Consider the following 57,671-nt stretch of genomic DNA (forward strand, 5'->3'; position numbering starts at 1 on the left):
CTGCACGCTCGGGGAAGGCCCGTGGATTGTAATAGGTAGGAGCTTTTAGGAGTCCCACCAAGGTAGCACATTCGGGCAAAGTCAGTTCCTCCGGGGCTTTGTTAAAAAAGCGGTTTGCCGCTTTTTCGATCCCATAGGTATTCTCCCCAAAGGAAACGGTATTGAAATAGAGCAGTAGAATATCGTCTTTCGTGTAGATGTTTTCCAAGCGCTTGGCTATAAAAACTTCCCGGATCTTATTGATGGGCGTAGAAAGAAAAAACTGTTTTTCCCTTCCAAAGAGGTTTTTGGCCACCTGTTGGGTAATGGTACTACCACCCCCGGCATTCTGTCCCAGGATGATCGATTTTACAAATACCCTTCCGTAGCTCTTATAATCTACCCCTCCGTGGTCATAAAAACGGGTATCCTCGGTAGCGACCAGGGCATTTTTTAGATTGGATGATATTTGGGAGCTATCCACATTGGAACGGTTCTGTAAAAAGTAATAGCCAATAGCCTCCTTATTGGAAGCGTAGATGGTGGAGGTTACGGGATTTTTTAGGCCTTTTAAATAGGCTACGGTAGGGAGTTTTCCGAAGGTGCCAAAATAGATCATGGACATGAGGACGGCAACACCGGTAATCCCTAGAAGTACCAAATAAAAAAAGGTCTTGAAGGGATGTTTCCGAATATAGCGGAACAATTGTTTGAACTTAGCACCTATTTTACCTGAAATATTTTGAACCACTCCCATTTAAAAAACACCTATTAAGCTTGTTATACGGGCAACCCCGCATATTCGGATTAAAAATAGCCTAATTTTTTTAGGAGAGGTTGTTTTTGGGTAAAAAAATGCAAAAGCTCAATATGGTCATCCTCAATCGCATAGGTATACCACATAAAAAAGACCCTTACACGAACTCCCATAAAATAGGTATTCCCTGTAAGGGTCTTGAAAATGTTAATCTATAGCACCACCACTAACAAGCCTTAAACCAACCAGCTATTGCTCATTGTTCACTGTTCATTGCTAATTTATCATTATTAACTGTCCGAACCATAACCTACGCCATAGCCGTAGTTATAGTCTTTTGCCTTGCCATTGCCTACGGCGTTGAGCACATAGGCCATGTTCTTGAGCTTTTTGGTCTTGTTCAGTTCTTTGGAAAATTCCAACAAACGTTTGTCCGTAACACCGGAACGGGTCACAAAAAGGGTGATATCCGCTTCTTGGGAGATCAATAAGGTATCTGTGACCAACATGGTCGGGGCGGTATCCACTACAATAAAATCGTACTCCTTTTTCACCTGCTCCATCAATTTTCCAAAACCGGGACCTGATAACAGCTCTGGGGCATTTAGGGGCACGGCCCCGCTTGGCAGCACTTTGTGGTAAACACTTTTTCCCAACCCTTCTTGTACCAGGGTTTCCCATTTTTGTTTCGGGTTCTCCAAAACCTCAGAAAGGCCCATGGTATTTTTGGTGGCGTTCAAATATTCGTGCAACTGTGGATTTCTCAGATCTGCCCCTACGAGCAAGACCTTCTTTTTCATACTGGCATAGGCCAGGGACAAGTTTACGGCCGTTAAAGTCTTCCCTTCCCCTTTTACGGAAGAGGTCACATAGATGACCTGGCCCTCCCCTTTTTCTTTTTTGGGCAACATATAGTTGACATTGGTCCCAAGTATACGGAAGGACTCCGCCAATACGGAACGGTCATTGTCCCCCATCATTTTTCTGGACTCCTTTAAAAAGGGTATCTCGGCCAAAATGGGGGAGGCAGTATTGATTTTTTCAATATCTGAACGGTCATATACTTTGGTATCCAGGGAAAATTTGATGAACAATACCATAAACGGCAGGAACATCCCCAAGATCAGGGAGAGACCATATACTTTTGGTTTGGTAGGTGACACGGGCTTACTACTGGTTAAGCCATAGTCTATGACTTTTACGGAAGGGGCGGTAACGGCCAGGTTAATGGCGGCTTCTTCCCGCTTTTCCAAGAGCAGTAAAAAGAGGTTTTCTTTAATCCCCTGTTGTCTCTCTATGGAACGCAGCATTTTTTCCTTTTCCGGCAATCTGGAGTATTGGGAACCTGCCCGGCTTTCTTCCCGTTTCAATTGGTTCAAGGAGTTTTCCAATTGGGCCTCATAGATATTGACGGATTTGATGATATTGACCTTGGCGCGTTCCAACTGCCCATTTAATCTAAGCAGGGTGGGGTGATCCTTGCCAACATTGGGCAACAATTTTTCCCGTTCCAGGGACAGTTCATTATACCCTGTCACTAAACTGTTCAAACTATTATTTTCTATCCCAATATTGGCCGGTAATAAGCCATAATCACTTTGGTTGATGACCGTTTGTTTTAACATTCTGGAGATGGATACCTGGTTTTCCATTTTATACAGTTCCTCCTCGGTATTGGATCTCTTTTGCAAGGTGGCCTCTGCATCTGCCGTGATATAAGATAGGTTGTTGGCCCTTTTAAAATCTTGCTTTCCCACTTCAATGGAATCCAATTCCCCGGACAAGTAACTAAAGCGCTGGTCTATGACCTCCAAGGTGCGCTTGGACACCAATTGGCGGTCCAATACCCCATCCCTATTAAATTTGGCAATAAGCGTATTTAATATGGCCTCTGAGCGATCCACACTAGTGCCTTCAATAGCCAGGGATAAGATTTCACTGTTCTTATTGGTCGCTTCTACTAGTAAATCTTTGTTCAACTGTAAGACAGCCTCCTTCATGGGGAGCAATACTACTTTATAAGTATGCCCTTTAAATTCTGCAATATCTTCCATTTCCGATAAACTAATAGTAAAGGGAAGCCCGTCTGAGGGTAGGCCCATATAGGCCAGATTCATGGTGACTTTTTTGTTCTTGGCATCGGTAATGATCAGATCTTTATCCGTTATTTTTATCCCATACTCTTTCGTACTCCTGATACTATCGGACAACCTATTTTTGGCAATGGTAAAAGGCGGGCTCCAAATCTGGGTGGTCTTTACATTCCCCACTTCATAATAAGCCACATCCAATTGCAATTCCGCTACCACCTGGCTCAACAAACGATAGGACTTAAGAATCTCCGTTTCATTTTCTAAGTTGACTTTGTTATTTCTGCTCATAAATGCTAACGCATCATTAATAATATTCATTTCCTTGGAGTCATCAATGATCTTGATTTTTGCCACAGACTTATAGGTAATAGGGGCATAACGCATATAGGTATACCCCAAAACCAAGGAGATCAAAATTGCTGCCAAAAACCAAGGCCAGTATCGTAAGTATTTAGTAACAAATTGCATTATATTGAATGATTCTTCTTCTTCATTCAGTTCTAATAAATATGGAGTTTCTTTCATTTCTTTATTGAGTAATGTAATTTATTAATTGCCTAAGGAAAATGGAGGACAGTTCTTTCAAATCCCTTATACCATTTAGGTGAAAAGCCTTGCATAATTATCACTAATCCTCTTCCAAGTATACCTACGCGTAGCAATTTCCTTTACTTTGCATGACAATTCATTTTCCTTTTCCTTAGAAAGCTGTTGAATTATATTTGATAATTCATGTTCATTTGAAAATAGTAAAGCTTTATCTTCGGTAGTAAATCGATTTGTTGGAACGTTATAAGCAACGATAGGTAATTTTAAACTCATGGCCTCAACCAAGGATGGAGCTGTACCACAAAATGAATGACTATGTATATACACTTTAGCATTACTTCTTATAACGTCCAATTCATTTAAATCATAAATAGCATCTTGCATAATTATATTATCATATCCCGAATATTTCTCTTTTAATTTTCTTCCATATTCAAACTTTGCATAGTTTGAAATCAGTACTAAATTCCGATTTGGAATATTAATATAAGCTTCAAGTACCAAATGTAAATTATTATCTATTTGGGCTCTTGAAACGCTAACATCATAATCTAAATTTAAAAAAGGATATTTTTTAGTGAGTTCCGAGGATTTTTCTTTGTAAGAAGTATGGTCTCCTCCATATTCGATTAAGATACTTTCTTTACCATACTCCTCAGAAATATAATCACAAAAAAATTGGTTATCCGCAACAATAGATGTAGCATTATCAATTGCTACTTTTTCCGTTAATTTTAAGTACCATTGAACATTCTTCCCCCACTTATCTCTTTTCCACTCAAGGCCTCCAAAATTCACTATACAATTTGTCTTTTTAAATAGTTTTAAAAAGGGAAGAATAATACATCCTGGAGTACCTAAAATTAAAATGGCATCAAATTTAAACCAACTAAGTATTAAAGATGAAATATCATAAATTATGGATTGCGCTCCATTAGCTTTGAAAGGTAAATACATTAGAGAGCTACCATTAAACTCTTTGAAACGTTTATTTTTAGGAGTTTTTTCGCAAAAAACAGTGAATTCAAATTCTAAGTTCTTTTCTTTGGTTAAATAATTAACCATAGTTTCAAATCCACCGTAATTTGCTGGTAAACCCGCCGAACCAACAATTGCCACCGTTTTTTTTATCCTCATTCCTATAAATAATTCTGGTAATAATTATCTACATATTCCTTAAGTGCAATTCGCCAATCCCGCATTTTATTAACTCCTCTTAATTCTAATTTTTTTGTGTTTAGCCTTTCAGATGGGGGCCTTTCTGCATAATAAATATCTTTAAAATGTTCAGAGCTTACCGATGTTATTTTTACTTCATCCTGTTTGCCTATCAGCTTCACCAATTCTTCCGCTACTTCCAATCTACTGGTTTGTCCACCGCATACACAATTGTATAAACCCCAATATTCATTTTCAACCAATTCTTTTACAGTTTTGGCAAAATCATGCGTATATGTAGGTGTACCGTCCTTATCATTTACTATGAACAACTCTTTTTTCCCATCTTTTAATTGTTTCATTAGTTTTTGTATAAACTTCTTATCTTTTTTGGGTCCGGAACCCATCATCCAACCAGCACGACATATTACAAACCTCTTAGCATTTTCACAAACATAGCGTTCTCCCATATACTTTGCTCTTGCATAAGCCCCTAAAGGATTAGGCATATCCCAGTCATCGTAAAGGTCTTTTTTTCCATCAAAAATACCCGCTGTACTTATGTACAATAAAGGAATATCAAGGCTATTAGCCAAATATACGGCATTCTCCACCGCTAGGGTATTAGTAAGATAAGTATCATCTTTGTGTTCTTCACAATATTCCAAATCGGTGTAAGCTCCTAAATGAAATAGGTAGTCTGGCTTAAATGCTTCAACATCCCTTTTGTACTCCTGAAAATCTCTAAAATCCAGAAAAGTCAACCAATCTTCATTTACGTCTTTATCAGTACACTTTATTTCATAATCATTCTTAAACTGCTCATAAAATGCCTCTCCCAACATACCACCGCATCCCGCTATATAAATTCTTTTTTTCATATTTTATTTGCTTATTTTTTTATAAATATTTGTTAGTTGTTCTGCCACAGATTTCATATCTAATTTTAATTTTATTAAATGATCGGCACTATTGATTTTTTTACCTTTTAAAACTAGGTTAACAAGAAATGCCAGCTCCTCAGCTGAGTTATTTTTTGCCACATAATTATTGTCCAAACCCCTTAAAATTTCTTCGACATTTCCAACATTAGTTGATACAACGGGTGTATTACAGGCCAAACTTTCTTTTACTGAATTAGGTGAACCTTCAAAATCTGAAGTAAGCAAATGCAAATCTACAGCGCTAAAATAATAAGGAATTTTTTCTCTAGAAGTATTAATTAATCTTAATTCTTTAATATTATTATAATTATATTTTTCCTTTAATATTTTTAATGTCTCCGTAAAACGGTCGTATCTTTTTTGCCTTCGTATTAAATTTGAACTTACAAAAAGGATATAAATTGTTTCTTTATTTAAACCCAAGAAATGTCTGGCATTATCTCTGTCCATAGGTTTAAATAATTTTGTGTTGACTCCGTTTGGAAGGTAAAATGAATATTCATCTGTAATAAGTTTAGAATTATTTTTAAATATCCATGCATTTGTATTTGACTTTATAAATTGAAAAACAACTTTCCCAAGTTCATGAATAGGGTCATTTTGAAATGAAACTACTACCCTATTTTCTTTACTTTTTCCGCTTAGAATTAGGCATAAGGAACTCAATGCATGATGGCAATGGATAATATCATAATTTTCTTTGGATAAATTTCTCCTTATTCTAAAAACTGCCCTTATATATTCTAGTTTACCATTTTCTCGGCCATTAATAAACATTACGTCATTACTTATGCCATGCAAAACCAAAGATTCTATCTGTTCTTTAACAAATATCCCAAATATGGGTAACTTATCCGTGGGATAATTATTCGTAATGTGAAGTATTCTCATACTAAGCTAAAGTATTTATAATGTCAATTAATCGCGAGGAATAGGATTCTTTAGAAAAATTACAAACTATTGATTTCTTTAAATTATTAGCGTAATTTTCTTGTATTTCAAAATCATCATAAATCCTTTTTAGTGCTGTTGAAAATTCAACTGGATCATTCATTTTTACTAGTATTCCAGAAATATTATTTTCAATATAATTATTTATACTTGGGGTATTCGATGAAACTATAGGTATAGAAAGCATAGCAGCTCTTATTAAATTAATTAAACCCGCAGGTTTTTTATCTTTTAAAGGAAGTGCTATTATTGTACTTTCTTCAAACAACTTGTAATATTCTTCTTGGGGTATATCAAAATATATTTTTACGTTGCCGGGAATTAAAGTCTTCAGATCAAAATACTTTTTTCTAGCTACAAAAACATAAGAAAGCTCAGGGGTCAATTCCGCTGCTTTTACAATGGTTTTCCAATCTCTCCGCGCCTCTCCACCACAGAAAATATAACTGTCTTTTTTAACAAATTCTGATGATTTATAGGAATCAAAAATAGGATCATGCAACACAAAAAACTTTTCTATTGATAGCTTTAACCTATATGAATACGAAGCAATTAGCTCAGCTGAATTGACAGTGATTAAAATATTTTTCTGTTTTAATGCATATTGAAATAATCTATTTTTAAGACCTTCAACAATTTTATTATGGACAGGAGCTATAATGTTAAGTGCTATTATTTTTCTTTTTTTTTTCAAAAGTTTATTTAGTAATCCAAGTGGTATAGCTGTTGTAAAGTTCCAACAAATTATAACATCATCTTTTGATGACAATTTAATTGTTTTGATCGATAATATTAAATATTTAAAATACAATTTAATAGACCCTAATTTCGTTTCCCTATCTCGCCTATTATAATTTGGTATACCAATTATTTCTAGTGCGATATTTTCATTATGGAAATAATTTTCCAAAAAAAAAGTTTTGTCATAATCCCAATCAACCATTAAATAAACTTTCATACTTCTTTCATTTTATAATTTCAATTCCTGCCTAACCCTTTACTTAAAGATTAAAAGTCCTTTTAAACATTAATCGTTTTCCACTTTTCTCAATGGGCATACTTAGAACCTTATTAAATACAATTGTCAAGTTAGTTCCAAAATATTCTTCCAAACCTAAAGTCATATTTCGAAAATAATTTTCCAAATTGGTATTATCTAAAATCACATAATTTATTTTGAATACTTTATAATCTGATTGGATTATTTGATGTTCTTTAATCCCTAAATCTAAAGTGGCTAAGTAACTGCCTAAGGAAGAAGTTGAAATTGTTGTTTTATTTTCTGACAAAAACTTATCTGTAATACGACCAATTTTTAGATTAATTTTGGGAAATGGATACCTTTTATCATTACGATCTATAGCCATCAATTCCCCAACATCGCCCACTTTATAATTAAGCAAAGGGAATCCATAGGAATATAAGGCGGTAAGTAAAAATTGGTTATCTGCATTGGCATTCACTAATACTACATCGTCTGTAAACACCATTTCGTTCTTGTCAAGTTCTATTCCTATAGCAATAATCTCACTACAACCATATTGGTCGTACACGGGACAATTAAACACTTCTTCTATGAAATTTCTTCCCTTAAGTTTTTCAGTTGTAGTTACTACTATTTTAACAGATGGTAAATCCAATTTTTCAGTTTTTAGAAAATGTGCAAATTCTATTATTAAACTAGGATTGCCAAAGACCACTTTTGGTTTAAATTTTATAATACGTTTATACCAAATAGGAAAATCATCAGCTGAATATTCAAAGGCGTTCAAATAAATACGGCGATTTATGAATTGCCCTAATCTAATGGACATCATTTTAAAAAAAGTGGCATGTTCTGTTGGGGATGTCCAAAACCATACTGTCTTGTCGGTGGGCATCCAACCAATCATTGCATTATTGCGCAACCATGAGGCACGAGACATTTCCTCAAAGTATTTTGAACGATAAATGATCCCTAATTCTCCTGTAGAACCACCAGAGGTGACCAATCTTAAACTTTGTCCATGGCGATCGTTAGACTTTAAGTCGTTTATATTATCCTTTATATTTTGTTTGGTTAATGGAGGTAGTCTATTCAAATCTTCCTTTGTTCTGATATCATCTGGGTTAATCTGATAATTATCAAATAGTTCTTTATAATAGGTGGTGTTTTCATAAGCGTGTTTAACCAAAGAACAAATTGCCTTGTTTTGTTCATTTAAAATATTATTCCTACTTAAACCTAAGTTTGAACGCAATTTTTTATAATAAACATACCGACGATCTCCCTTTATATATTGATAAAACCTAGATAAAATTAATTCATAAATCCACATATAAATTATTCTTTAATAGCATTAATTATTTTAAGCAAAAGCTACAAGTTGGAATTAACATGATATAATTTTCATATATAGTTCCTCGTGTAGTTGTGCACATTTTTCAATGGAAAAAACATTCGAATAGATTTCCTTTAAAAGTTTTTTATCTATTGGTTTATTATTAATAAATCGTTGAACCGCCTGTAAATAGGAATTCTCAGAAAAACTATCAGAAATAAACCCTGTCTTACCATCCTGGATTAAATCTTTAGCACCACTAGTGGGAGTACAGATTGCAACAGTTTCACATGCGAATGCTTCTATTAATGAAATGGGCATACCTTCATAAATAGAGGACAAACAAAATGCATTTGAACATAACATATAATCTATTACATTGGGTTTTATTCCTAAAAAATGAATATTTGGATTAGCCATTTGCTTAATTTCGATACCTAATTTTGAATCAAAATTGGCGCCTATAATCAATAAAATGCAATTTATTTTTCTACTTTGCAGGTTATTAAACACACTAATTAACATTTTCTGATTCTTTTGAGGTGAACACCTGCCGATATGAATAAACACCATATCATTTTCATTATTTTTGTAACCATCCACCTCAATTTTTACATCCTTAAAATGTGCTGAACATGTAGGAAGTGATCGTCCATTATAAATTAATGTTGAGTTGGTAACGTTTAGCTGCCTTTCAAGTGACAATTTATTTACATCGCTAATTGTAATCATTTGAACCAAATTCATTCTTATTATTGGTTTCAGTATATACGAATAATTCTTTCTTGTGTAAATACGATCTGCTGCATTATGTAAAGTTTCTAAGTACTTAAATCTTCTATTTAATAAAATTATTGGGATAAAATAAAGTATAATACCTGCACCATGAAAATGCACAATATCAGGAGCTATTTGATTAATAATTTTATTTAATCTATAAATTTTTGTTATGCTAAACCCTTTTTTTTCGTTTGCACAATGATACTTAACCTTTTCTGATAAAAATTCCTTGTAAAAGCGATTATCTCCTTCTTCATCATCCAATATTGTCAGTAAATGAACCTCATGTTTTAATATAAGTTCATTACACAAATCAACAACCAATCGCTCTGCACCACCAGATGTAAGTGAATAGCTAACTTTCAAAATTTTCATAATATGAATTATTGTTAAAGAAATTGAATAAGAATTATTTTGTAATAATTCGATAATTTTCAGTTAAATGTTTAGAAATAACTTTCCAACTATTCTTACCACTACTATATTCTTCTAGAATATTTTTCTCTATATTCTTTAGACGGCTTTTATTTTTAATTATTTCTTTTAATTTCTCTGATAATGCAATTATATCATTTGGAGGAACTAAAAATCCCGTATACCCATCTTCTATCATTTCTAAAAAACCGCCAACTTTTGTAGCTAATACAGGCTTGTTTAAAGCAAAAGATGACATGACAACTCCACTTTGGGTTGCATCTTTGTAAGGACAAACTACAAGATCAGCATTAGAAATTAACTCTACCAATTCACCATTTGGAATAAATCTATTAAGAATTCGTACTTTAGGATTTTTCAAATAATTTTCTATATCAAACCAATAAGTCCCTTTACCTGCAATTATAAGTTCTATATCTGGGAAGTCCATTTCAATTAACGTAAATGCATTTAAAAGATCATCTACACCCTTATACTTTGAAATACGTCCAAAAAAAAGCAATCGAAATTTAGCACTGGAATATTTAGATACTTTGTATTCTTTTAAATATTCATAAATACCCAATTTTGAATTAAGAACATGGTTAAATCTAAATATGGGTGTCTTAGCAAGAAATTTTTTTTTCTGGTGATCATTCAGAAGTATGATATTTTTTATAAAACTAAAGTTTAACTTACGAATAGACATATTTATAAAAGAGTGTTCTCCTGAATGGGGAAACGGGTCATGTAGGGTAAGTACAACTTTCTTTTTATTCAGAAATAAAAATGCTAAGTAATTCCAATTTAATAAAGTCCCGAAATGAATAAGATCTGGGTTCAATTTATCAATGAACTTAATAATTTCTTTTTGCAATTTTAAATTAGATCTAGATAATGCTTTTTTTGATATTCTATTAATTACATAAAAATTATCAAGTGGAATAAATTTATCAAATGCATTTAATTCATTAAATTCTTTACCTTGAAAAATACCAGCAACAGGTAAATTACTTTTTATGGACAACGCTGAGGATTCCAGATGATATGGAGCTAAATCCAATAAATACGTTATTTCACAATGTTCCTTTAAATGACCGACAAAAGACAAGTCATAATCAAAGAAGGGTGGCGTGGATATATACAATACTCTCAAACTATCTTTTTATTTTAATATTATTTAATCGTTTTATTTGATTCACTTTAGTATTGTATAGATATATAGTGTCAAAACAATATATTGCAAAAACTGTAACGACAATGAAGCTATAATGATAGGTGTAATTAGATGTTAGAGAGGTAAATAACAAATACCAGAGATAATATTTTAAATAATTAAATCTTTTGGGTAACGGCAGTAAAAAGCTTTTTATCCATATCAAAACAAAACCTATGAAGGCCAATACTCCAAATAATGCATAAACTGAAATAATACCTACATCTTCTAGATAAAACAAATCATATTCATTCAAGGCCTTCACAAATTTACCGTAATCAGACTTTTCTCCGTATGGCACTCCATTCCCCAATATCCTACTGCTTAAATTCGGAGAAAAATCTAACAAGAAATATTCTCCTGCCAAAACCCTAATGTAATCTTCTCCTTGCTCAACCGTAGTCTTTTGTGCACTTATTAAACCTTGCACTATTTCATTATCTAAATTATCAAGATTAAATAATAATAATAATGTAAGAATTATTAAGAATGATTTTTTGATCATACCCATTGACCTAGTGAAATGGTAAATAATCAAAAGCAATATTATAACTATATTTTGTCTTGTAGCCTGTAGTATTATAATTAAAAATCCCGAAACAGCTAATACATACCAGTGAAGTGAAACTCTTTTTAAGCTTGTAATTTTATTAATGCTTATAAATATTGTCATAACTAAAAAACCTAATCCAGTTAAAATAAATCTAAACACTCCTCTTTCTTCTATAATTTCTTCTCCATAACCAAAATAGACGGTACTCACATTTAAATATTGATAAGTATATAATAGCATATACAGTATCCCATAACCAACTATTATTTTTTCAATTACCGCAATAGACAGAGTATGTCGTTTGAGAAAGAAATAAAACACCCATATAAGATATGGTGTGGTTGAAATTAATGAATCCATTATTCCTTGATCCCAAGTGTAATAGGCCATAAGAAGTGAAAGTATAATTGATATTGTAATTAATTGCAGAGGCAAAACAAATACACCTTTAAACTGAAACAAATAGGGTAATGAAATTACAGCAGTAAATAACAAAAATAAAAATCTTATATACTTGAACCAGCCATCTAATAACATTTTCAAATCAAATAAATTGATAGAAATAATTACAAGAATTACTGTAAAAACAATTAACAACCTCCTTTTATTTATCATATTTCTCTATTGTAATTTTTAAAAGATTTAAGAAAATAAAAGAAGAATGTTATCATCATGAATATCGAAATCAACAAACGTGTTATTAACTGAGAATCACTAAAAAACCAAAAAGAAACTACGAAAAGAGCTATTGTTAAGGACCATAAATACTTGTCCCCTTCAATTTTAATATTCACAGATTTTTTGAATAAATACCACAAATAAACTTCAAAAATCGCGAAAGAAATAACATATCCATAAGAGATACCCAGAGCACCAAACATACTTCCGTAATAAATTAATGGGGTGGTTATTAACGCATTTATTACAGAAGATTTAAACATTAATTTCTCCATATTTACGGCACCCCAAATTGTACCAATTATACTATTAACACCCATTAAAAAAACATACCATATTTGTAATTGGCTCACTTTCACCACTGGTAAATATTTTTCTGAAAAAAGAAATATTACAATTTCTTTTGCGAAGAGGGTAAACATTAAACACAATAACAAAGCAACTATCATTATATACTTAAAACCAAAAGAAACTCGATCATTGAATTTTTTTGGGTTTTCTACCCACAATAGTGATAAATTTGGAAACAAAGCTGAAAGTGCAAAACCAATGACTAAAGTTATTGGAGACATTAGTTTATTTGCCAAATTAAAATAGCCTACTTCTGTAGTTGATGAATTAATATCTAAAAAATTGTTAGACAGGTAAACAATTGGAACCATCATTAATGTTAAACTTAAATAAGGCCAGCTTTCCCTTAATAATTTAATTGAAGACTCAATGAAAGGGTAATTATCTCCTCTTAACAAACCATACTTGATTAGCAATAAATAAAGCATGCCTGCTTTAAATAGTGAGATAATAATAAAAAAAGAAAACAAAAACGTTACCTGAACATAACTATCAGGTAATATAAGAATAAGTAGCAGCCATATAACACTCCATATGATGTTAACTATTGAGGTAATTATCATTTTTTGATTACCCCAAAATACACATTCCAATAAATTAGTTGAACAATTGAATAAAATAAATAACATCAGCAATAATAATTGCTCCTGATTCAAATTCCCCCAAATAGAATTATAGATTAGATAGAGTAATGCTAGTAATACAAGCGCTATAATTTTTAATTTTAGAGCAGTGATAAACAACCCCTTACTTTTTGAATTATCCCTAGATATACTTCTAATAATTATATTACGAAAACCAAGGTCTCCAATTGTTATAAGTAATTGTCCTTGGGCTAACATAAAAGTATAAGTACCATAATCTTCTGGTAAAATTATCCTAGCTATTTTAATTAAAGCTATTAGTCCAAATATTTGAGTTACAACATTCCCAATAGTTAGAAAAGAAAAATTTTGAAAAACTTTATTTTTAAGAATTTGTTTTATCATTTTGACAATATCCTTATCTAATCAATAATCTATGAATTGAATTTTTAACAAAACGAAATAGTCCAAGGTTAATCTCCATTAGGTTTATTTGATAATTGGATTTATTTACAACCCAAAAGGGTAAATGGTAAATGAAGTTAATTGTAAATGATTGTGTAATTATTGCAATCTTCTTCTGTTTAATATAGTCTGATATGTTATTTTTTAAATATTCATGAATTAAACTATCTTTTTGATTTTTAGGAATTTTAATAAGAAAGTCTTCAAACCATTTTTTTTCTAATAAAATTGCTTCCATCTTTAACTTAACATTTCCAGAAGAAGAAATAGTATACATATTTTTTCGATAATTAAACAACGGTTTATTTATATGTGCTATTCCTTTATCACCGATTGCGATAAAGCTTGATATATCGTCAGACGCCCAAGCCAATGGCAGCTTATAAAAACCTTTACGGGCGATTAGTGATTTTGTTTTATACACAAAATCGGAAATATATTGTTGTCTTAACCCCAAAACACGATGCCATATATTTTCATATATTGTTTCATATTGTGGCCACGCAGCAGTTAATCCAATTTTTTCTCCCTTTTCATTAATAATATATGACTGACAGTGTAGTACATCAAGTTCAGGTGATTTTTTTGTTAAAATTGAAAATTCTTCTAAATAATTTGGCTCCAATCTATCATCATCTCCCATTAGCAGAAAGTATTCACCTTTTGCGTAGGAAAGACATTTATTCCAATTATCAATTACGTTTTCCGCTCCAAAATTTCTTGAATTTTTATAATATCTAATCCTTTTATCATCATACAATGATATAATGCTTTCTAAATCTTCAGGAGAATTGTCGTTTACAATAATAAGTTCAAAGTCTAAAAATGTTTGATTAAGTATGCTATCAATACATTCTTTCAAAAAGGATTTTTTAAACGCAGGTATTCCTATGGAAAAAAGCATATTATATTAAAATTTGTTTATTGAACACCAACAATACCATATGTCGTAATGGTAAATGAATGCTGCATTGTAAGGTTACACCATTTAAGTCAAAAAAATGAATGAGTTATTAACGTTTAAGCTTCTCAATGAATCTTTCCAATGAGGAATTTCTATATCATAATGATCTTTTAGTTTGTTTTTATTTAGAACCGAATAAAATGGCCTTTTTGCGGCGGTAGGATATTGCCAAGAGGCGATAGGATTTACTGTTACTGAGATCCCCTTCATTTCAAAAATGCCTATGGCAAAATCATACCAACTGCAAACCCCTTCATTGGAATAGTGAAAAATTTCCACTTCATCGTTATTTAATTTGGGTAGAATCTCCAGAATGGTCTTGACCAGATCCCCAGCGTAGGTAGGTGTACCCACTTGATCGGATATTACCCCTAACTCCTTTTTTTCCTGTGACAAACGCAACATGGTTTTCACAAAATTGTTACCGAAACTGGAATAGACCCAGGAGGTTCTGATTATGATAGAATGCGAAGGGTTAATTTTCTGTATCGCCTTTTCCCCGGCCAATTTGGTTTTTCCATAAACAGATTGCGGGTTGGGAACATCCGTTTCTACATACGGTTTGTGATTGGTACCATCGAACACATAATCCGTTGAGATATGAATTAATTTAATCTGTTGCTCCTTGGCAATTTCAGCCAAGTTAGCCACCGCAAGGTGGTTGATGGCATCTGCTTTCACAAATTCTTCCTCCGCTCTGTCCACTCCCGTGTACGCTGCACAGTTAATAATAATATTTATGGAATTACTACTTATGAAATCTTTTACTGCAATGTGATCCGTAATATCCAACATTTTGGAATCCGTAAACAAAAACTTATACATTCCATATTCTAATGCTATCTCCTTCAATTCAGAACCCAATTGTCCAGTTCCTCCCGTTACTAAAATATTACGCATACATCATATTAGAAAATTCAAAATACTCGGCATTCTCAAAACTAGGCTGTCGCCGATCCTTTTCAGATAGTTGCAATTCTTTTTTAGCCAATTTCCAATCTATGCCCAGATCCTCATCATCAAAGGCTATTCCCCTGTCACATTCAGGACTATAATAATTATCAACCTTGTAGGCGAAAACAGCTTCCTCGCTCAAGACCACGAACCCATGGGCAAAACCCCTAGGCACCAACAATTGTTTTTTGTTTTCTCCAGTTAGCTCAACAGCCACATGTTGTCCGAAGGTTGGTGAATCTTTACGTATGTCCACAGCAACATCCAAGACACTGCCTTGCAGCACCCTTACCAATTTGGTCTGTGCATGGGGTGCCATTTGATAATGCAAACCTCTTAAGACGCCATATGAAGATTTGGATTCATTGTCCTGACAAAAGTTAATGGTATACCCAAGAAATTGCTCCAACTTATCGTGCCTAAAAGTTTCCACAAAATACCCTCTATCATCACCAAATACTTTTGGCTCACAAATAATTACATCTGGTATGGTTGTTCTAGTAAACTTCATAAAATGTTTTTTCCTTTGCAATTTCTATTAAATATTGCCCATAGCCATTCTTCTTTAAAGGCTCTGCCAATGCCAATAATTGTTCTTTGGTGATATAGCCCATATTATAGGCAATCTCTTCCAAACAGGCCACCTTTAATCCTTGCCTATGTTCTATAGTCTGGATATAATTGGAAGCTTCCAACAGTGATGCGTGCGTGCCTGTATCTAACCAGGCATACCCTCTTCCCATTAATTCAACCTTTAAAATTTTCTGCTCCAAGTACGCTTGATTCACGGAGGTAATTTCCAACTCTCCCCTATGGCTAGGCTCCACATTTTTGGCAATCTCCACAACGCTATTGGGGTAAAAGTATAATCCTACCACCGCAAAATGACTTTTGGGGTCTTCTGGTTTTTCTTCTATACTCAAGGCTTTTCCTTGTGGATCAAATTCTACCACCCCATATCGCTCCGGGTCTTGAACATAATACCCAAAAACAGTGGCATTTTTTTTATCCTTAACATTACGAACTGCCTTTGCCAATAATTTGGTAAATCCATGACCGTAAAAAATATTGTCACCCAACACCAAACAAACATCATCATTGCCTATAAAATCCTCTCCAATAATAAAAGCTTGAGCCAAACCATCTGGCGATGGTTGTTCTTTATAAGAAAATTTCATTCCTATATCTGACCCATCTCCCAGCAGCTGCTCAAACCGCGGCAAATCTAAAGGTGTAGAAATAATCAAAATTTCTTTAATACCCGCCAACATTAATACAGACATTGGATAATATATCATCGGCTTGTCATTGATAGGTAAAAGTTGTTTTGAAGTCCCCTTTGTCAAAGGATACAATCGTGTTCCAGAGCCTCCTGCTAAAATAATTCCTTTCATAGCCTATTGATATTGTTCTTTATAATAATTCTGATAATTTCCGGATGTAACATTCGCCAACCACTCCTTATTTCCCAAATACCAATCTATTGTTTTAGATAGACCTTCTTCAAAAGTAACCGTTGGATTCCATCCCAATTCCTTATTAATTTTTGATGCATCAATGGCATAACGCAAATCATGGCCTGGACGATCCTTTACATAGGCTATCAATTGACTACTACTTCCTATGGCTCTTCCTAATTTCTCATCCATCTGCTGACATAAAAGCTTTACCAAATCAATGTTTTTCCATTCGTTAAAGCCCCCAATATTATAGGTGTCCGTAAGAATCCCTTGGTGAAAAACAAGATCTATAGCTATGGCATGATCTATAACATACAACCAATCACGAGTATAATTACCATCGCCATAAACCGGCAATGGTTTATTATTAATAATATTGTGGATAAACAAAGGAATTAATTTCTCCGGAAATTGATTTTGCCCATAATTGTTGGAACAATTGGTAATCACAAAGGGCAAGCCATACGTTTCACCATAAGCCCTTACAAAATGATCTGAGCTTGCTTTGGAAGCCGAATAAGGCGAATTGGGGTCGTAAGGGGTAGTTTCCTCAAAAAGTCCATTTTCACCTAATGATCCATAAACCTCATCGGTACTTATATGATAAAATAGTTTCTCTTCCCAATTCCCTTTCCATAACTCTTTAAAAGCATTCAGCAATATCATGGTTCCCAAAATATTGGTCTTTGCAAATGCCAATGGATCAGTAATTGAACGATCTACATGGGATTCTGCGGCTAGGTGAATAATACTATCAAAACGGTATTTCTCAAATATAGAATTCACAAAAACTTCGTCAGTAATATCTCCATGAAGAAAAGTATAATTTTCTTTATGCTCGATATCCTTCAAATTTTCCATATTGCCAGCATATGTTAACGCATCCAAATTAAAGATGCTGTATTCTGGATATTTATTAACAAATCTTCTTACCACGTGGGAACCAATAAAACCTGCTCCACCAGTAACTAAAATACTTTTCTTCATTCTATAAACTTCAAATCTTAAAATCAGCTTTTATCAAGTGTGATCGGTATTATTTTAATATAACGTAGTTATGCTCCTACTCCGTCTTCTTTAATTTTTTAAATACGTCCAGCCTTTTAGCCATTAATTTTTCCAGCAAGGAGATACGCTCTTCCATGGATTGTGCTTTTCCAGTGTCCTGCATATAACCCCTAAGGTTATATTTTTCGAGCATGTCATTATATTGCTGCTCGGTATGGATATCCAATGCTTCCATAGTACCTACTGGCAAATGTGCGTTATCCGCTATTTTTTTTTCCAACCTTAGCGAAATATCCTTGTCGAGCACCAACAGCCAAGGCGATAGGTACACCGTTAAAATAACGGCCATGATCAAGACCAACTGCAATGTAATCTGCAGGTCTCCCATCATAAATGCACACCCGATCACCAAAATATTGGCCAACCCAATAATGGCACATATCTGCTTTGGGGCAAATCCCAGATCCAACAAGCGATGGTGAATATGGTTGCGGTCTGCACTAAAGGGACTGCGCTTCTGCTTGATACGGATACAAAATACCCGTAACGTATCTATAATAGGAAAGGAAAGGGTGGCCAAAAACAAGATGGGACCATTGGCAAAGGTATATAACGTTCCTATTTCTGTATTGCACGTTAAAAAACAAATGGCCTGGTACACCAGTAAAAAACCAATGAACATGGAACCGGAATCGCCCATGAATATCTTTCTGGTTTTAGAAAAATTATAGCGTAAAAATCCCAGTAGGGCTCCAATAATCACAAAGGACACCAGGGCGCTAAGGTAATAGCCGTTAACAATAAAGAACAAGCCGTAAGCGAGACTTGCTATTATGGAAAAGGTACCTGCCAAACCATCTACCCCGTCAATCAGGTTTATGGCATTTATTACAAAGACAAAGGCCATCAGGGTCAAGGCCACAGAAACAAGATAGGGCAATTCCCCTACACCAAAAAGCCCGTATAAACTTTGGATGCGCACATCTGTAAACAAAATGACTATCATGGCCGCCACAGCCTGTACCATGATTTTCTTTTTGGGGGCCAGGCCCACCAAATCATCCTTAAGACCAGCGAATAACAATAAGATACCGCCTGAGATGACGGACAACAGCTTTAATAGATCCAATTGGGAGAAGTTAGATCCCAACCCCAAGACAATAATAGGTATGGTAAAAGCCACAAAAATTCCCAATCCGCCCAAGGTTGGCGTTCTATTTATATGGGCACTGCGGTCTCCCGGCTCGTCCATTAGGTTTTTGGTAATTACCAAATATATTATCACCGGAAACATCCTAAAAGATAACAACAACGGCATCAGCACGGCAAAAAACACCAAAAAATATGGATAAAACTGAGGGTCTATTACATTGGTCATAGGTTGGTTATTAAAATGTTTATGGGGAACATTTTACGCTCAACATCAAGAGTCTAAACAATGCGCTGCTCATTAAAAACGCAATGGCACTTCGCATCGACTGTTCAAAAATTTGTTTTCATCTCATATTCGGGGTCAAAAATATTACCTATTCTTTCGATTCAACGAACTTATTCTATAATTTTATTCACAATCCTGATTTTTTACGGTATTCTGTTTAACGTTCTTTATGAATACTAATTCATCAAATAATATGACAAAAAATTGCAGTCACCATAATTCATGCTTACAAAACTACTACCTAAGTGAATTTTCGGGGGAACTTTACGACCATATTAGTGATCATTACCGCTATTTTACTATTAAAAAGGGTAATTGTAAGCACTACATTATAGATAAAGAGAAAAATCTCATGCGAACTTATAGGAATATAACGCATTTTCGCAATGTCTTGGAACAAATGCGCAAATACTCGGTGAACCGCAGAGAGAAGCAGGAATTTTTAGAATTTTCTCTCACACCGCATACTTTTCCTACAAATATTAAAGTAAATGGAATGAATTCTGCGTGAGAAGATCCAAAATAGAAAACCTTAAACAAAATAGAAAAAAATCCTAATTAGCTGTGCGTCAACCAGTACGCTTCTTTTTACAGGAAGGAAACCCATTAATTAAATAGTTGATGGTTGATGGTTGTTGGTTGACGGTTGACGGTTGATGGGTGATGGGTGATGGGTGATGGTTGACGGTTGTTGGTTGTTGGTTGTTGGTTGACGGTTGATGGTTCATTTACTGTTCTTATGAACACCTTCCCTACTAGCAGTTCTCCGGTCATCCTTCAGGGCCCAAAAAATACCCTTTACGTCCTTCACCCAGTGGGGATACATATAGATCAGGGAGATCTCCTCAATGGTTTCCAACACCCCAATGATGATCATGGTGTAGAACAACCAGTATACAGGGCCAAAAAACAACAGCCAAAGAATAAACACTCCCTGCAATACGGCAGAGGTCTTGGCCAAATAGGTGTGAAAAGCGGTGGCTTTCCCATATTTGACATAGGCAATGATCATTTGCAGTACATAAGGGATAAAGGCCAGTAGGATGAGCAGGTAGTTGGCCTTCATAAATTCGGTTTCAAAAACAATGAGGCCAATAAGTCCAATGACCAGGGTAATCTGGTCCCCTACAGAATCCAATTGAGAACCGCGGGCACTGACAATATTTAACTTGCGGGCCAAAAAACCATCAATGGCATCCGTGCTATAACTCACCAATAAAAACCAGGTAAATAATTGCCGTTCGCCAAACCAAATAAGACCCAATAAAAAAGGAACGGCAAAAATCCGATAAAAGGAAAACCAATCGGCGATGTTGTATTTATTGAATTTGAACATATTCGATATTTGAAAATCTTATAAACGCAAAAATCCCATTCGTGGTTTTTAAACCTAAAACATGGACCATTTTTTAGTACTTGCCGTTCTCAAAATAAGTCACATTCCCCCTCATGGATTCCTTGCACCATCAGTATCCGCTTCCATGGAACAGGTCATTGCCCAATCATTTTTCAAAGCTACCCTTCCCCTGTTTCAAATAAAATGATGGATATCATGTGATCTATTTTCGATGAAGATTGACTTTTATCATTTTTTGCCCCCTTTAAATGCTATAGATTCATACCCATTGATAACCACAAGCCCATGAAAACCATTCTCTATGCCACCGACTACTCCCCAAACTCCGTTGCAGCCCTCTTATACACCCATAGTATTTGTTATAAACTAAAGGCCAAAATGATAGTGCTCCACGTTTTTGACGAGCCTATGTCCCTGGCCACCAAAGTCTCATTGGCCTACCTAAAAAAGGAACAGGAACTCTACGAGGTTCACAAAATGAAATTGGAAGCCTTTTGCTATGAACATCTGAAAGATAGCCCGGTGGTCACCAATAGGCAGGTGATGGCCGTAGAAAATAGATCGAGCACAGCAGGAATCATAGCGGCCGTAGTATCCGAAAATGTGGATCTGGTCGTGGTGGGTACCAAGGGCGGCAGTGCCCTAAAACAATTTATATTGGGGAGTACGGCCGTTGGTTTGATCAAAAAAGCCCCTTGTACCGTATTAACGGTCCCAGAAAATACCGTCCCAGCACCATTGCACACCCTGGTTTATGCCACTGATTTTGAAGATGCCGATATTTTTGCCATCAGACAATTGGTGAACATTGCTGCACCTTTCGGAGCTACTATAAAAATGGTCCATATTACCCCCAAAGCAGAATATGCGGAGGACAGGCAGGTGGCGTGGTTAAAAAAAATGCTGGAGCAAAAAGTCAACTACAAACCCATGGCGTTTGAGCGTATTTTATCGGATGATATCCAAGAAGAGCTCAACAACTATCTAAATATTACAGAAGTATCCATCCTATGTATGTTGGAACGGGATGATGGCAGCCTCATGCGGAAATTGATGCACAAAGATCTTGTCTTAGCCATGGAATCCTATTTGACCATTCCGCTCATGTGCTTTAAGGTGGGTGGACTTTAAAAACTATTATGCACCAGTAGGCAAACCTCAAGAACAGCATGTTGGAATTCAGACCCCTTAATACGTTATCCGTTCATTTAGACCGACTCATAAAAGGCCAGTTATGGATCAAAGTTAGTATTGGCGTTGTTCTTGGAGCGGGATTGGGAGTGCTGCTCAATCCGTCTACAGGGTTGATCTCTGAACAAATCAGTCTGCGCCTGGCCGATTGGCTTGACCTTCCCGGGCACATTTTTATGAGGTTGGTGCAGATGATCATGATCCCATTGATATTTACCTCCATTATTACGGGCATTGTAAGCAATACCTCGGAGAACCTTACCTCTTTTGGACTTCGGCTTTTGTTATATTTTGTTTTTACGACAGGCATAGCCATCATGATCGGGGTGGCCGTAACACTTATTTTAAAACCTGGGCAGTATATCTATTCTTTAGGCGGACTCCCCATTAGCGATGAAAATCAGTTAACCCCTCCAGAGGAAACCAATCTGGTTGAGGATATCCCCATAGCCATATCAAACCTTATCCCCAATAATCCCTTGGAATCCATTTTGACGGGAGAAATGTTGGGGGTGGTCATTTTTACCATCATCATAGGGGTAGCCATTACCCAACTGCGCCAAGACACCGCAAGGCCCATTATTCATTTTTCTGAAGCCGTTCAGAAAATCTGCATGATCGTGGTATCATGGGCCATGTTGCTGGTACCTTATGCCGTATTCGGTTTGATGGCTGCACTGTTATCCAGAACGAGTGTGGAAATCTTCCTGGGCCTAGGATATTATATGGCGGTAGTTGTCCTCGGCCTGATCATTCTGGTGACCTTCTATTTGGTGCTGGTCTTGATCATGACCAAGAAAAACCCTTTCCAGTTCTTAAAAGCCATCAGGGAACCACAACTCTTGGCATTTTCTACCGCCAGTTCTGCCGCTGTGATGCCCCTTTCCATGAAAACCGCCGATGAAAAATTAGGGGTGTCCTCCAATATTAGCGATTTTGTCATCCCGGTCGGGGCCACCATCAATATGGATGGAACCGCATTATTTCAATGCGTGACGACCTTATTCATGGCACAGGCCTATGGCATGGAATTGACCATTATAAACCTCCTACTGATCACCTTTACCGTTGTGGCCGCTTCCATAGGAACCCCGGCCATTCCAGGTGGTGGCGTAATTATTTTGACATCGGTACTGCAAAGTGCAGGCATTCCCATAGACGGCCTGATCATCATTATTGGGATAGACCGTATTCTGGGAATGTTCAGAACGGCGGTCAATGTGACCGGGGATCTTACTGCTTGCCTAGTTTTCAACAAGTTTTATGGAACCAAAACAATGCCCGGCCAAACCTAATGGTCAAATCAATTCCTCCACATCCCTATGTGGTACGTTGTACCTCTTTACCTCTGCCCTAGCCCCTCCTATCATGGTATATTCATTTTTTATCTTTACCCTATTCCACCAAAGGATCCAATGCCCCAAAAGGGGAAAATAACGGGTAATCACCCTCGCCAGATGTCCAAGTCCTGTTAATGTGATGGCGTCCTTGCGCATGGCGATCTGTACGCAGACACTCTTGGCCACGTGTTCACGGGTATCGAGTTTTTCATTTGTCCGTTTGGGAAGGTAGATCCAAGATCCATCCACATCCAAAATGGTCTTTTTGGGATCGTTCTCGGTAAAACCAACATATGTAATTCCTACGTGTACCCCGTTATCGGACAACTCTATCCGTAAGGCTTCAGCCAGTCCGGCCTGTGCCATTTTGGAGGTGCTATAGGCCGCATTGTAGGGCATGCCCCTAAAACTGGCAACGCTATTGATAAAAATGATATGTCCTTTTGATGTTTTGAGATGTGGAATGGCGTATTTGCTCAAATGTGCGGCCCCGTTAAAATTGGTCTCGGAAATAATTTTGTAATTGGAATCGGCCATATCCTCCACACTCCCCCTACTGCTGATCCCGGCATTGTTGACCAAAATATCCAACCCTCCATAGGCATCTACCGCACTTTCAATCAAATGTTTGCATTGGACAGGAAAACGGATATCGGCTACCACGGGCAAGGTTTCATATCCCACTTCCTTTAATTCCATTGCCGTACGCTCCAATCGCTCCCTATCCCTACCATTGATTACCACCTTGGCGCCCAGATTCAATAATTCATGGGCTATGGCTTTTCCTATGCCCATACTGGAACCACTGACAATGGCCACCTTATCCTTAAAGAACCGCTTATCCATCTTCTTCTGCTTTACGTTTTACCATTTCACCACAATTTTACCCTTGGACTTTCTCGACTCCAAAAATTGATGTGCCTCCGCCAACTGTGCTATGTCATATTCGGCACCCACAAATGGGCTTACATCCCCTTTCTCTGTCATTTGAATCACGGCCTTCATGGCATTGGCCACCTTATCCGGTCTTTCCTCCCCTACCTTTAGCATATTCACCCCGATCATTCCCTTGGATCCCCCCAAAAATTGAATGGGGTGATAGATCCCAAATTGGAACAACACTTTTAATTTCCCGAAAAAAGAGGTGTTCTTATTCATAGAGGATACTCCAAAAGTCAGCAACCTGCCTCCTGCTCCCAGTAGTCGGAATCCTTTTCGCACAGATGTTCCTCCCACAGGATCAAAAATCACATCCAGCCCAGTATCCTTATGGAGCGAACGAACCTCCTTTTCAAAATCGTGCTCCCTATAATTAATGGGATGGTGTACCCCAAGCTTCTTTAAATATTCCATTTTTTCCACGGAACTGCAGGTACCAAAAACGGTACATTTCTTCAAGAGGGCCATTTGTACCAAGGCCGTTCCTACCCCGCCTGCCGCCGCATGGATCAGCACCCTATCGCCTTCCTGGAGATTGGCCATGGTATGCGACAATAAATAGGCCGTACCATATTGGGTGGCCAATGCTACAGCTTCACCCACCCTCATGGCTTCCGGTATTTTATGGGCCATTGCTTCCTGAGCCACGGCATATTCCGCGTACCCCCCAAAGCGGGTCAAGGCCACTACCCTATCCCCCACTTTTAGCCCTGTAATATTAGAACCACATGCCTCAATGTGTCCCACCACATCATAACCCAAAATGGCCGGTAAGGGTGGTGCAGCCTTATATAGCCCCAAACGGGCCATAACATCGGCGAAATTGAGCCCAAAAGCTTCAACCTTTATCAGGACCTGATCCTGTAAGGGACTGGGTTTTTCTGTTTCCCGCACCTCAAAAGCGGTTTGGGATGCTCCGTATTTTACCAAATAAGCTGCTCTCATAGGTTTCCAACCATTAACATATATAAGAAAGGTAACCATCATAATGCGACTTTCACCTGATCAAGATCATTTGATTATCAAATGATTCCCCTTTAATTTGAGTACATAACCCCCATAAATTCCGTAAAATGAAAACATATATATGGATGTGGGCTTTCTTTTTCGCTTTTGTCTCCCATGCGCAATTCAAATCAGGTGAAAATGTTACTATAACACAACCTCAAGATGATGATATTTATCTGGCAGGGGAAGCCGTAAATATCAACAACAAGGTCCGAGGTGATGTTGTGGCCAGTGGGGGCTCCATTTTTGTTTTGGATTCCATCAGTCAAGACCTAATTGCTGCCGGTGGGGAGCTCGCCTTTAAGGGCTATGTTGCCGATGATGTGCGCGCCGCAGGCGGAAAACTACTGATTGATGCGGAAATTGGGGATGACGTTGTTGTAGCAGGAGGCAAAATACATATTGGCAACAATAGTATCATCCACGGTAATCTTATCTCCTTCTCTGGGGAGCTTCAGATTAATGGAGATGTCATGGGGACGATGAAAGCCTCTACCGGTAAGGCCTCTATTTATGGGACCATAGGGAAAGATGCCAAAATAAGCGGAGGGGAAATATACCTGGACGGGGATTTTAAGGGGAATACGCAAATTACTGCGGAACACCTCACCATTGGCAACAATGCCAAATTCTACGGGGCGGTTACCTATTGGACCAAAGAAGGGGAAGTGGATTTTAAAAATAGCCTTGTGGGCACAACTGCAACCTTTACGGAAGACCTTCGTATGGAGAAAGAGGAACTTTCACTATACAATTTTGGCGCATTCTCTTTTGGACTGGCCCTATTTTACATCCTATCCATACTTGTAATAATCATTTTGTTCCATGCCTTGTTCAAAAACCAATTTCCGACCATAACGACGGATGTGGAAGGCAATACCTGGAATGTTTTGGGCAATGGTCTCATCTATTTATTTGGAGTACCATTGCTGATCCTGATCACATGCATCACCCTTATCGGTATTCCCATAGGGCTCTTCATATTGGTCACCTACCTGTTTAGTCTTCTTTTTGGACATGTTCTTGCCGCATTGCTGTTCACCTATTATTGGAACCAACGCAACGAAAAGCAGTGGGGGTTTTGGGCAATGGTATTTTTAACGCTGGGGTTTGCCCTTATCCTGCGCTTGGTAACCCTTGTTCCGATATTGGGGTGGATCATCTCTGTTGTGGCATTGAGTTTTACCTATGGGCTCTTTATCAAGAAGGTGATACGTAAAAAGCAAGCAGTAGTATAAAACATGGAGTTATGGCAGTTGGAGTCACATACAATACCCTGGATATAAGGTTAAAGAAAGTCACCTTAAAAGGCATCCTGTTTCTACCGGAAAACACCTTAGGGCTCGTCATTTTTTCACATGGCAGCGGCAGTAGTCGGTTAAGCCCCAGAAACAACTACGTTGCCGAAATACTTCAAAAAGAGGGCTTGGGTACCTTTCTGTTCGATCTGCTTACCGAAAAGGAAGATAGCATCTATGAAACGAGGTTCAATATAGACCTATTGACCCAACGCCTTATTGAAGCAACCGAATGGTTGCAACAGTACGGCCCTACCAAAAACCTACCTATGGGATACTTTGGCGCCAGTACCGGTGCAGCCTCCGCCCTTAGGGCCGCCGCCTTCTATGGGGATGCCGTAAGAGCGGTAGTATCCAGAGGGGGAAGACCGGATTTGGCCATGGGGGAATTAGCCAAGGTCAAGGCCCCAACACTATTATTGGTAGGGGGATGGGACCATATGGTCAAAAAATTAAATGAGAGTGCGTACGATACATTAAGATGTAAGCGAAAGCTGGAGATCATTCCCGAGGCCTCCCACCTCTTTGAAGAGCCCGGAAAATTGAAAGAAGTGGCCGAAATATCTGCCAAATGGTTTGTTACTTGGTTAACCTCAAAAAAATAAAATTATGTTTAAAGATCGTATAGATGCCGGACTTCAGTTAGCGGCTAAGCTAAAGGACCACAAAGACAAAGACGTTGTTGTACTTGCCATTCCTAGGGGTGGACTCCCATTGGGGTCTATCGTCGCAAAATCATTAAATGCTCCTTTGGATGTGGCGCTATCCAAAAAAATAGGGCATCCCTATAATAAAGAATATGCCATTGGGGCAGTGAGTATGGAACATAGCATACTTAGTGATGCGGCGGAAGTTGAAAAAGGATATATACAGAAAGAAACGGCCAAGATCCGGGAGAAATTAAAAAAACGGCATGAGCAGTATTATAGAAATAGAAAACCTGAGCCCCTTCAAGACAAGGTGGTGATCATTGTGGATGATGGGATAGCCACGGGGAATACCATTCTGGTAACGGCCGAACTCATACACGACCAAAAACCAAAAAAAACTATTGTGGCCATTCCCGTGGCCCCAAAATCGGCAGTCCCCAAACTGGAAGCCTCTCCCTTTATAGACGAGGTCATCTGCCTACTTGCCCCCTTTAACTTTCACGCTGTGGGGCAATTCTATCAGCATTTCCATCAAATATCCGATGCTGAGGCGATCGCCATTTTGGAAGAAGCTGTCCATCAAGCTTAAAAAAAAGCGCATCAAAAAAAGAAGTCTTTGATGCGCTTGGTCCAAATACCGTAATTTGACTAATTCTTGATACCGAAAGTAACTTTGGTGTTGACACGATATTCGGAAATCTTGTTATCCTTGACGGAAACCTGCATATCCTGGATATAAACAGATTTAATATCCTTTACCGTTTTGGACGCCTCATTGATGACATTCTGTACGGCATCTTCAAAACTCGTTTTAGAGTTCCCCAGGATTTCGATCACTTTTAATACGGACATAATACGTGGATTTAAAAAATTATGGTTACTGTTTAGTATAACTTAACCTTAACAAGGTATTTAACCCTTCCATAGAAAACTATGATATAAATCATACTTCTTGGAACGATGAAAAAATATATAGTTCAAAGCCTCCCCTGTCTCCTCCTGACCTTTATCATGTGATATCAAAAGAGCTACCCCTACTTTTGATGGTATCCATAAAAGACACTCATGTTCATTAAAGAATTCAACGAGCTCGGGATAGCGGACATCGCTAAGGTTGGAGGAAAAAACGCCTCTTTGGGGGAGCTCTACAACCAACTGACTTCCAAGGGCGTGAGGGCACCCAATGGTTTTGCAACAACCTCAGCTGCTTTCTGGCAATTTTTGGAGGAGAACAACATCAAATACAGCTTACAGGAGTTAATGGGGCAACTGGATAGATCCCAATTTGCCAATTTGGGAACCATCGGTAAAAAAGCAAGGACACTAATTTTGAATGGGACCTTTTCTCCGGAGTTTACCCATGCAATAACCGTTGCCTATCAACAACTCTGCGGTGAATCCTTACTGGCGGTTGCCGTACGAAGCAGCGCCACTGCCGAGGACCTGCCCGATGCCAGTTTTGCGGGACAGCACGATACTTTTTTGAATATAGCAGGGGGCAAGGAGGTCGTAAAGGCCGTCAAGAAGTGTTTTGCCTCCCTATATACAGATAGGGCCATAAAATACAGGGAAGACAAAGGTTTTGCCCATCATGATATTGCACTTTCGGTAGGGGTTCAGCTTATGGTCCGTGCCGATTTGGGTTGCTCGGGGGTTGGCTTTACCATTGAACCGGAATCGGGCTTCGAAAATGTCATGCTCCTCTCCGGCGTTTGGGGCCTAGGGGAAAACATTGTGCAAGGACTTGTAAATCCCGATGAATTTTACATTTTCAAACCTACCCTGCGCCAAGGCAAGTTCCCCATTATCCAAAAGAAAATGGGCGACAAAAGATTGACCTTGGTCTACGCCCCTGCCAATGCAGAGGAAACGACCACCAACAGAGAAACCCCTCCTGAAAAAAGGGACAGCTACATACTGTCGGATGAGGAAATCATACTATTGTCACAATGGTCCCTACTCATTGAAGAGCACTATCAAAAACCCATGGATATAGAATGGGCAAAAGACGGACGTACCCATGAACTTTTTATTATTCAGGCGCGGCCGGAAACGGTACACCAAACCAAAAATAAAAATATCCATATCTCCTATCAATTACTGGAAACAGGCAAAATTTTGGCCCAAGGGAATGCGGTTGGCACCAAGGTCAAAGTAGGCACCACAGCCCTATTGAACACTCCAGGAGATGCGGGCATATTGGATAAGAATACCATTATAGTGACCGATACCATTACTCCGGACTGGGACCCTTTGTTAAAACAGGTAGGTGGCATTATCACCAATAAGGGCGGAAGAACCAGCCATGCCGCCATAGTAGCAAGGGAACTGGGGGTACCTGCCATTGTGGGGTGCGGTAACGCCACTGCCAATATTAAGAACAAGAGCCATATCACCCTGACCTGCGCCCAAGGAAAAACAGGATATATTTATGAAGGTACACTGGCATTTAAGGAGAAAGAGATCGACTTTTCACAAATAAGTCTTCCCAAAACCGAAGCTAAACTGATCTTGGCAGATCCAGACCTGGCCTTTCCCCTTTCCTTCTACCCCAACCATGGGGTTGGGCTATTGCGGATGGAATTCATCATTGCCCATATGGTAAAAATTCACCCTATGGCCTTGGTAACATACCATAGACTGAAAGAGGGAACCCTTAAAAAAAATATTGAGGTGATCACCAAGGGGATTGCCAACAAATCAGCATATTTTATAGATACCCTGGCACAGGGCATAGCCACCATTGCTGCAGCCTTTTATCCCAAAGAGGTAATCGTGAGGCTCAGTGATTTCAAGACCAATGAATATGCCAACCTTATTGGTGGAAGTGACTTTGAGCCCAAAGAAGAGAACCCCATGTTGGGCTTTAGGGGTGCAGCCAGATATTACAGCCCATTGTACAAAGAAGGGTTTGCCCTAGAATGTGCCGCCATTAAGAAAGTTCGTGAAACCATGGGGCTGACCAACCTCAAGGTAATGGTCCCATTTTGCAGAACCTTGGAAGAAGGCAAAAAGGTAATTGCCCTTATGGAAGATAACGGTTTAACAAGAGGACATCAGGGATTGGAAATCTATACCATGGTAGAAATTCCGAGCAACGTGCTGCTGGCCGAAGAATTTGCAGCCATTTTTGATGGTTTTTCCATAGGATCCAATGACCTCACCCAGCTTACTTTGGGTGTGGACAGGGATTCCGACCTATTGGCCCACCTTTTTGATGAAAACAATTTGGCCGTAAAGAGACTGTTATCCATGGCCATCGCTGCAGCCCGGAAAACCAATACAAAAATAGGATTATGTGGACAGGCACCCAGTGATTTTCCCGCATTTGCAGATTTTTTGGTGAGGGAAGAAATAGACAGTATATCCTATAACCCCGATGCCCTTTTACAGGGAATAGAGAATATGAACAGGGCAGAAAAGGGCCTGTTGCCCAATGAGGAAAAAACGCTCCACCCGTAGATAGTGGAGTTCTATTAATTACAGCGCCCATCTTATGGCACAGATTATCACATTAACCGTAAATCCTGTAGTGGACAAGACCACTACGGTAGACCTATTGGTGCCAAATCGGAAATTACGGTGCACGGCCCCTAAGTATTTCCCGGGAGGCGGGGGTATCAATGTATCTAGGGCCATCCAGAACCTCGGAGGGGAAACGACCGCAATTTATCTGGCGGGAGGAGCTTCCGGCTTACATATGCAACAATTAATGGCGTCGCGTGGCATTGGTCAAAAGGTCATCCAACAAGAAGGAAGGACCAGGGAAAATTTATCGGTCACAGAAATTAAGAACAATACGCAATATCGGTTTGGAGTTCCCGGGGCCTTCGTTTCCGATCAGGAATGGAAATCGAGTATAAGCATCCTGGAAGCACAATTGAAACAGGGAGATTTTCTAGTGGCCAGTGGAAAATTACCTCCCGGTATACCCACAGACTATTTTGCGCAGATCGCGGCCATTGCCCGGGAGAAGGGCGCCAAATTTATATTGGACACCAAGGGGGAAGGGCTCAAAGCGGCCATTACAAGTCCCATTTTTCTTCTTAAACCCAATTTGGGAGAATTAAGTGCCCTTTTGGGAATGTCCTTTATCCCTTATGATGAACTGGAAGGATTGGCCCTGCGTTTTATGGCTGACCATTCCTGTGAATTGATGGTCGTTTCCATGGGGGCCAAAGGCGCCCTATTAGTGACACAGGGCCAATGTATTTTTATACCGGCTCCCATGGTACATCAGAAAAACAGGATCGGGGCAGGAGACAGTATGGTGGCCGGAATGACGCTGGGGTGTGTTCAAGGCAAGTCATTTTTGGAAATGGCCCAATATGGGGTAGCCTGTGGCACGGCCGCGACGATAAGGGAAGATGGAGAACTTTGTCAGCAAAAAGACGTAAATGAACTCTATGGATGGGTGAAGTCCCATACCAAGACACTTAAAAAAACATAGAACTGATATAAATCATTTTATGGCACCAAGCAATGGAATATTTTAGCAATGTTCTAAAAAAGCAAGTTATTTGAAATTTACGGGCAAAGGTTTTGGGGGAATCCTTTGCCTGTATAAAGGAGGATAAAGATAAGCTAATCAGCTAGTTTCTGGTGTTGGCCCAAATGTAATGGGCGTATGCTATAAATAGCGTTCACAGCCTATCTTTTCCTCCTAAAGAACCGGGACATAAAATTCCCGGTTTCTTTCATGACTGTTAAATTTTTATATACTGATCCAGATCATTTCAAATGGCCACTCAGGTACTTAATTTTGTATTTTACTTAGAATATAAAATAAAACGTTCTTTGATGATATTTAGATAAAGGCGCATTGGTGTAGCAATATACCAGGCACTTAGGAAGTAAACGTAGCATCGTTTTACCTTGCGATACTGTATGTGATCCAGGAATGGTGAATTGCGGATTTGCTATAAGCGGACATCGATACGCTTGTGAACTTCTGAAAACAAGGACATGCAAATGTCCTTGTTTTTTTATTTAAAATTAGTAGTTTTCTACAATATCAAGAAATCAGGGGAAAGACACTATGATGTGTAAACCCAACTGATGAATCCAGAAAGTTGTGACCCAATAACGTTCAAAATTGTTAAATTTTTGGAAACTGATCCAGGTCATTTCAAATGGCCACTTAGGCACTTATTTTTGTATTAAACATACAATACAACATAACACGTTCTTTGATGATATTAAAGTAAAGGCGCATTGGTGTAGCAATATACCAAAGCACTTAGGAAGTATGTTAGGTCAGTATACCTTGTGGACCACAATTTTGCCCAGCGATGGGTAGATGAAGGGTTTTACTATAAGTGGTCATTGTACATACATATCTTCTGGAAACCAGAACATGCAAATGTTCTGGTTTTTTTATACAAGATTGGTCGGTATTTCTGTAAAGAAAAATGGACCATTATGAAGCAATAGATATTGTTGGTTACAACATATACCTCTGATCCATTTTAGCAATAATTTGGTTTAAAGGATAGATTGGACACCTACTGATTGATATTCTTCATAGGAAAAAGGAGGCGCTGCCTCCTTTTTCTGTTTTAAACCCTGTAACATGAACCAAGAAGTCAGTTTTTGGAATCAAGGAGGCCCGGGTGGTACTCCTTAAGAAAGCGATTGCGGATCGAGTCCATTCTCCTCATGAATTGTTGCATTTCCGGATGGTGACTTTCCCAATTTCTAAAAATATAATCCTCCGAGAAGAAGTCCTTCTTCATAAGAGAATCTGCCTTGGGGAAATATGAAAAATCCCTTCTCAAGAAAGGCGCCTCCATTTCATCAAAATACCGCTTAAAATTGTCCATAATACTATCCAGATTCACTTTTAGCGAATCCCCTTCCTCATTGGTATAAGACCATGAGTAGATAGAATCATATGTGATAAGGTTGCCCAATTCATCGAATTGCCGAGTGACATTCCATTGTCCTTTGGGTATTGCCATAGTATCGTTCGTTGCCTCTTTTGGGGCATTTTGATCTTTTTCCTGCCCCTTACAAGAGCCCAAGGACAGTAAAACCAATAAAACTGCTAATTTTTTCATTCCACAAAAATTTTAATTGCTCTTTTAAATGATCTGAATCAATTTCCCCTGCTACTCCTCCTGCCTATATTGCTCCTTCCCCTATAAGGGTTATCGTTATGGTACCTTTGAATATTGTCTCCCCTGAAATTACTGATCCTTTTATACCTGGCACGACTAAGGTTGATGTTCCTATAGCGGAGCGGCAAAACGGAAGCCCTGAGCCAGACCCCAGTATCCCAATAGATATAAGTTCTATCGTGGAAATCATAATAAATACGGTACTCCGGAAAATAAACATAACGTACCAATTCTACCCTATTGGGATAAAACCAGGGAGGTGGCGGATGGTTGGGTCTAGAGGAGATGACCACGGGACCACAACTTCCCAACAACATCACCATTACCAAAAGAAACAACCCCGATTTAGAATTTTTCATACTATTTTATTTAGGCAACAAAGTAAGTGTTTGATAGAAAATTGTAAATGACTTGGGTCATTCATGGCCCCTATAAGGTGCATTGTTCAATGGCCCAGGGATGCCCCCGCCATCTGTACGCCATGCAGGTGGCCCACTGATCAATGTCATTTTAGAACCATTACCGGTTTCGTAATTTTAGATTGCAAGGTCTTTTAAACAAGGTGGTTCACCAGGTTATTGATCAAATAGCTATAAATAGAAGCAAGTCAATTAGAGATCATTATTTGCACTTGAGAGACAAAAGAGCGAATCCCAAAAGAAGTGCCCCTTTACTACAAATCATTTCAGGGGTTTAATTAACTTTGAAATACGCTTTCATTAGATAATCTTAATAAAAAATGGCCAAAAACAAGACCACATCCTCCCCAAAAAAAGGGACCTCCCCGAATAAAACCTCAAAAAATGAAAAAAAAGAAGAATTTCTTATCGTGGGGATGGGAGCTTCAGCGGGTGGCCTGGAAACATTGGAGCAATTTTTTAAAGCAACGCCTGCCAAACCTGGAATGGCCTTTGTTATTGTACAGCATTTAGACCCTACACACAAGAGCCTCATGGTACATTTGCTTAAAAACCATACAGAAATGGAGGTATCTGAAGTAAAGGACAACACCCTTGTAGTCCCTAACCACGTCTATGTGATACCTCCCAACAAGGATATGGCCATTTTTAATGGTATCCTTCACTTAATGGAACCTGCAGCGGCCAGAGGTTTTAGAAAGCCCATAGATTTTTTCCTTCGCTCTTTGGCCGAGGACCAAGGGGAAAAGGCTGTTGGCATCATCTTATCAGGTACCGGAACCGAAGGGACCCTAAGCCTTAAGAATATCAAAGGACAAGGAGGACTTTCCATAGTCCAAGATCCAGAAACGGCCAAGTATGATGGCATGCCAAGAAGCGCCATTGCGGCGGGAGTACAGGATTTTATCCTGCCCGTAGCTGAAATTCCGAAACTGCTTTTAAAATATGCCAAAAACAGGAAATTTAAACCTGAAGAACTTCCCGACAAGATCTCTACCGCCAAAGAGCTTCTTGAAAAGGTGTTTATTTTATTACGCAATGAGACGGGTTGTAACTTTAGTGATTATAAAAGTACAACGGTCATACGAAGGATAGAAAAGCGGATGGCACTGAACCAGATAGATAAATTGGAGCTTTACATTAAATACCTTCAGAAAAATCGTGAAGAAATTTTAAAATTATTCAATGAACTCCTTATAGGCGTTACCAATTTTTTCAGGGACAAGGAGGCTTTTGATTCTGCAAAAAATATCGTAATTCCACAATTGATCAAGAATAAAGAAGATGGGGAAACAATCCGAATATGGGTCCCCGGATGTTCTACGGGAGAGGAAGCCTATTCGTTGGCCATCATGTTTGATGAAGCCGTTAAAAAGCAATCAAAAAAGATAAAGTTCCAAATTTTTGCATCGGATTTAGATGAAAATGCCATTAATTTCGCTCGTCAAGGCGTATACCCTCAGAGCATTTCTGTGGATGTAAGTCCTGAACATTTATCCAAATATTTTTATAGCGATGCCACGACCTACAGGATAAAAAAAGAAATTAGGGACCAAATTGTATTTGCGGAACACAATCTCATCAAGGACCCGCCCTTCTCTAAACTGGACATGATCAGTTGTAGAAATCTTTTAATTTATTTAAACGTAGAGGCTCAAAAAAAAGTGTTCGCCATTTTTCATTACGCCCTTAACCCAGAAGGCATTCTCTTTTTGGGCAGTTCTGAATCTCTCGGTGAATACGACTCCCTATTTGAAGTGGTGGACAGGAAACATAAAATTTTTAAACATAAGGATGCGAAGCTTGAACAAATACCGGATATAGGGCATCTTTTTCAGGAACCTCCTTCCATAAAAACTATGGCGAAACCCATTCTGAAAAGAAATCGACAGGATAACCTGGCAAGTCTTACCAAAAATATTTTACTTTCGAATTATACCCCCGCCTGTGCCATTATAAATGCAAAAGGAGATGCCGTGTATTTTTCCGGAAACACAGGGAAGTATCTGCAACCTTCGCCCGGGGAGGCAAAATTGAACATTATTGATATGGCCAGGGAAGGCCTAAAGGCCGAGCTCCAGGTGTTGATCTCCAAGGTACGGAAGACCAATAAGACAGAAATGCGCAATGATATAGAAGTCAGGACCAATGATTCTTTCCAGGTAATAGACCTTAGCATTAAGCCATTGCAACTGGAGGATACAGAGGAAACACTTATGATGGTCATCTTTGAAGACCGCAAACATCTAGTAAACCCAAATAAGGAAACTACGGTTGTCAAGGCAGAAGACACCTCTGAACTCTTGGCTCTGGAACAGGAATTGGCCGCGACCAAGGAATATCTGCGTTCCACCATAGAACAATTGGAAATTTCCAACGAGGAGCTAAAATCGTCCAATGAGGAACTGCAATCGAGCAATGAAGAATTACAGAGTACCAACGAGGAACTGGAAACCTCTAAAGAAGAACTACAAAGTGTCAATGAAGAAATAGTTACGGTAAATACGGAACTACAAGGAAAGATTGATGAACTGGCACAGGCCTATGACGATATGAACAATTTGTTGGCCAGTACCGAAATTGGAACCATTTTCCTGGATTCCAATTTACATATCAAACGATTCACCCCCTCCATGTCCAAAATCATCAATCTTATCCAGAGCGATGTGGGACGCCCTTTAGAGCATTTGTCCAGTAACCTGATCTATGACGGGATCGTTGGGGATGTAAAAAAAGTTCTTGACAAGCTCTCTCCCATTTCAAAATCTGTAAAGAGTGTGGAAGGTATTTGGTATTTGATGCAGATTATGCCCTACCGCACTTCTGAAAACGTAATTGAAGGAGTGGTGATCACCTTTGTGGATATCTCAGAGGAAAAAAGGCTGGCAGAACAATTAAGGGAAACGAAGGAAAACTTGGACCATTTGTTGGAAATGACCAAGATAGTGGTCTACACCCAAAACAAGGATCTTAAATATACCAGCGTGGCCCATGTACATCCGGATTTGGAATTTAGGAGCATGATAGGCAAGAAGGATGAAGATTTTTTCAATGATGAAGATGCCCTTTTGCTTACCAAGACGAAAAAGAAAGTTTTGGATTCAGGAAAGCCCAGCAGGGAGGTCATCGCCCTAAAAATTGGGGGAGGCATCAGATATTTTGATCTTTTGGTCCGTCCAATAGAGGAAAATGGGGTCATTTCTGGTATCGCATGTACCTCAATGGACATAACAGATCTAAAAGTTGCCGAAAAACAACTTTTAGATCTTAATGGCAATAAAAATAATGGGTAACAAAGAACATCCAAAAAGCAATGATTTGCGCACCAAGGCAGAAGCCAAGTTGGGGCATGCTTCCAAATTGTCCAAGGACCTAACATTGGATAAGGCCAAGGTTATGATGCATGAGCTGGAAGTGCACCAATTGGAACTGGAAATGCAAAACCAGGAATTGAGGGAGACCCAGCACCGTTTGGAAGAGCTGCGCGACCAATATGCGGACCTGTTTGATTTTGCCCCGGTTGGTTATTTGGTGGTGGATAACAAGGGGGTCATAAAAAACATCAACCTTACGGCTTGTATGCTTCTTGGCCCGGAACGTTCTTTGTTAATAGGCAAGCCTCTATCTGCATACATGAGCAGTGGGCAATCCATTAAATTGTTTCTTAATTTAAATGAGGCCTTCAAAAATGGAAACCTGCCGTCCTTTGAACTGACCATGAAAGACAGAAATAACCGTACGTTCACAGCCTTGCTTCAGGGCACCATACCCAATTATTCTAAAAGTAGCGATACCTGTAGGATTTCCTTACAGGACATTACAGAACTTAAAGCTGCCGCCGCCTTAAAAAAACAACACGACGAGCTACAATTGGAAAAAGAAAAAATTCAGCGGTATTTGGATTTGGCCCCAGTTGTTTTCTTGTTGATAGATTCCGATCATAATGTACAGATGATCAACCAAAAAGGGTGTGAATTATTGGGCTATAAAAGAGTGGAGATCCTTGGAATAAATTGGTTCAAGAACTTTGTAATCCGTCAAGATGAGACCAAAGTCAACCCTGCCAATGAAAATTTCCAAAACAATAAGTTGTTGCTAAAACCCTATGTGGAGAATTACGTAAAATGTAAGAATGGTGAAAAGCGTCTAATGGGCTGGACCAATATAGCACTTTTGGATAACAGCGGTAATCAGATAGGCACCTTATCTTCTGGGGAGGATATCACACAACGAAAAAAGGAAGAGGCTACCAAACAGCGTTATATGGAAGAACTGGAGACGATGGTAGGAGAGCGTACCAAAGAACTTAGTGATGCCCTGGAAAATGAAAAACAGATCAGTGAAATGAAGAGTTCCTTTGTTTCCATTGCCTCCCACGAGCTACGCACCCCTGTCACCATAGTACTGTCTTCCATAATCCTAATTGAAAAATACGGCGCCCTGGGTCAATTTGAAAAACAGAAAAAACACTTCAACCGCATTAAGTCTTCCATAACACATTTTATCAGTATTTTGGATGATTTCCTTTCCTTGGATAAATTGGAAAAAGGTATTGTCCGGGTAAATAAAGAAACCTTTGATCTGCCCGATTTCATTAACTTTACCATAGGGGAAATGGAAGTCATGTTAAAGGAAGGTCAAAAAATTTCATATACCCATAGTGGCCAAAGAAATACGCTCCAGGACAAGAAAATTTTCCGTAACATACTTCTCAATCTGTTGTCCAATGCCATAAAATATTCTGAGAAGGATATAGCACTGACCACCGTTGAAAATAATGGCTCTTTGACATTGCAGATCAAGGACCAGGGCATTGGTATCCCAAAGGAGGATTCGCAATTCTTGTTCAAACGCTTCTTTAGAGCCAAAAATGCCGAGGACATCCCGGGTACCGGCTTGGGGCTCAGTATTGTTCAACGCTATTTGGACCTATTAAAGGGTTCTATTGAGTTTACAAGCCAAGAAAATATTGGTAGCACCTTTACGGTACAACTATAAAACATTTCAAGGCATCCATTTTTTTTCCTAGAACTTACATGTTTGGCCATGTCCTTAAGGCCATATGTCTTAAAAAATCAAAAGGCCGTTATTTGCAATTTCCATCCCGTTCGTATGCCTCTAGCATATATATTGGGTTTAACCTTAGTATTTGCGATAAATTTATTACTTTTAAAATACTTCCCCTGTAAAAATTTCTTAGCAAAAACCATAACAACTCTTTTCCATGGTTACTATTTTAATCATAGACGATTGTAATGCCATTCGAGAAAACACAGCTGAGTTACTGGAGTTGGAGGGCTTTCATGTCATCACAGCATCCAATGGAAAGGAAGGTTATGGGAAGGTGGTGCAACATGTTCCGGATCTAGTGGTATGTGATATTCTAATGCCCGAAATGGACGGTTTTACTTTGTTGAAAAAACTGGGGGAAAACCCCAAGTACAAAACCATTCCGGTCATCTTTTTTAGTGCCAAAAGTGAGAAAAAGGAAATCATCAAAGGATTGGAACTCGGAGCCTATGATTATATAGTCAAGCCCTCGGAACTCCATGATCTTATTGCTTCCATAAGAAGGTTCATAGCCGAAAAAAACCTTTCAATTTCCTAAAACGATCTATTATTGCTGGTTCTTTACCAAACCATAGAATACCTATCTTTTCCCTAAAAATTGGCAACCGATTTGTTCTTTCAGTTTCTAGGATCTTGAATTTCTATGGCAAAAGGTTATCTTTAGGCATCACAAAAAAAGGCACTATGAAGCTCATTTCTTGGAACGTAAATGGTATTAGGGCCATTGCCAAAAAGGATTTTTTTGAATCTTTGAACACTCTTGACCCTGATATCCTATGCCTTCAAGAGACCAAGGCCCAGGACCTGGAAGTAGAAAAAACCTTGGCCAATTGCAGCAACTACTATCTGTATACCAATTCCGCCTCCCAAAAGGGATATTCCGGCACGGCTATCTTGAGCAGGGAAAAACCAATGGGCGTTACCAAAGATATGGGCATTGAAGAACACGATAATGAAGGTCGGGTCCTCTGTGCAGAATATGCCAATTACTATGTGGTAAATGTGTATGTACCCAATTCCGGACAGCAATTGGAGCGACTGGAGTACCGTAAAAAGTGGGATGCCGACTTTTTAAATTATATCAAAGCCATGGAAAAACATAAACCAGTGATCGTTTGTGGCGATTTTAATGTGGCCCACAGACCCATTGATCTAAAAAATGACAAGTCGAACTACAATAAAACAGCTGGCTATACCCAAGTAGAAATAGATGGGATGGATAATTTTATCAATTCTGGATTGGTAGATACCTTTCGGAAAATGCACCCCACGGAAATAAAGTATTCCTATTGGAGTTATAGGTTCAAATCTAGGGAACGCGATGTGGGCTGGCGAATAGACTATATATTGGTCAGTGAATCCTTATCGGGGATGGTAAACCAAGCCTCCATACTACAAAATTACTATGGGTCGGACCATTGTCCCATAGCACTCATCATGTAAATGCAAGAAGGCATTACAATTGCTTTTCAACCGGTTTTATGGAGTTGGTCCAATTTTATCGCCCATTGTGGTATTTCACTTTCATAATCTCTTAATATGATCAAATAAGAACCTTTGTTCAATTTGTCAAGAAAATCCAGTGTGACCTCGGGAAGGATGCCAAAACCGCGAAGTATTCCATACACCCCCCTAGAAAGCGATGCCAATTTTTTACCGCTCACTTTGTATAAAAACATGGGAACCAAGGGACCTACGATATACACATACCCTATTTCGGGATGTGAAAAAAAACCGAGATCCACTTCCTTATTCAATTTGGAATGCCAATACCCTCTTAATTCCCTTCGCTTTTTTACCAGTACTTTTTTGTTTTCAAACTCTTCCCCGTTCATTTTGCCCAGAATAGAAAATTCAGTAGAAGGCGACGAGCTGTCCATAATGATGCCTATTGCCAATTCTACTTGGTTTAAGTTGTCCAAAGCGCTGACATAAAATTTTTTTTCCTTTTTTTTAAAAACCGATTTCATGACTTTTTCCATATTGAACGGGTCTATTTCTCAAAAAGCGCCCATCTAAATTTAGACCAGAAGACCTAGGATTGAAATGATTTGCATCAGCCGAATGTTAAATTTTGTTTCCCTGATATATATCATTCCGTTTATGCTGTTTACCACCTAGATTTAAAGTGATCATAATATTAATCCTAAAAATCAAAATCATGTCCAACTCAAATGAAAATATCTTATGGGCCCTATTGACAGGGGCAGCCATCGGCGCAGGAATCGGAATTTTGTACGCCCCCGAAAAGGGCTCTGAAACCAGGCATAAAATAAAGCAAAAAGCCATGGATACCACCCATGACCTTTCTGAAAGAATTAAACATGCCAAGGAGGAACTTACTAAAACGGCAGATGCCAAAAAAGTAGCTTTTGAAGAAAAATTGGAAGACGTTATTTCCAATATGAGCTATAAAGCAGACGAAATTATAATCGGCCTGGAACGCAAACTGGAGGAACTGAAAAAAAAGAATGCCCAATTCCAGAAATAGGGCATAATGGCAGTTGAGGAAGTAAGGCATCATCTAAAAGAAGTAGATGGGAACATCATATCCTATATAGACCATAGTGAGGAACACTTTAAATTAAAGATGTTCTAGATTTCCATGGCCATGGTGACCACTTTGGTAAAAACGATGGCCATCGGATTAGTGGCATTTTTAGCGTTTTTGTTTGTAGCCATAGCCGTATCCTATTGCATAGGCGATGCCTAGAAAAATAGCGTTATGGGCTTCCTATGGATTGGTTTGTCTTATGTGCTCCTTGCCTTGGATTTTTATATTGTTGGAGATACGCTTAATGGTCCCCTACTTAGAAAATATTCAGAAATTTATTGCGACGACCCATGAAAACCGTTTATAGTTCCTTCACTGAAATAGACAAGCGCCTTAGAATTTTGAACCTACAACGGGAGATAGACAGGGAAGCGTTGAACCTTCAATTAAAGCAGGCCAAGACGAGCCTCTATCCTCCCAAAACCGTAAAGGCTATGTTAGAGTTGCTTCCGGTATTCCTATTGCCGTATATCAAAAAAAGGTGGTTCTCCAAAAAGAAAAAGCTCCATGAATAACAATGGTGGATCAGCTGAATTCAGCCACATGTTGTAGTCCTTCTTTGTTCAAAATGATGATTCTTCGCCCTTGATCTGTAGTAATCAATCCTTCATCCTTAAAATCTGACAGGGTACGTATTGCCGTTTCCGTGGCCGTTCCTATCATCCCTGCAAAATCTTCCCTGGCAATTCCCACTCCGCTATTGGCCCTATCCTTAATGATCCCTTTTTCATATAGCTCCAATAAGGCTTTGGCCGCTCGTTGCCTCACCGAGGCAAAGGCCATACTTACCAATTGCTGCTGTACATTGATTAAATTATTGGAGATCATCGCAATGAATTTTTGAGAGACCTCATTGTTGCCATAGAGCAACTTTGTAAAATCTTCCTTGGGAATACCGTAGATTTCCGCATCTTCCAAAACCATGGCCGTTTCCACGTAGGTTCCCGAGTTGTTCAGTAAGGACAACTGCCCCACAAAATTTCCGGAACTATAGACACCAGTGACAAATTCCTTCCCCAATTCGGTGCTCTTAAATGTCTTTACCGTACCACTTTGTATAAAATAAAGGGTATGTGCGGGGTTGCCCTCCATATAGAGCAATTCTTTCTTGGCAAATTCCTGCGGTTTATGGGTTTCGGTAAGACTTTCCAGATCGGCATATTCTTGTGCCTCTTTAATAAATGTATGGACCCCTTCAATATTTCTGGCAATTTCCTTTTTCAAGAAATCATTCTTTCTTAGCCGGCATTCTATGGCCTCAAAAAGATCTTTCTCTTCAAATGGCTTGGTCAGATAATCATCGGCACCCAAGTTCATTCCGGTCCTAACATCAGATCTTTCTGACTTTGCCGTCAAAAAAACAAAGGGAATACCGGCCGTGCTGCTATCTTCATTGATTCTTTTCAATACTTCATAGCCATCTATCCCTGGCATCATAATGTCACAGATGATCAGGTCGGGAATTACGGTTTTGGCCTTTCCAATTCCAATAGTTCCATTTTCTGCCGTGACCACCTTATAGCGCTCCAATTTTAAAATGTCGGCTATATTCTCCCTGACATCCAAATTATCCTCTATGATCAGTATTGTTTTCATTTTCATTCAAATTTGTTGGTAATTCCACAGTAAAAATGGTCTCTTTTCCCAATTCACTTTTAAAACTTACATTCCCTCCCATTAGTTCTACATATTGCCTAACAATATGAAGCCCCAATCCAGTTCCCTGAATATTTACGACATTTTCTGCCCGAAAGAAACGATCAAATAAAAACTCCTGCTCTTTAATTGGGATCCCTATTCCAAAATCGGTAATCTTTAGCAACACTGAGGGACCATTTTTTTCCAAACTCAGTAATATTTCCTGATGATCTTCGGAGTACTTGATAGCGTTGGAGAGTAGATTGATCAGCACATGGCTCAGTAATTTGGGGTCCACAAATACCAGAATCCCCTCTTCCTTACTACTGAATAAAATGGACTGGCCCTTTTTTTTATTCGTTTCCATTTCCTCTATCAATGTTTTTACAAACTGCACCAAATCGAAAAGTTGGGGATGTACCAATACCTTGCCCTCCTCCAGTTTATCTAGGGACAGAAAGTCATTAAGAATGACCACCAAACTTTTTACATTGGACTTGATACGTTCCACGTATTTTTCAATCTTATCCTCATTCCCGGGATTATTTTGTTTGTCTATCAATATTGCCGAGGAAAGGATGGCACTCAAAGGCGTCCTAAATTCATGGGATGCCATGGAAACAAAGCGGGATTTGAGATCATTGAGTTCCTGTTCTTTTTTAAGGGCAAAACGTATCTCACGTTCCACTCTTTTTTGCTGCGTGATATTATTATATACAAATAGGGCCAACACATGGCCTTGATTGGCATCGTATAAGGGTCTGGAATTTACAGCGTAGATTTTCTTTTCAAATCCCATTTCAAATGAAAACCTTTTCCCTTGTAAGGTGGCCCGAATATCCTGTTTAATTTTGGATATCTGGTGGTCAGAAAAAAAAGGAATTTCATCAATAGACCTGCCCTCTACCTCTTCTTTCACCAAATTAATATGTTTTAGCTCTTCCCCCTCCACGTAGACAATCTCATAATTGCTATTGAAGACCACAATAGCCCCCTTGGGAAGGTTTTGGGCAATAGCCGAAAGCATGGCCCTACTTTGTTTGGCTTTATCTTCGGCCTCCTTGGTTTCCTTGATCTGATCTTCCAGGGATAAATTTACCTCCACCAATTTTTGAATGGTCGCAGTAACCTCTTTGGTGCGTTCCACCACCCGTGCCTCCAGGTCCTTGGCCTGCTCCATGAGTTTCTTTTTACTCTGCTGGAGTTCCCTAAAATTTTGATGGTGGTCCAAAGCCAACCTGACCAACTTGACCATGGAATCCAAGTTCTCCTTTTCAATAGGTTCCAATTCCATTTTCTGGGTCGTAAATAGCAGAAGGTTTCCCAAAAGCTTGTTCTGGGAAGATATAATCGGTAATGACCAATACCCTTTTATGCCGTGATCCTTGGCCCACGTACGAAATTTTAAATTGACCTTGGCGTGGGCCATATCCTCGGCAAGATCAAGAGCGGTTTCCTTGATTTTTTTATCATTGGAATCCCTAAAAGTCCCAGATATTAGGTTTGCCATGGTTTCCAGAATCCCCTTTGGAATACTAGAATTGGGCAATTGATACCAGCGTTCGTGTTCCTTGTCCAAAAACCTCATCAAAGGAATGGTATGCGCTATGTTTTCTTCAATAACACCCAGTATTTCCTGTCCAATCTTCTCTATAGGATGTTCTTTTGTAATCAGTTCCAGAATATCCCGGATCCGGTCCTTGTTTAGCTCTTCACGTTTGGCCAAGGTAACATCGTTTTGGACTCCAATGAAATAACATAACTCTTGGGACTCGTTATATACCGGGGTAATGTTCAACTCGTTCCAAAACAAGGTGCCGTCCTTCTTGTAATTGCGGAGGACAACCCGGCAAGGTTCGCCATTTTTAAGGGCAGATCTGATGAACTTGATCTCCTTTTGGTCTTTATCGGTTGCCTGTAAAAACCGGCAATTTTTCCCTAAAATTTCATTTTTGGAATACCCGGTCATCTTGACCAGTCCTGAATTGCAATATATAATGGGCAGGTCCGGGCTTTTGGCATCTGAAATTACAATTCCATTGCTGGCCGCTTCCAACGCCATGTTCCTCATTTCCAAAGATTTTCGATTGACCTTGTTAAGGGAGATATCCCTTAATAAAAATATACATCTATCCTTCTTGTAATGGATCAATTTAATTTCAATATCCAAAAATCCATTATTGGTTTGTAGGCGTTGCTTTTTTGGCCTGGGATCCTTATTTTCCAATAATCCCGATAATATTTTTTGACTATTTGGGGATAATAATGTTCCAAGATACTGTTGCTCCATCTTTTTTCCATTAATTCCCAGCATATTGAATGCTGCTTTATTTCCTTTGAGGAACCTCCCCGCTTTGTCCGTTACCAAGATTCCCTCCGAGGTAGAATCAAAGATGCTCTGTAGTAATTCGGTCTCAAAAAGTTGGTTCTCTATCATAAGATTTAAATACTAACAAACCTTCCAAAAGGTCTTGAATGGTGGGGTATCCCAATGCAAATCGACGTAAAGAGAGGGTCCAAGACCTTTGAACAGATCTGACGAAGCCCAACATTGGAAATTCTAGTTTCATCCTTTCAAAAATAGGTCCTAAGGGTGTACATTAAAATGACAAATATCATCAAAAGGAGTTCCTGGAGGATAATGCATCAACATGCAATTCTGGACATTGCTTCTCAAGTCCAACCTTCTACAGATCTACCTTTTTAATGACAAAAAGGGCACGTTTGAATAGCTGTGCCAAGACCAAGGTGGAAAAAGCAAAAACGATAATTATTTTATATTGAAGCCAGGATAAAGGGACTATGGACAATGCATTGGCTACTGGTTTATAAGCGATGGCAGCATAGGCCAAAAACAGACATATGACCAAAGCAAGCCAAACCCAGTAATTTTTGGTCACCTCATTCCTTAAAAAAGACTCCCCGGCCTTGGGAATGTTAAAAATATTTAGCAATTGGGCCAATATTAAGGTGTAGAAAGCCATGTTGTTCGTTGTTTGGGGGGTTACTTCCAGAATAAAATACCCATAGGCCGTAATACCCAAAACTCCAGTACTTATAGCCAGACCATAAAGTAGTGTGGCATACCAGTGATTCGGAGTCATTAAAGGTTCAAAGGATTTTCTCGGCAACAAGGACATGATTCCTTTGTCACCTTTTCCCAACCCTAAGGCCAGTGCCGGAAAAATATCGGTGATTAGGTTGAGGAACAAAATCTGAAGCGGTAATAATGGTGATGGCAATAACCACAGGGCCGCCAAGCCTATGGAAAGAACTTCCGCAAAATTACTGGACAGCAAATAGACCACAAATTGACGGATATTCCGATAGATAACCCTTCCCTGATGTATGGCAGTCTCAATGGCCGTAAATTTATCATTCTTTAGTATCATATCAGCCGCCTCCCGTGCAGCTTCTGTTCCCCTGAGTCCCATGGCAATTCCAATTTCGGCTTTTCTAAGGGCTGGGACATCATTGATACCATCACCGATCATACCTACTATATTGCCGTGTTTCTGAAAGAATTTGACCAGGTTGAGCTTCTGTTCCGGCACGACCCTGGCAAAGACATTGGTATGTAATATTTGTGATGCCTTTTTGGAGTCTATATTCATTAAGTCTCCCAGGTCGCTGGCTGACATCGCCCCATTCATGGTGTCACTTTTGTCCAATATTCCAATATCCCCAGCAATTTTTTTTGCGGTCTCCAAGTGATCCCCTGTGATCATAACCACCCTTATCCCCGCCCTTTTGTATATGGCAATCGTTTCTTTTACGTCGGCACGTGCAGGATCTATGAATCCCACAATCCCCAAAAAGGTAAGTTGCTCCAGCATCTGAGCAGCGTTTGGGCGGGTGGACCATTCGCTATAGGCAAAAGCAAGTGTTCGCAGTCCCTTGGAAGCCATTTGATCAACAAGTTTCACCCAGATATCCCTATCTTCCAAAACAATTTTTTGCGTTCCTTTCAGCTCCGTAGTGCATCGGTCTATAATAGTCTCAAAAGCCCCTTTGGCATGGGTAACGTACTTATGAGATCCCTTATTTAGTGTAGCCATCATTTTACGTTCCGTAGAAAAAGGAATTTGGTCTACTTCTACGAATCCTTTCCTAATTGCCATGGGCTCGTATCCGCAATTCCTTGTCATGGAAAGCAAGGCAACATCCACTGTATCTGCAGGGCCATTGGTATCCTGTAATGGAGCGTCGTTACACAAGATACTGCACACCATGATTTCATTGAATGCCATTTCTTGGGAAAGCCCATAAAACTCCACCTCATTTTTATGAACCACTTCCAAAACCTTCTCTTTGTTCCATTGTATGCTATGCACCTGCAACCGATCTTCGGTTAGCGTTCCAGTCTTGTCCGTACAAATAATATTGGTGGCTCCCAAGGCTTCAACAGCTTCCAAATTTTTGATAATTACCTGCTTCTTGGACAAACGTACCATCCCCCGGGCCAATGCAATGGTCGCTACTATGGGCAGCCCCTCCGGGATGGTAGCCACGGCGAGTGCAATTCCCGTCTGTAACATCAAAAAAAGATCCTGTCCTTTTATATATCCCGTAAGAATAATCAGTATGGTCAATATGAAGGTTAAGGCTATAAGTCTCTTGCTTAATTGGTTCAGCTTTTTCTCTAGAGGTGTCTGTTCCTGTTTAGCCTGCAATCCCAAATTTTGGATTTTACCCAATTGGGTCTTTATTCCCGTGGCGGTCACAACGGCCTTTCCTGTACCACCACTTACCATGGTTCCTTTGAATACCATATTATGTTGCTCCGTTATGGGCAATTTGTTTGGCAGGACCTTGGTATGCTTTTCAAGGGAGATACTTTCGCCAGTCAACGATGATTCCTTTACCAAAAGACTATCCTGTTCTATGAGTCGTGCATCTGCAACAATTAAATCCCCTGGATATAATAGTAAAATATCTCCCGGTACCACCATAGTGGCCTTTATTTTTACCCTGGTTCCAGAGCGGATAAGCAAAACCTGGGTCTGACTTATTTTTCGCAAAGAATCCAATGATCTTAGCGCCTGCTGTTCCATAACAAAACCTATAGAAACGGTGATGAGAATCACAACAACAATGGCAGTTGCCTCTGCCCAGTCCCGATAGGCCATTGCCAGTATTGTGGCGCCCAATAAAATATAAATGATGGGATCTACGAACTGACTTAAAAAAATCTGCCATTTATTTTTCACTCCTTTTTCAGGAATAATATTGGCCTTATAAATTGCAAGTCTCTTTTGGGCCTCCCTATCGGTCAAACCAAGATTTACATGGGTACTCAAATGCCGAACCAGTTCTTTTATGGTGAGACTATAGGGCTGGTCTGTCATAGGCTTTTCATTGGCACTGTTTAAAGTGGGTTTTCATGGGTATACTCAAAGGAAGCATTAAATAATTGCAATGCCCCTTGGTAAAACACCGTTATAGAAGGAAGCTAGCTCTATAACGAATTGACCAAGGGGCAGTTTTTAAGAATAAACTATAGTAAAATACGCAAGTGTTTTCTTTTAAAAGTCTATGCAATTTGGATTGTTTTTGGCGGCTTTTTCTTGGCCTCTTCTTTTTTAGCAAGGTTAAAGCTTAGGATTCCGTCCTTGTATTGCGCCTTAATTGCTTCTTCCTTTACGCTATCAGGTAGTTGCAATGATCTTTCGAAAGAGTTATAACTAAATTCCCTGCGGGTATAATCCTTTTCCTTTTCTTCCTTGGATATCTCTTTTTCGGCCGCAATGTTCAAACAGCCATCATCTATGGTTACTTCGAAATCCTTTTTTGAAAAACCTGGAGCGGCAAGTTCAATTTCGAAATGATCCTCGGTTTCCTTAATATTCAGGGCAGGCTCACCTCGCTTACCATTCCAAAAGTCCAAGTCAAATACATTTCTGCCCATTAGGCGGTTATCAAAAAAATTATCCATATCAAAAAAGTCCGAAGACATAAGGCTATTGAATGGCCTTCTTCTGTTTTTAAATTTTACAAGTGTCATACTATTTATTTTTTAGGATTAATATTTTATTCTACCCAAAATTACCCCCATGGAACGGGAAATGAAATGACCTAGGTCACTAGTTTTTTTTATTTCTGGTGGAGTACGAGGGTGCATACGCATTAACACCGTTACCGGGAACTGACAAGCATCATTGGAAGTGCTTTTAGATAAAGCTACTTTTAGCGTAAAACATAAATCCATGGATTACTACTTTACTAAAACCCTACATCATGTTGATTTTGACACCGTATTACAACGAACCAGAGAAGCGTTGAAAAATGAAGGTTTCGGGGTGCTCACCAAAATTGATATGAAAGCCACCCTCAAACAAAAATTGGATGTTGACTTTCATAACTATAAAATTTTAGGCGCCTGTAACCCACCGTTTGCCCATAAAGCATTGTTAGCGGAGGATAAAATCGGGACCATGTTGCCCTGTAACATAATCATACAGGAGAAAGTGAATGGCATTGTAGAAGTGGCCGCTGTAGATCCCAATGCCTCCATGATGGCCGTAGGCAACAAAGATTTAGCGGCAATTGCCTCCGAAGTCACACAAAAGCTAAAAAATGTCATTGCAGGTATTTGACCGGCCACACCTCCCCTTAAAGCTTGGTATACTGACCGTTGTCATCTTTCCCGCCATTCATGTTTCGTAAATTGAAAATGCCATCTTTTAATTACATACATGAAAAAAATAATGACAGATCACTATATTTCCTTGGACACGGATACGCCTATCTGGAACCAATTCTTTACCGTGGCCCCTTTGGTCGTCATCGGTTCCAAAGAGGGTTCCAAGTACGACCTAGCTCCAAAACACATGACCACCCCAATTGGATCTTCCAATTTTTTTGGTTTCGTATGCACCCCAAAACATGCAACCTATCACAATGTAAAGGAGACAGGGCAATTTACGGTGAGTTTTCCGTTGCCCGAGCAGATTGTTCTTTCATCGTTGAGTGCTACCCCCAGATGTGGGGAAAGCAGTTCCGAAAAACACATTATCCCATCCCTGCCCACGGTAAAGGCCACGGCTGTGGATGCCCTGTTCTTGGAACATTCTTATCTATATCTGGAATGTGAACTGTTCAAGGTAATCGATGGATTTGATGATTACAGCATTATCACAGGAAAGACCATTGCTGCCTTTGTGCGTCATGATTACCACCGCAATACGGAGAAGGAAGATCAGGAAATGATAAACCAACATCCCCTATTGGCCTATATCGCCCATGGACGCTTCGCTTCCATTGCCGAGACCTACAATTTTCCATTTCCAAAAGGTTTTAAAATATGAGGACAAATACAGATATAGCAACAGAAATTAAAGTGTATTTGGACACCCAAAAGGAAGAAATGATCCATTTCCTAAAAGAATTGGTATCCCTAGAAACTCCTTCCAGAGAGAAGGATACCCAAAAAAGAATATTTGAAGTACTCTCAGATAAATTGACAAGTTTGGGCTACCATACTATCTATGTTCCCGGAAAACATACGGGCGGTTATCTTTTTGCAAGGCCCAAAAACAGGAACAAAAAACTACCATTGCAACTTATGGTCGGTCACTGTGATACGGTATGGCCGCTGGAAACAATTAAACAAATGCCCTTACTGGAAGAGGATGGCAAAATAAAGGGTCCGGGGGTCTATGATATGAAATCGGGATTGACCCAAATGATCTTTGCACTCAAGATTATCAATGACTTGGCACTTTCCCATGAAGTGGCACCAATAATCCTCATCAATTCAGACGAGGAAATAGGAAGTAGGGAATCTACTACGGTTATCAAAAGATTGGCTAAAATTTCCAAACGGGCCTTTGTCTTGGAACCACCTTTGGGATTGGACGGAAAGCTAAAAACGGCACGGAAGGGATTGGGCCGCTTTACCATTAAAGCCAAGGGCAAGGCAGCACACGCGGGGTTAGACCCTACCAAGGGCATTAACGCCATCGTGGAATTATCGCACCAGATACAAAAGTTATATGCCATGAACGATTTTGATCGTGGCATTACGGTCAATGTTGGTATGATTGAAGGTGGTGTTTCCCCCAACATGGTGGCACCGGAAAGTACTGCGGTAATTGATGTGCGGGTGTACAAGGAATCCGATGGCGCCTACATCACAAAAAAAATCCAAGGCTTAAAACCTCATCTAAAAGACATTGAACTACAAATAACCGGTGGCATTGGAAGACCACCGATGGAAAAGAACCATCGCAACCAACAGCTCTGGGAATTGGCAAAACGTCAAGGTGAAATTTTGGGAATACCCTTGGAGGATGCCACGGCAGGTGGCGGCTCTGACGGAAACACGACCAGTCAGTTTACGGCCACCTTGGACGGACTGGGCACACCGGGTGACGGAGCTCATGCCCCCCATGAATACATCATGGAAAACCAGTTGTGGGAACGAACGGCATTATTGACACTTTTATTGATTACTGACTCTTAAAATCTTTGTTATGAACCATCACTATATTTATACATCACTGACACGAATTTCAGATTTGGCGGAAAAGGATTTCGACCTTAACAAGCTGCCGAGAGAACAATGGCAGACCGGGGATTACGTGGTCTGCAAAATCATTGATCCCGGCAGTAGCGAATTAAAATTGGAATTGGCCAATGGGAGAATGCGGGGCGTTATCGGCGGGGAGTTTCTCGTAGGTGCCTTGGGCGAACGTTTTGCCACCCTGGAAGCCACAGGCACTTGGAGGGAAGTTGGGGACGACTTAAAGATGACGGTTTTGACCGGTGCAGGTCTCTTGGGAAGACTAACTTCCAAATCGGTCTTTATGCCCAATTTAATGGAAATCGTTTATGTGGGCCATACCTTTCGCTATGGTGAAAAACTTACCATGAACAGTTATGTACGGCCAGAACCTTATGTACCATTTAATACCCCCGTCATCCTATTTGTGGGTACTTCCATGTCTGCCGGCAAAACTACCTCCGCAAGAATAGTCACCAATTTGTTCAAGCTGGGAGGTCATACGGTGGTAGGCGCCAAACTTACCGGGGCCGGTCGCTTTAAGGATATATTGGCCATAAAAGATGTTGGTGCCGATGAAGTCATGGATTTTGTTGATGTGGGCCTGCCTTCCTCCATTTGCCCACGGGAAGAATTCCAAGAGAAACTGGCCCAACTCCTCAGTAAATTGGAAAAAGTAAAGGCCGATGTCGCCATTATTGAAATAGGGGCATCCCCCCTGGAACCCTATAATGGGGATATTGCCATTAATGCCATACGGGATCAGGTAAAATGTATTATTCTAAGCGCATCCGATCCCTATGCCGTTCACGGACTCATGAAAGTTTTTGATATCGTCCCGGATATCGTTACGGGAGTGGCCACAAATACCTTAGCTGGCTGTAAGATGGTGGAGAAGCTATGTAAGGTGAAAGCTTTAAACTTGATAGATGCAGCTACCACCCCCGCTTTGAAAAATATGCTATCATCTGCTACCGGTCTTTCTTTGGATAACAAATTATTGGAAAATGAATTTGAAAAATTTCATTCCCATATAGATTTTGTCCATACCGATAGGGACGAGAATCTGGAGAAGATCATATTGGATAAGTTAGACCATTTATACACCAAATACAGTGGATTGATCAAGGCCCATGTAATTATTGAAGAGGCAAAGGATTCTTCCGCCAAGGGAAAAATCTGTAAAATAGAACTCAGTGCCCCTGGTCCCAGAATATTTGCATCGTCCAATGAAATTAATTTTGAAGCTTCTGTGGCCGAGACCATCCGAGACCTAGACCGACAATTGGTTCGCCGTAAAGAAAAAATGAACCTTCACCATTGATCCATGCTTTCTGAAATAAGCACAAATGCCATGCAACTGCTACTGGAACGTTACCTACTAAAAAACGATCAGGGCAAGGCCGTGGAATCCCTGGACCAATTATTCCAAAGGGTTGCCAAATGTGTGGCCAGTGTGGAAACCAAGGACAGGGAACTATGGGAAAAACGTTTTTTCGACCAAATGTCCAAGCTGGAGTTCCTACCAAACTCCCCTACCCTTATGAATGCCGGACTCCCCAAAGGACAGTTGAGTGCCTGTTTTGTGCTCCCCGTGGAAGATAGCTTGGAAGACATCTTTACCACACTGAAAAATGCCGCCCTGATCCACCAAAGTGGTGGCGGTACGGGCTATAACTTTTCCAAGCTCCGACCTAAAAATGATACGGTCTCTTCCTTGGGCGGAACATCTTCGGGCCCAATTGCCTTTATGAACGTCTTTGATGCTGCAACAGAACACGTAAAACAGGGGGGAAAACGCAGGGGCGCCAATATGGGGATCCTCAATGTGGACCATCCGGACATCGCAGAATTCGTAACGACAAAATTGGATAGTATCAGTCTTCAAAACTTCAATCTTTCTGTAGGGATTACGGATGATTTCATGTCTGCCATGGCCAATAACCGAAGCTGGAAACTGATCAATCCAAGGAACGGCAAGATAGTGAAGACCATAGATCCCAAGATCCTGTGGGCCTCTTTGGTCCGTGCTGCCTGGAACACTGGTGACCCCGGACTGATTTTTCTGGATACCATCAATGCACACAACCCGCTTCCTGATCAAGGCCTTATGGTGAGTACCAACCCCTGTGGGGAGGTTCCCCTATTGGATCATGAAAGTTGTAACCTGGGGTCCTTGAACCTCTCCAAAATGATAAAGTTGCAGGGCCATGATACAACCATTGATTGGAACAAACTGGAAGATGCCGTACAAGTGGGCATCAGGTTCTTGGACAATGTCATAACCTGCAACCACTATCTGCTGAACGAAATTGAAAGCATCACCCTCAAAAACAGAAAGATAGGCCTTGGAGTCATGGGATGGGCCGAATTACTGCTCCTTCTGGAAATCCCCTATGCCTCACAAGAGGCCGTCCAATTGGGAGAAAAAATGATGCACTTTATAGCTGCCAAGAGTTACGAAACCTCTAATAAAATCGCCAATGAAAAGGGCTGTTTCCCCACATGGGACAAAAGCATTCACTATCCAGATACTCCCCTGCGCAATGCTACCTGCAATAGTATAGCTCCCACAGGAAGTATTTCGATCATCGCCAACACCTCCTATTCCATAGAACCGTTCTACGCCCTGGCCTTCAAGAGGAAAGGAGTTTTGGGGGATAAAACACAACTATCCCTGCATCCGATTGTTGAGGAAAAACTGGGTCACCTGGGCCACTGGAACAAGGAAATAGAAAATGAATTACTGGAAAAAGGCAGTATACAACATATCAACGCTATCCCTAATCATATCAGATCCATTTTTGAGACAAGTATGGAGATTCCATGGGAATACCACCTCCAACACCAAAGGGCATTCCAAAAATATACGGACAATGCAGTATCCAAAACCATCAACTTACCCCATACGGCAACCGAAAAGGATATATCAGAGATCTACAAGACAGCTTGGGAATACAGCTTAAAGGGGATTACCATTTATCGGGATGGAAGTAAAAGCAATCAGGTGTTGCAAAGATGTGGGGCTACGGAAGATCAGAATTGTGTTTAAATTTGGGTACCTACTGTTCAAAATATAATGCATACCCCTGCAATCCCGTATTCAACATGTCCACTACCCCTTTATTGGTCACCGTTGCCCCAGAAATACCATCTATGGGGTACCTTCCTTCCATGATGACCGAACCCTGTTTTTGCAGTCCAAAGGTATTGCCGGAAACTACAAGCTTTTTACCTTCAAATTGTTCTTGGAAGGAGGCCCGCTCTATTTGCGCCCCATAGCCTTCCGTCTCCGCCCTATGTCCAAATCTGATTTTTAAGATTTCATCTGTTTTTTGGTCCACCAGGAGCTTGGCCCAAATGGGTCCTCCAAAACCCTTTCCTTTGACCATGATGATAAACCGGTCTGTTCCTGAAATTTCCATTACCGGTAATTTTTGGTCTTTTTTGGTATTGGGGAACGACTTAAAAAGGGCGACGCCACTTTCCAAATCCAAGGAGGTGCTTTGGCCAGATCTGTCCACAGCTTTAAAGCCCAGGATCTTGCCAACGGCAGCAATTTTGGCAGTATCGATATCTGCAAAATGCAGTAGCTCTCCTACGATAGGATCTACCTTTTGAACCGGATGCGGGGCAGCTTCAACAGTTGCTGCCTTTGGTGGCTCCACTTTGTTATTTTCCTTACAACCCCAAAACAAAGTTGAAACCAGAAAGATGATTGTTATTTTTTTCATGAGGATGTCAGTTTTCGTATTCTGGAGTTTAGGGAGGGGATATTTTCCCTCTTTAATGTTATGATGAGTTGTTGCAACTCTTTTTCCATATCAAGATATTCTAGATTCATATCATGGATGGCCTGCAAGGCATTGACCCGTACAATGCTACTTTCAGCACTATTGGTGGCCCATGAGGTAAGCACCTTATATGCCATGGTTCTTTTGGCGGGCACCAGTTTTAATCTCCCTACCATTTGTGCCAGGTGCCATTTAAATTCCTTGTGCTCTGCCGTTTGTAAAAATTCTAGGATTTCGTCTTCATGTGATTCCAAATATTTGGGATGGTCCCTTGAGATTTTTTCGAGGGCATCGGCAGCACGCATCACCAATAGCCGATCTTCGCGATGCAAAAAATGGAATATGGCATCAAAATCTGTTTGGGTCCTTATAAGGTCCCTTAACTCATCAGCCTTGGCTGCTGAGCGAAGATCTCCACCCTCGAGATATTTGATCGGATCCTTGATCATGCCCCGAGCATTCCGCCATCTACCACATGCATGGCACCTGTAATGTAGGAACTTTCATCTGAGGCCAAGAACAAGGCCAGTTTAGCTATTTCTTGAGAGTCCGCATAGCGCTTTAACGGAATAGTACTCTCAAAGCCTTTGATCACTTCCTCAGGATTGTCTGGAGAGATTTCCTTTTCAATCCGTCGCATCATATTATTGTCCACTGGTCCCGGGTGAATGGAATTTACCCGAATCTTTCTGTCGGCACTTTCCAAGGCAGCTACACGCATAATCCCATTGACCCCATGTTTACTGGCTACATAGGCGCCCAATCCGGCAAAGCCCTTTAATCCGGCTACCGATGAAGTGATCATTACACTCCCCCCATCTTCCATTTTGGGCAATACATGTTGGCAACCCAACCATACCCCCTTGAGGTTGACGGCTATCACTTTATCGAACATATCTTCAGGGTAATCTATCAAAGGTTTTGAACAGCCCTCGATTCCTGCATTGTTAAAGAAAATATCAATTCTACCGAATTCCTTCAAAGTTTGTTGTACATAGTATTGGGTATCCTTGGCCTTGGAAACATCAGCGATACAATGGGAGAGATTTGGATTCTTTAAAGATGATAGTGCTTTGTCCATGCTGTTTTGGTCCACATCAACCAACATGACCTTGGCCCCTTCATCCAAGAATAATTTTGCTGTGGCCAATCCTATGCCGGCAGCTCCACCTGTAATGATGGCCACTTTGTTCTTTAATCTATTCATGATAGGATTTTTAGTTGGAACAAGGTATCCATCCCTAGGCAAATTAGGAATGACTAATGTCAGGGGACCATAAAATAAAAGAGGGAACTAGGAATGTTTTTTAAGAAACAAGGCAAGGCATAACAGGAAGGCGTAAAATAAAATGGCTATAAAAGTGGTCATAATACAAGTTTTAAAAAATAATATGTGAACAAATCATCATTTTCAGATCTTTGGGAAGTCCATCCCGAATATCTTCCATCTCACCCATAGAAACATATTTTCTCAGGTAAGTAAAAGTGGTATCCACATATTGTTGGGCCACTTCGTCACTGTATTCAAAATCATTTACGGCAGAAGGTCCGTCATGGGTCCTCACTAGATCCAAAAATTCGGCCATCTTCTTAACCCTTGGTTTTTTCTGCTTTATATTCCAACCGTTAACATACACTGCCTTTAAAAACATGGGCAATTGCGCTATAAACTGTAACGACTCCTCCACGGGTATCATATCCCGAAGGGCATGCAAGGTTGATGTCAATATTCTCCCTGCTTTGTCCCGATCTTCTCCCAACCCCATTTGCGCAGTATAATCTTTTAAGAAGGTATTTCCCTCCGTTGCATATTGATTGAAATTAAGTGCCATGACCGTTATATTAAAGGTGGACAATAAAGTTGGCAAATAGTTCCCAATTACAAAATGACCTCGATCATGTTGCGTGATTACCTATTTTTTTTGAATGATGGGCAATTCAATCGCAACAGTCTCCAGGGCGACTTAGAGGCTGTAAGGTATGATTAAAAATACATGGCCTTACATTTCCTCCATGAACCATACCATAAAAACGGTATAACGAAAATATTGGAAAAAATATAGAAACTATTCCTTGGGAAGATTCTTATACATGTCGGTGGCCTCAATGTAATTCTCTATGAGCTGTGGATTCATGGAGGGCTCATATGCTGTGGGTTCAATTTGGGTAAAGAA

General features: G+C 39.5%; 52 protein-coding genes (2 of these 52 cut by a window edge). 19 read left to right on the top strand and 33 right to left on the bottom strand.

Annotation, left to right across the window (positions count from 1 at the left end; genetic code table 11):
* The 18 genes from WAA86_RS08730 to WAA86_RS08815 all read right to left on the bottom strand — a co-directional run.
* Positions 1 to 736 carry the start of a transglycosylase domain-containing protein gene (locus WAA86_RS08730; protein WP_337300619.1) on the bottom strand. It extends 1,664 nt beyond the left edge of the window, so the window shows 736 of its 2,400 coding nt (coding positions 1-736); the start codon lies at positions 734 to 736; its stop codon lies beyond the left edge, outside the window.
* Positions 737 to 1,026: 290 nt separating this feature from the next.
* The gene (locus WAA86_RS08735) at positions 1,027 to 3,354 is read right to left on the bottom strand and encodes a GumC family protein (protein WP_337300620.1); all 2,328 of its coding nucleotides are present in this window, start codon (positions 3,352 to 3,354) and stop codon (positions 1,027 to 1,029) included.
* A 75-nt stretch (positions 3,355 to 3,429) separates the two neighbouring features.
* Positions 3,430 to 4,515 carry a DUF1972 domain-containing protein gene (locus WAA86_RS08740; RefSeq protein ID WP_337300621.1) on the bottom strand — a complete coding sequence of 362 codons (1,086 nt, stop codon included), beginning with the start codon at positions 4,513 to 4,515 and terminating at the stop codon, positions 3,430 to 3,432.
* A gap of 2 nt (positions 4,516 to 4,517) precedes the next feature.
* Positions 4,518 to 5,417, bottom strand: a complete 900-nt coding sequence (locus WAA86_RS08745) for an SDR family oxidoreductase (protein ID WP_337300622.1) — start codon at positions 5,415 to 5,417, stop codon at positions 4,518 to 4,520.
* 3 nt (positions 5,418 to 5,420) lie between these two features.
* Positions 5,421 to 6,371 carry a glycosyltransferase family 4 protein gene (locus WAA86_RS08750; protein WP_337300623.1) on the bottom strand — a complete coding sequence of 317 codons (951 nt, stop codon included), beginning with the start codon at positions 6,369 to 6,371 and terminating at the stop codon, positions 5,421 to 5,423.
* Between the two features lies 1 nt (position 6,372).
* The gene (locus WAA86_RS08755; RefSeq protein ID WP_337300624.1) at positions 6,373 to 7,389 is read right to left on the bottom strand and encodes a glycosyltransferase; all 1,017 of its coding nucleotides are present in this window, start codon (positions 7,387 to 7,389) and stop codon (positions 6,373 to 6,375) included.
* A 43-nt stretch (positions 7,390 to 7,432) separates the two neighbouring features.
* Positions 7,433 to 8,749, bottom strand: coding sequence for a hypothetical protein (locus WAA86_RS08760; protein ID WP_337300625.1), 1,317 nt, complete (start codon positions 8,747 to 8,749; stop codon positions 7,433 to 7,435).
* 54 nt (positions 8,750 to 8,803) lie between these two features.
* Positions 8,804 to 9,907 carry a glycosyltransferase family 4 protein gene (locus tag WAA86_RS08765; protein WP_337300626.1) on the bottom strand — a complete coding sequence of 368 codons (1,104 nt, stop codon included), beginning with the start codon at positions 9,905 to 9,907 and terminating at the stop codon, positions 8,804 to 8,806.
* 34 nt (positions 9,908 to 9,941) lie between these two features.
* On the bottom strand, positions 9,942 to 11,102 hold the full coding sequence (locus WAA86_RS08770; protein ID WP_337300627.1) for a glycosyltransferase family 4 protein: 1,161 nt from the start codon (positions 11,100 to 11,102) through the stop codon (positions 9,942 to 9,944).
* Position 11,103: 1 nt separating this feature from the next.
* Positions 11,104 to 12,330 (bottom strand): hypothetical protein, encoded by a 1,227-nt coding sequence (locus tag WAA86_RS08775; protein WP_337300628.1) that lies wholly within the window; start codon positions 12,328 to 12,330, stop codon positions 11,104 to 11,106.
* The gene (locus tag WAA86_RS08780; protein ID WP_337300629.1) at positions 12,327 to 13,733 is read right to left on the bottom strand and encodes an oligosaccharide flippase family protein; all 1,407 of its coding nucleotides are present in this window, start codon (positions 13,731 to 13,733) and stop codon (positions 12,327 to 12,329) included. The genes WAA86_RS08775 and WAA86_RS08780 overlap by 4 nt, the downstream gene beginning before the upstream one ends.
* Before the next feature lie 13 nt (positions 13,734 to 13,746).
* Positions 13,747 to 14,697 (bottom strand): glycosyltransferase family 2 protein, encoded by a 951-nt coding sequence (locus WAA86_RS08785; protein WP_337300630.1) that lies wholly within the window; start codon positions 14,695 to 14,697, stop codon positions 13,747 to 13,749.
* An 84-nt stretch (positions 14,698 to 14,781) separates the two neighbouring features.
* Positions 14,782 to 15,657 carry a dTDP-4-dehydrorhamnose reductase gene (gene rfbD / locus WAA86_RS08790; protein WP_337300631.1) on the bottom strand — a complete coding sequence of 292 codons (876 nt, stop codon included), beginning with the start codon at positions 15,655 to 15,657 and terminating at the stop codon, positions 14,782 to 14,784.
* The gene (rfbC, locus tag WAA86_RS08795; RefSeq protein WP_337300632.1) at positions 15,650 to 16,222 is read right to left on the bottom strand and encodes a dTDP-4-dehydrorhamnose 3,5-epimerase; all 573 of its coding nucleotides are present in this window, start codon (positions 16,220 to 16,222) and stop codon (positions 15,650 to 15,652) included. The genes rfbD and rfbC overlap by 8 nt, the downstream gene beginning before the upstream one ends.
* A complete protein-coding gene (gene rfbA, locus WAA86_RS08800; RefSeq protein WP_337300633.1) occupies positions 16,209 to 17,105 on the bottom strand; it encodes a glucose-1-phosphate thymidylyltransferase RfbA in 897 nt (298 codons plus the stop codon). Before rfbA ends, rfbC begins: the two co-directional genes overlap by 14 nt.
* Positions 17,106 to 17,108: 3 nt before the next feature.
* The gene (gene rfbB / locus WAA86_RS08805) at positions 17,109 to 18,158 is read right to left on the bottom strand and encodes a dTDP-glucose 4,6-dehydratase (RefSeq protein ID WP_337300634.1); all 1,050 of its coding nucleotides are present in this window, start codon (positions 18,156 to 18,158) and stop codon (positions 17,109 to 17,111) included.
* A 76-nt stretch (positions 18,159 to 18,234) separates the two neighbouring features.
* Complete coding sequence (locus WAA86_RS08810) at positions 18,235 to 19,557, bottom strand: MraY family glycosyltransferase (RefSeq protein WP_337300635.1); 1,323 nt, start codon at positions 19,555 to 19,557, stop codon at positions 18,235 to 18,237.
* 784 nt (positions 19,558 to 20,341) lie between these two features.
* Complete coding sequence (locus tag WAA86_RS08815) at positions 20,342 to 20,953, bottom strand: CDP-alcohol phosphatidyltransferase family protein (RefSeq protein ID WP_337300636.1); 612 nt, start codon at positions 20,951 to 20,953, stop codon at positions 20,342 to 20,344.
* Between the two features lie 61 nt (positions 20,954 to 21,014).
* On the opposite strand from WAA86_RS08815, the gene WAA86_RS08820 reads away from it, so the two are divergent.
* The 3 genes from WAA86_RS08820 to WAA86_RS08830 all read left to right on the top strand — a co-directional run bounded on the left by WAA86_RS08820 (position 21,015) and on the right by WAA86_RS08830 (position 23,460).
* Positions 21,015 to 21,161, top strand: coding sequence for a hypothetical protein (locus WAA86_RS08820; RefSeq protein WP_337300637.1), 147 nt, complete (start codon positions 21,015 to 21,017; stop codon positions 21,159 to 21,161).
* A gap of 98 nt (positions 21,162 to 21,259) precedes the next feature.
* The gene (locus WAA86_RS08825) at positions 21,260 to 22,105 is read left to right on the top strand and encodes a universal stress protein (RefSeq protein ID WP_337300638.1); all 846 of its coding nucleotides are present in this window, start codon (positions 21,260 to 21,262) and stop codon (positions 22,103 to 22,105) included.
* Between the two features lie 38 nt (positions 22,106 to 22,143).
* A complete protein-coding gene (locus WAA86_RS08830; RefSeq protein WP_337300639.1) occupies positions 22,144 to 23,460 on the top strand; it encodes a dicarboxylate/amino acid:cation symporter in 1,317 nt (438 codons plus the stop codon).
* Positions 23,461 to 23,463: 3 nt separating this feature from the next.
* Here the strand turns inward: WAA86_RS08830 and WAA86_RS08835 are convergent, their stop codons facing one another.
* Together WAA86_RS08835 and WAA86_RS08840 are read right to left on the bottom strand one after the other, a co-directional pair.
* Positions 23,464 to 24,351, bottom strand: coding sequence for an SDR family oxidoreductase (locus tag WAA86_RS08835; RefSeq protein WP_337300640.1), 888 nt, complete (start codon positions 24,349 to 24,351; stop codon positions 23,464 to 23,466).
* 18 nt (positions 24,352 to 24,369) lie between these two features.
* Entirely contained in the window at positions 24,370 to 25,389 is a 1,020-nt protein-coding gene (locus tag WAA86_RS08840; RefSeq protein ID WP_337300641.1) for a quinone oxidoreductase family protein, read from the bottom strand.
* Between the two features lie 128 nt (positions 25,390 to 25,517).
* Here WAA86_RS08840 and WAA86_RS08845 point away from each other — a divergent pair, with 128 nt between their 5' ends.
* Genes WAA86_RS08845 through WAA86_RS08855 form a run of 3 tightly spaced genes read left to right on the top strand, consistent with a single transcriptional unit; the run spans position 25,518 to position 27,989 of the window.
* The gene (locus WAA86_RS08845) at positions 25,518 to 26,690 is read left to right on the top strand and encodes a polymer-forming cytoskeletal protein (protein WP_337300642.1); all 1,173 of its coding nucleotides are present in this window, start codon (positions 25,518 to 25,520) and stop codon (positions 26,688 to 26,690) included.
* Positions 26,691 to 26,701: 11 nt separating this feature from the next.
* Positions 26,702 to 27,355, top strand: a complete 654-nt coding sequence (locus WAA86_RS08850) for a dienelactone hydrolase family protein (protein WP_337300643.1) — start codon at positions 26,702 to 26,704, stop codon at positions 27,353 to 27,355.
* 4 nt (positions 27,356 to 27,359) lie between these two features.
* On the top strand, positions 27,360 to 27,989 hold the full coding sequence (locus tag WAA86_RS08855; protein ID WP_337300644.1) for a phosphoribosyltransferase: 630 nt from the start codon (positions 27,360 to 27,362) through the stop codon (positions 27,987 to 27,989).
* Between the two features lie 59 nt (positions 27,990 to 28,048).
* On the opposite strand, the gene WAA86_RS08860 is transcribed toward WAA86_RS08855, so the two are convergent.
* The gene (locus WAA86_RS08860; RefSeq protein WP_337300645.1) at positions 28,049 to 28,252 is read right to left on the bottom strand and encodes a dodecin family protein; all 204 of its coding nucleotides are present in this window, start codon (positions 28,250 to 28,252) and stop codon (positions 28,049 to 28,051) included.
* Between the two features lie 213 nt (positions 28,253 to 28,465).
* On the opposite strand from WAA86_RS08860, the gene ppsA reads away from it, so the two are divergent.
* The gene (ppsA, locus tag WAA86_RS08865; RefSeq protein WP_337300646.1) at positions 28,466 to 30,862 is read left to right on the top strand and encodes a phosphoenolpyruvate synthase; all 2,397 of its coding nucleotides are present in this window, start codon (positions 28,466 to 28,468) and stop codon (positions 30,860 to 30,862) included.
* Positions 30,863 to 30,896: 34 nt separating this feature from the next.
* Positions 30,897 to 31,850, top strand: a complete 954-nt coding sequence (locus WAA86_RS08870) for a 1-phosphofructokinase family hexose kinase (protein ID WP_337300647.1) — start codon at positions 30,897 to 30,899, stop codon at positions 31,848 to 31,850.
* 1,135 nt (positions 31,851 to 32,985) lie between these two features.
* Here WAA86_RS08870 and WAA86_RS08875 read toward each other — a convergent pair.
* On the bottom strand, positions 32,986 to 33,459 hold the full coding sequence (locus WAA86_RS08875; protein ID WP_337300648.1) for a hypothetical protein: 474 nt from the start codon (positions 33,457 to 33,459) through the stop codon (positions 32,986 to 32,988).
* Between the two features lie 38 nt (positions 33,460 to 33,497).
* Positions 33,498 to 33,878 carry a hypothetical protein gene (locus WAA86_RS08880; protein WP_337300649.1) on the bottom strand — a complete coding sequence of 127 codons (381 nt, stop codon included), beginning with the start codon at positions 33,876 to 33,878 and terminating at the stop codon, positions 33,498 to 33,500.
* A gap of 380 nt (positions 33,879 to 34,258) precedes the next feature.
* On the opposite strand from WAA86_RS08880, the gene WAA86_RS08885 reads away from it, so the two are divergent.
* The 4 genes from WAA86_RS08885 (at position 34,259) to WAA86_RS08900 (ending at position 40,451) form a co-directional block, all read left to right on the top strand.
* Complete coding sequence (locus WAA86_RS08885; RefSeq protein WP_337300650.1) at positions 34,259 to 37,231, top strand: CheR family methyltransferase; 2,973 nt, start codon at positions 34,259 to 34,261, stop codon at positions 37,229 to 37,231.
* A complete protein-coding gene (locus WAA86_RS08890) occupies positions 37,209 to 38,936 on the top strand; it encodes a sensor histidine kinase (protein ID WP_337300651.1) in 1,728 nt (575 codons plus the stop codon). The genes WAA86_RS08885 and WAA86_RS08890 overlap by 23 nt, the downstream gene beginning before the upstream one ends.
* Before the next feature lie 226 nt (positions 38,937 to 39,162).
* Positions 39,163 to 39,546, top strand: coding sequence for a response regulator transcription factor (locus WAA86_RS08895; RefSeq protein ID WP_337300652.1), 384 nt, complete (start codon positions 39,163 to 39,165; stop codon positions 39,544 to 39,546).
* Positions 39,547 to 39,692: 146 nt separating this feature from the next.
* The gene (locus tag WAA86_RS08900) at positions 39,693 to 40,451 is read left to right on the top strand and encodes an exodeoxyribonuclease III (RefSeq protein WP_337300653.1); all 759 of its coding nucleotides are present in this window, start codon (positions 39,693 to 39,695) and stop codon (positions 40,449 to 40,451) included.
* Between the two features lie 26 nt (positions 40,452 to 40,477).
* On the opposite strand, the gene WAA86_RS08905 is transcribed toward WAA86_RS08900, so the two are convergent.
* Entirely contained in the window at positions 40,478 to 40,990 is a 513-nt protein-coding gene (locus WAA86_RS08905; RefSeq protein WP_337300654.1) for a hypothetical protein, read from the bottom strand.
* Positions 40,991 to 41,169: 179 nt separating this feature from the next.
* Between WAA86_RS08905 and WAA86_RS08910 the strand changes: the two genes are divergently transcribed.
* Entirely contained in the window at positions 41,170 to 41,499 is a 330-nt protein-coding gene (locus WAA86_RS08910; RefSeq protein ID WP_337300655.1) for a YtxH domain-containing protein, read from the top strand.
* 353 nt (positions 41,500 to 41,852) lie between these two features.
* Entirely contained in the window at positions 41,853 to 42,077 is a 225-nt protein-coding gene (locus WAA86_RS08915; protein ID WP_337300656.1) for a DUF6327 family protein, read from the top strand.
* Positions 42,078 to 42,087: 10 nt separating this feature from the next.
* Here the strand turns inward: WAA86_RS08915 and WAA86_RS08920 are convergent, their stop codons facing one another.
* The 4 genes from WAA86_RS08920 to WAA86_RS08935 form a co-directional block, all read right to left on the bottom strand.
* Positions 42,088 to 43,158 (bottom strand): response regulator, encoded by a 1,071-nt coding sequence (locus WAA86_RS08920; protein ID WP_337300657.1) that lies wholly within the window; start codon positions 43,156 to 43,158, stop codon positions 42,088 to 42,090.
* On the bottom strand, positions 43,130 to 45,637 hold the full coding sequence (locus WAA86_RS08925) for a PAS domain-containing protein (protein ID WP_337300658.1): 2,508 nt from the start codon (positions 45,635 to 45,637) through the stop codon (positions 43,130 to 43,132). Before WAA86_RS08925 ends, WAA86_RS08920 begins: the two co-directional genes overlap by 29 nt.
* Positions 45,638 to 45,887: 250 nt before the next feature.
* On the bottom strand, positions 45,888 to 48,548 hold the full coding sequence (locus WAA86_RS08930; protein ID WP_337300659.1) for a cation-translocating P-type ATPase: 2,661 nt from the start codon (positions 48,546 to 48,548) through the stop codon (positions 45,888 to 45,890).
* 185 nt (positions 48,549 to 48,733) lie between these two features.
* Positions 48,734 to 49,204 (bottom strand): Hsp20/alpha crystallin family protein, encoded by a 471-nt coding sequence (locus tag WAA86_RS08935; RefSeq protein WP_337300660.1) that lies wholly within the window; start codon positions 49,202 to 49,204, stop codon positions 48,734 to 48,736.
* Between the two features lie 202 nt (positions 49,205 to 49,406).
* On the opposite strand from WAA86_RS08935, the gene WAA86_RS08940 reads away from it, so the two are divergent.
* From WAA86_RS08940 to WAA86_RS08960, 5 genes are all read left to right on the top strand, one after another.
* Positions 49,407 to 49,796 (top strand): DUF302 domain-containing protein, encoded by a 390-nt coding sequence (locus WAA86_RS08940; protein ID WP_337300661.1) that lies wholly within the window; start codon positions 49,407 to 49,409, stop codon positions 49,794 to 49,796.
* A 99-nt stretch (positions 49,797 to 49,895) separates the two neighbouring features.
* A complete protein-coding gene (locus WAA86_RS08945; protein ID WP_337300662.1) occupies positions 49,896 to 50,507 on the top strand; it encodes a flavin reductase in 612 nt (203 codons plus the stop codon).
* Positions 50,504 to 51,664, top strand: coding sequence for a M20 family metallopeptidase (locus tag WAA86_RS08950; RefSeq protein WP_337300663.1), 1,161 nt, complete (start codon positions 50,504 to 50,506; stop codon positions 51,662 to 51,664). The genes WAA86_RS08945 and WAA86_RS08950 overlap by 4 nt, the downstream gene beginning before the upstream one ends.
* Positions 51,665 to 51,674: 10 nt before the next feature.
* Positions 51,675 to 53,027 (top strand): HPF/RaiA family ribosome-associated protein, encoded by a 1,353-nt coding sequence (locus tag WAA86_RS08955; RefSeq protein WP_337300664.1) that lies wholly within the window; start codon positions 51,675 to 51,677, stop codon positions 53,025 to 53,027.
* Between the two features lie 3 nt (positions 53,028 to 53,030).
* Positions 53,031 to 54,755, top strand: coding sequence for an adenosylcobalamin-dependent ribonucleoside-diphosphate reductase (locus tag WAA86_RS08960; protein WP_337300665.1), 1,725 nt, complete (start codon positions 53,031 to 53,033; stop codon positions 54,753 to 54,755).
* A 10-nt stretch (positions 54,756 to 54,765) separates the two neighbouring features.
* Here WAA86_RS08960 and WAA86_RS08965 read toward each other — a convergent pair whose 3' ends face one another.
* From WAA86_RS08965 to WAA86_RS08985, 5 genes are all read right to left on the bottom strand, one after another.
* The gene (locus WAA86_RS08965) at positions 54,766 to 55,437 is read right to left on the bottom strand and encodes an FMN-binding protein (protein ID WP_337300666.1); all 672 of its coding nucleotides are present in this window, start codon (positions 55,435 to 55,437) and stop codon (positions 54,766 to 54,768) included.
* Positions 55,434 to 55,946 carry a hypothetical protein gene (locus WAA86_RS08970; protein WP_337300667.1) on the bottom strand — a complete coding sequence of 171 codons (513 nt, stop codon included), beginning with the start codon at positions 55,944 to 55,946 and terminating at the stop codon, positions 55,434 to 55,436. Before WAA86_RS08970 ends, WAA86_RS08965 begins: the two co-directional genes overlap by 4 nt.
* A complete protein-coding gene (locus WAA86_RS08975; protein WP_337300668.1) occupies positions 55,943 to 56,704 on the bottom strand; it encodes an SDR family NAD(P)-dependent oxidoreductase in 762 nt (253 codons plus the stop codon). The genes WAA86_RS08970 and WAA86_RS08975 overlap by 4 nt, the downstream gene beginning before the upstream one ends.
* 172 nt (positions 56,705 to 56,876) lie before the next feature.
* Complete coding sequence (locus tag WAA86_RS08980) at positions 56,877 to 57,329, bottom strand: DUF2267 domain-containing protein (protein WP_337300669.1); 453 nt, start codon at positions 57,327 to 57,329, stop codon at positions 56,877 to 56,879.
* Between the two features lie 234 nt (positions 57,330 to 57,563).
* Positions 57,564 to 57,671, bottom strand: partial view of a hypothetical protein gene (locus tag WAA86_RS08985; protein ID WP_337300670.1) — the 3' end only. The gene runs 621 nt beyond the window's last position; only the last 108 of its 729 coding nucleotides appear in the window; its start codon lies beyond the right edge, outside the window — the gene reads right to left on this strand; the stop codon is at positions 57,564 to 57,566.

Source organism: Sediminicola sp. 1XM1-17, from assembly GCF_037203765.1.
GTDB lineage: Bacteria > Bacteroidota > Bacteroidia > Flavobacteriales > Flavobacteriaceae > Sediminicola.

Coding starts and splice junctions, on each gene's coding strand:
- WAA86_RS08890 (WP_337300651.1), top strand. CDS start 37,209: ATGGCAATAAAAATAATGGGTAACAAAGAACATCCAAAAAGCAATGAT.
- WAA86_RS08895 (WP_337300652.1), top strand. CDS start 39,163: ATGGTTACTATTTTAATCATAGACGATTGTAATGCCATTCGAGAAAAC.
- rfbB (WP_337300634.1), bottom strand. CDS start 18,158: ATGAAGAAAAGTATTTTAGTTACTGGTGGAGCAGGTTTTATTGGTTCC.
- WAA86_RS08740 (WP_337300621.1), bottom strand. CDS start 4,515: ATGAGGATAAAAAAAACGGTGGCAATTGTTGGTTCGGCGGGTTTACCA.
- rfbC (WP_337300632.1), bottom strand. CDS start 16,222: ATGAAGTTTACTAGAACAACCATACCAGATGTAATTATTTGTGAGCCA.
- WAA86_RS08765 (WP_337300626.1), bottom strand. CDS start 9,907: ATGAAAATTTTGAAAGTTAGCTATTCACTTACATCTGGTGGTGCAGAG.
- WAA86_RS08980 (WP_337300669.1), bottom strand. CDS start 57,329: ATGGCACTTAATTTCAATCAATATGCAACGGAGGGAAATACCTTCTTA.
- WAA86_RS08775 (WP_337300628.1), bottom strand. CDS start 12,330: ATGATAAATAAAAGGAGGTTGTTAATTGTTTTTACAGTAATTCTTGTA.
- WAA86_RS08940 (WP_337300661.1), top strand. CDS start 49,407: ATGGATTACTACTTTACTAAAACCCTACATCATGTTGATTTTGACACC.
- WAA86_RS08845 (WP_337300642.1), top strand. CDS start 25,518: ATGAAAACATATATATGGATGTGGGCTTTCTTTTTCGCTTTTGTCTCC.
- WAA86_RS08825 (WP_337300638.1), top strand. CDS start 21,260: ATGAAAACCATTCTCTATGCCACCGACTACTCCCCAAACTCCGTTGCA.
- WAA86_RS08975 (WP_337300668.1), bottom strand. CDS start 56,704: ATGAATAGATTAAAGAACAAAGTGGCCATCATTACAGGTGGAGCTGCC.
- WAA86_RS08915 (WP_337300656.1), top strand. CDS start 41,853: ATGAAAACCGTTTATAGTTCCTTCACTGAAATAGACAAGCGCCTTAGA.
- WAA86_RS08945 (WP_337300662.1), top strand. CDS start 49,896: ATGAAAAAAATAATGACAGATCACTATATTTCCTTGGACACGGATACG.
- WAA86_RS08780 (WP_337300629.1), bottom strand. CDS start 13,733: ATGATAAAACAAATTCTTAAAAATAAAGTTTTTCAAAATTTTTCTTTT.
- WAA86_RS08810 (WP_337300635.1), bottom strand. CDS start 19,557: ATGACCAATGTAATAGACCCTCAGTTTTATCCATATTTTTTGGTGTTT.
- WAA86_RS08735 (WP_337300620.1), bottom strand. CDS start 3,354: ATGAAAGAAACTCCATATTTATTAGAACTGAATGAAGAAGAAGAATCA.
- WAA86_RS08850 (WP_337300643.1), top strand. CDS start 26,702: ATGGCAGTTGGAGTCACATACAATACCCTGGATATAAGGTTAAAGAAA.
- ppsA (WP_337300646.1), top strand. CDS start 28,466: ATGTTCATTAAAGAATTCAACGAGCTCGGGATAGCGGACATCGCTAAG.
- WAA86_RS08920 (WP_337300657.1), bottom strand. CDS start 43,158: ATGAAAACAATACTGATCATAGAGGATAATTTGGATGTCAGGGAGAAT.
- WAA86_RS08970 (WP_337300667.1), bottom strand. CDS start 55,946: ATGATCAAGGATCCGATCAAATATCTCGAGGGTGGAGATCTTCGCTCA.
- WAA86_RS08840 (WP_337300641.1), bottom strand. CDS start 25,389: ATGAGAGCAGCTTATTTGGTAAAATACGGAGCATCCCAAACCGCTTTT.
- WAA86_RS08950 (WP_337300663.1), top strand. CDS start 50,504: ATGAGGACAAATACAGATATAGCAACAGAAATTAAAGTGTATTTGGAC.
- WAA86_RS08955 (WP_337300664.1), top strand. CDS start 51,675: ATGAACCATCACTATATTTATACATCACTGACACGAATTTCAGATTTG.
- WAA86_RS08900 (WP_337300653.1), top strand. CDS start 39,693: ATGAAGCTCATTTCTTGGAACGTAAATGGTATTAGGGCCATTGCCAAA.
- WAA86_RS08935 (WP_337300660.1), bottom strand. CDS start 49,204: ATGACACTTGTAAAATTTAAAAACAGAAGAAGGCCATTCAATAGCCTT.
- WAA86_RS08875 (WP_337300648.1), bottom strand. CDS start 33,459: ATGAAAAAATTAGCAGTTTTATTGGTTTTACTGTCCTTGGGCTCTTGT.
- WAA86_RS08910 (WP_337300655.1), top strand. CDS start 41,170: ATGTCCAACTCAAATGAAAATATCTTATGGGCCCTATTGACAGGGGCA.
- WAA86_RS08745 (WP_337300622.1), bottom strand. CDS start 5,417: ATGAAAAAAAGAATTTATATAGCGGGATGCGGTGGTATGTTGGGAGAG.
- WAA86_RS08860 (WP_337300645.1), bottom strand. CDS start 28,252: ATGTCCGTATTAAAAGTGATCGAAATCCTGGGGAACTCTAAAACGAGT.
- WAA86_RS08785 (WP_337300630.1), bottom strand. CDS start 14,697: ATGCTTTTTTCCATAGGAATACCTGCGTTTAAAAAATCCTTTTTGAAA.
- rfbA (WP_337300633.1), bottom strand. CDS start 17,105: ATGAAAGGAATTATTTTAGCAGGAGGCTCTGGAACACGATTGTATCCT.
- WAA86_RS08925 (WP_337300658.1), bottom strand. CDS start 45,637: ATGATAGAGAACCAACTTTTTGAGACCGAATTACTACAGAGCATCTTT.
- WAA86_RS08755 (WP_337300624.1), bottom strand. CDS start 7,389: ATGAAAGTTTATTTAATGGTTGATTGGGATTATGACAAAACTTTTTTT.
- WAA86_RS08885 (WP_337300650.1), top strand. CDS start 34,259: ATGGCCAAAAACAAGACCACATCCTCCCCAAAAAAAGGGACCTCCCCG.
- WAA86_RS08905 (WP_337300654.1), bottom strand. CDS start 40,990: ATGGAAAAAGTCATGAAATCGGTTTTTAAAAAAAAGGAAAAAAAATTT.
- WAA86_RS08815 (WP_337300636.1), bottom strand. CDS start 20,953: ATGTTCAAATTCAATAAATACAACATCGCCGATTGGTTTTCCTTTTAT.
- WAA86_RS08760 (WP_337300625.1), bottom strand. CDS start 8,749: ATGTGGATTTATGAATTAATTTTATCTAGGTTTTATCAATATATAAAG.
- rfbD (WP_337300631.1), bottom strand. CDS start 15,657: ATGCGTAATATTTTAGTAACGGGAGGAACTGGACAATTGGGTTCTGAA.
- WAA86_RS08820 (WP_337300637.1), top strand. CDS start 21,015: ATGGACCATTTTTTAGTACTTGCCGTTCTCAAAATAAGTCACATTCCC.
- WAA86_RS08830 (WP_337300639.1), top strand. CDS start 22,144: ATGTTGGAATTCAGACCCCTTAATACGTTATCCGTTCATTTAGACCGA.
- WAA86_RS08750 (WP_337300623.1), bottom strand. CDS start 6,371: ATGAGAATACTTCACATTACGAATAATTATCCCACGGATAAGTTACCC.
- WAA86_RS08965 (WP_337300666.1), bottom strand. CDS start 55,437: ATGAAAAAAATAACAATCATCTTTCTGGTTTCAACTTTGTTTTGGGGT.
- WAA86_RS08960 (WP_337300665.1), top strand. CDS start 53,031: ATGCTTTCTGAAATAAGCACAAATGCCATGCAACTGCTACTGGAACGT.
- WAA86_RS08835 (WP_337300640.1), bottom strand. CDS start 24,351: ATGGATAAGCGGTTCTTTAAGGATAAGGTGGCCATTGTCAGTGGTTCC.
- WAA86_RS08880 (WP_337300649.1), bottom strand. CDS start 33,878: ATGAAAAATTCTAAATCGGGGTTGTTTCTTTTGGTAATGGTGATGTTG.
- WAA86_RS08855 (WP_337300644.1), top strand. CDS start 27,360: ATGTTTAAAGATCGTATAGATGCCGGACTTCAGTTAGCGGCTAAGCTA.
- WAA86_RS08930 (WP_337300659.1), bottom strand. CDS start 48,548: ATGACAGACCAGCCCTATAGTCTCACCATAAAAGAACTGGTTCGGCAT.
- WAA86_RS08870 (WP_337300647.1), top strand. CDS start 30,897: ATGGCACAGATTATCACATTAACCGTAAATCCTGTAGTGGACAAGACC.